The following is a 57,671-nucleotide window of genomic DNA, read 5'->3' on the forward strand; positions in this document are numbered from 1 at the left end:
GCGCGTTCGTAGCGGCGCACCGGCTCGCCGGTGGCCCGGTCGGTGGCGGCCAGCGGCGGCAGGCCGTGGCGCTTGAGGATGCTGTGGGCGGTGGAGGCCGCGACACCGGCACGCGCGGCCAGCCGCAGCGGACCGATCCGGTGCTCGCCCCGCAGGCGCACGACCTTGTTCTCCACCGCTGCTGACGTGCGACGGGGCTGGTGGTGGGGCCGGCTGGAGCGGTCCGTCAGGCCCGCGTGGCCGTGCAGTCGGTAGCGGCCGGCCCAGCGGGCCGCGGTGGTATGGCTGACCTGGAAGCGTTCCGCGGCCCGGCGCAACGGCCAGCCCTCGTCGATGACACATCGGGCCAGCCGCAGCCTGCCGGTCGGGGTCAGTGGAGCGTTACGGTGGATCACGAGGGCCTCCTGCACTCGGCGTAGATGATGCAATCCACACCGAGCCAGAAGGCCCTCACCTCGTTCAAGCACCACTCCAGGCGCGTCGCCTGTCACCAACGTCCCGGGACAGCACAGCTAGAGCGGACGGCGGCCAAAAAGCCCGACAGCGATCAGGCCGCCACGCGACCCGGTACCTTACGTGCTTCCGACACGTACATGACGCATCGTTTTCAGGGGGACCTTCGTGACCATGCCGCCGCCTCCGGGCCAGCACCCGTACGGGCAGAATCCCTACGGTCAGAACCCGTACCCGCAGGCACCGAACGCACCGTACGGACAGCCGCCGCAGGGGCCGAGCCCCTACGGCCAGCCCCCGCAGGCTCCTCAGGCGCCGTACGGCCAGCCTCAGGGCGGCTACGCGTATCCGCCGCAAGCGCCGCAGCAGCAAGGGGCCCCTTGGCCGCAGGCGGCTCCCCCGCAGCAGCCTTACGGTGTGCCGCCTCAGGGACCGACGCCTCAGCCGCCCAGTCCGCAGCGACCGGACACCGTGGGCCGGAAGGTCACTCGTGTCGTCATGACCCTCGTCGTCATGGGCCTGGTGCTCGGAGGGCTCGCGGCCTTCAACTCCTTCTTCAGCACGGACGCCAACAAGGCAGCCGTCGGTGACTGCATGAAGAACAACGGCACGACCATCCGGCCGGACCTGGAGAAGGTGGACTGCGCCGGCTCCGATGCCGCCTACAAGGTTGCCGAGGTGCACGAGAACACCACCGACGAGAAGCTGTGCGACCTGACGAAGTACAACGCCTACACGGAAGCCACCGGACGCAGGGGCCGCCACAAGATTCTGCTCTGCCTTGAGGACATGAAGAAGTAGGGCAGGGCTGGTTTCACGTGAAACACGGCGGCTCTCCGCTGCCGTGTTTCACGTGAAACAACGGACTCAGCTCTGCTCGGCCCACCACTCCCGAAGGGCCGCGACGGCCTGGTCCCGCTCCATTGGGCCGTTCTCCAGCCGGAGTTCCAGCATGTGCTTGTACGCCTTGCCGACCGCAGGGCCGGGAACGACGCCGAGAATTTGCATGATGTCGTTGCCGTCCAGGTCCGGCCGGATCGAGTCCAGCTCCTCCTGCTCCTGCAGACGCGCGATCCGCTCCTCCAGCCCGTCGTAGGCACGGGAGAGAGCGTTGGCCTTGCGCTTGTTGCGCGTCGTGCAGTCCGAGCGCGTCAGCTTGTGCAGCCGGCGCAGCTGCGGGCCCGCGTCCCGCACATACCGGCGGACCGCGGAGTCGGTCCACTCGCCCGTCCCGTAGCCGTGGAAGCGCAGGTGCAGCTCCACCAGGAGCGACACGTCCTTGATCATGTCGTTGGAGTACTTCAGCGCGGTCATCCGCTTCTTGGTCATCTTCGCGCCCACCACCTCGTGGTGGTGGAAGGAGACCCGACCGTCGCTCTCGAAGCGCCGCGTCTTCGGCTTGCCGATGTCGTGCAGCAGCGCCGCCAGCCGCAGCACCAGGTCCGGCCCGTCCTCTTCGAGGTCGATGGCCTGCTCCAGCACCGTCAGCGAGTGCTCATAGACGTCCTTGTGGCGGTGATGTTCGTCACGTTCCAGTCGCAGGGCGGGCAGCTCCGGCAGCACCCGGTCAGCGATTCCGGTGTCGACCAGCAGCTTGAGGCCCTTGCGCGGATGGGCTCCCAGCAGCAGCTTGTTCAGCTCGTCCCGCACCCGCTCGGCGGAGACGATGTCGATGCGCTCGGCCATGGCCTTCATGGCGGAGACGACGTCCTCGGCCACCTCGAAGTCCAGCTGGGCCGCGAACCGGGCAGCCCGCATCATCCGCAGTGGATCGTCGGAGAACGACTCCTCCGGCGTACCCGGCGTCCGCAAGACGCGCGCCGCCAGGTCCTCCAGGCCGTTGTGCGGATCGATGAACTCCTTCTGCGGCAGGGCCACCGCCATGGCGTTCACCGTGAAGTCGCGGCGCACCAGATCCTGCTCGATGGAGTCGCCGTAGGACACCTCGGGCTTGCGCGAGGTCCGGTCGTACGCCTCGGAGCGGTACGTGGTGACCTCGATGTCGAACGAGTCCTTCTTGCAGCCGACCGTGCCGAAGGCGATGCCGACCTCCCACACCGCGTCCGCCCATGGCCGGACGATCCGCAGCACGTCCTCGGGACGGGCGTCGGTGGTGAAATCCAGGTCGTTGCCGAGCCGGCCGAGCAGGGCGTCCCGCACCGAACCGCCGACCAGGGCAAGCGTGAACCCGGCCTCCTGGAAACGGCGGGCCAGGTCGTCCGCGACGGGGGACACCCGCAACAGTTCACCGACGGCACGGCGCTGCGCCTGGCTCAGCGCGCTCGTCGGCTGCGGGGTCCGCTCGGGCTGCGGGGCGAGGAAGTCATTGTTGGCGTTCGGCACAACAAAACAGGGTACGTGGCTGCGTCCGGCCCGGCGTCCCGTCGCCTCCCTCATCCGGCATCCCCACGGAAAGAGGACAAGGCCTTCCCGCGACCGGGCATCAGGCGATCTTGTGGAGCAGTCCCCAGCACTTCACCACAGCAGGTCTCGTTACCATGCGTGGACGCACATTCCGACGACCACTGACGACGACGAGGGACGGACGAACGCGTGGCCGAGGCGGCAGGGTTCCAGGGGAGTGAACGGCCGCGCGGTCGGTGGTTGCGCCGGGCCGCGGCACTGATCGCCGGGGTGCCGTTGCTTGCGGCGATGGTGCAGCTCCCGGACGCCCCCGAAGCCCGTGCCGCCGGTCCGCGCACCGTCGACGTCTCCATCGACGCGCTCACGCCCAACGCGCCGAAGAAGGACGACACCCTCACCATCTCCGGCACCCTCACCAACCGCAGCGACTCCGCGGTCACCGATGCGCACGTGGGCCTGCGGCGAGGGCCTGCCCTCAGCAGTCGCAGCGCCATCGACACGACCGCCAAGCGCACCGGCTTCTCGCCCGGCGCGGACGGTGAGGAGATCGAGAAACGCACCCAGAAGATCGACACGCTGGCTCCGGGTGTCAGCCGCACCTTCACCCTCCACGTGCCGGTCAAGGATCTCGGTCTGGGTGGCGACGGTGTCTACCCGCTCGGCGTGTCCCTGTCCGGCCGGTCCGGCGGCGCCTCGTACGACCAGGTGCTCGGCGTCCAGCGGACGTTCCTGCCCTGGCAGACCTCCGACGTGGCGAAGAAGAGTCAGCTCACGTACCTGTGGCCGTTGATCTCCTCGACGCACATCACCGCGGAAACCGACGCGGACGCGGAGCAGACCCCCGTCTTCCGCAACGACAACCTGGCCGCGGAGATCGCCCCCGGCGGGCGGCTCCAGCAGCTCGTGGCGCTCGGCAAGGACCTCCCCGTCACCTTCGTCATCGATCCCGACGTGCTCGCGTCCGTCGACGCGATGACCAAGGCCTACAAGGTCGAAGGACCGAACGGTCCCACGCCGGGCAAGAACCAGGCGGTCGCCAAGCAGTGGCTGAAGCAGGTGGAGGAGGCCGTGAAGACCCATGAGGTCGTCGCGCTCCCCTTCGGCGACCCCGATCTGGCCTCCCTCGCCCACCGCGGCAAGGAGGTCCCCAGCGCACTCGGTCACCTCGGCCCGGCCACGACGCTGGCGGCCACGACCGTGGAGACGATCCTGGGCGTCAAGCCCCGTACCGACTTCGCCTGGCCCGCCGAGGGTGCCGTCGACTCCTCGATCGTCGATGTGGCCACCTCCGGCGGCGCCCACAACATCATCACCCGCAGCGACAGCCTCCAGGACAACGGCCTCTCCTACAGCCCGACGGCGGCCCGTCCCATCGGCGGCGGGAACACCGCGATCGTCGCGGACGCGCGACTGTCCACCGCCTTCCAGGGCGATCTGGCCAAGGCCGAGAACTCCACCCTCGCGATTCAGGAGTTCCTCGCCCAGAGCCTGATGGTCAACGGCCAGGAGCCCGAGCGGCAGCGCAACATCGTCGTCGCCCCGCAGCGCACGCCGTCGGTCAGCCAGGCCCAGGCGATGGCCGCCGGTGTGAAGAATCTGGTGCCGGGCCGCTGGGCCGAGCCGCTGAACCTGGCGGGTGCCGCCAAGGCCGCGCCCGACCCGAACGCCAACCGCGACGTGCCCAGGAGCTCCGAGTACCCGGCGTTGCTGCGCAAGCAGGAACTGCCGACCGAGGCCTTCGAAGAGATCCAGGACACCCAGACCACGCTGGACGACTTCCAGGTCGTGCTGGCCCACCCAGGCCGGGTGGTGACGCCGTTCGGCAACGCCATCAGGCGGGAGATGTCGACCGAGTGGCGGGGCGACGAGGAGGGTGCCGCGGCGTTCCGCAGTTCCGTCCGTACCTACCTCAGAAGCCTGACGAAGAACGTGCAGCTGATCCAGAAGTCGGACGCGACGCTCTCCGGACGCAGCGCGACCATCCCGGTGACGGTGCAGAACAACCTGGTCCAGGGTGTGAAGGGCCTGACGCTGGAACTCACGTCCTCGCAGCCCAACCGCCTCGACACGGGCGAGCCGCAGGAGATCACGGTCGACGGCGGCCACAGCCAGTCGTTCAAGTTCGACACGACGGCGAACGCCAACGGTCCCGTGCAGGTGACGGCGCAGCTCTACACCGCCGAGGGCAAGCCGTACGGCCTGCCGATGACCTTCCAGGTCAACGTCACCGAGATCACCTCGACGATCATGCTCGTCATCGCGGGCGGCGTACTGCTGCTCGTCCTCGCCGGTGTGCGGATCTACCTCCAGCGCAAGCGGGCCGGAACCCGGCGCGACGAGGAGGAGTCCGACGGTGGCGAGGGACCTGACGGAGCCGACGGGGCCGACGGCGGCAGCGGGGACGGCGGCGGTACGGACGGTGACGAGCCGGTGCAGCCGGGTGACCCCAAGCCGGACACCGGTTCGGAAAGCACGGACGCCTCCGGCTCAGGTGAGAAAGTGGACCGTTGATAGATGGCGGGGCCGGATGGCCGGCGACGGATGAGGTGGGGCAGCGATGAATGCGCCGTACGACGGTGACCGCAGCAGGGGTGCGCACGGCACCCCCGCGGGTCAGGGACCGCCGACGCCCCAGGGGCAACCGCCCCATGACCCGTACATGCAGGACGCGTACGCCAACGACCCGTACCGGTCGCAGGACCCCACGACTCAGGACCCGGTGAACGACGTCTTCTACGACCGGTCGGCCCACCCCCCGCCGCCTCCCGGCCAGGCCCCCAACCCGCTCTATCAGCAGCCGCCTGCGCCGCAGCACACTCCCGACCCCCAGGTGTGGGCCCCACCGCCACCCCCTGAGCCCCAGGGACCGACCCGGCACCTGCCCTACGGGGACGACGCCGCCACGACGCAGTACGTGGGGGTGGACGACCTCATCACGCAGGCCGCCGACGAGCGCCCGGAGCCGGACGCCTTCGCGCATCTGTACCGGGACCAGCAGCAGTCCTACGACCCTCAGCGCCCGTATGAACCGCAGCGGCCGCATGAAGCTCAGCAGCCTTATGGTCAGCAACGGCCGTACGAGCAGCAACGCCCGTATGAGCAGCAGCAGCCGATGACACCGCCGCAGGAGCCCGTTGCGCAGGCCGCCGCCGTGCCGGAACAGCCGCCCGCGCCCGTCCCGGAGCCGGCCGCGCCCGCCAAGCGCTCCGGCGGGCGCGCCTCGGGGCTGCTGAAGTCCAGCGCGGTCATGGCCGCCGGCACGCTGGTCTCCCGCATCCTGGGCTTCGTCCGCAACCTCGTCATCGCCGCGGCGATCGGCGTCGGCACCCTCAACGACTCGTACCAGGTCGCCAACACCCTGCCGACGATGATCTACATCCTCGTCGGTGGCGGCGCGCTGAACGCGGTGTTCATCCCGCAGCTGGTACGGGCCATGAAGAACGACGAAGACGGCGGCGAGGCGTACGCCAACCGCCTCCTGACCCTGGTCACCGTGCTGATGGCCGGCGTCACCACGGTCTGTGTGCTGGCGGCGCCGGTCTTCATCGGCATGATGTCGCCGAAGATCGCCTCCGATCCCGAGCAGATGGAAGTCGCGGTCGCCTTTGCGCGCTATTGCCTGCCGACCATGTTCTTCATGGGCGTGCACGTCGTGCTCGGACAGATCCTCAACGCCCGCGGCCGGTTCGGCGCGATGATGTGGACCCCGGTCCTCAACAACATCATCGTGATCGCCACGTTCGGCGCGTTCATCTGGGTCTTCGGCAGCTTCTCGCAGAGCGGCGTGAGCGCGGGCAACGTCTCCGCCGACGCGATCCGGCTGCTGGGCCTCGGCACACTGCTCGGGCTGACCGTGCAGGCGCTCGCCATGTTCCCCTACCTCCGGGACGCCGGATTCCGGCTGCGGCCCCGATTCGACTGGCGTGGGCACGGGCTCGGCAAGGCCGCCCGGCTCGCCAAGTGGACCTTCTTCTTCGTCCTCGCCAACCAGCTCGGCATGGTCGTGGTGACCCAGATCGCCACCTGGGCCGGTTCGGTGGCCGAGGGCGAGGGCCACTCCGGCACCGGTATCACCGCCTACAACTACGCGCTGCAGCTCTGGCAGATGCCGCAGGCCATCATCACCGTCTCGGTCATGACCGCCGTCCTGCCGCGCATCTCCCGGGCCGCGCACGACGGGGACGTCACCGCCGTACGCGACGACATCTCCTACGGGCTGCGGACCTCCGCGGTGGCCATCGTGCCGTGCGCCTTCGCGTTCGTGGCGCTCGGTGTGCCCATGGCGACCCTGATGTTCTCCAGCGCCGGCGCCGGTGCCACCAACATCGGTTACGTGATCATGGCGTTCGGGCTGGGCCTGATCCCGTACTCCGCGCAGTACGTCATCCTGCGGGGTTTCTACGCCTACGAGGACACCCGCACGCCGTTCTTCAACACGGTGATCGTCGCCGCCGTCAACGCGGCGGGCTCCGGACTGTGCTTCCTCCTGCTGCCGGCCCGCTGGGTCGTGGTGGGCCTCGCGGCCTCCTATGGACTGGCCTACGCCGTCGGCGTCGGCGTGGCCTGGCGGCGCCTGCGCACACGGCTGGGCGGCGACCTGGACGGGCCGCACGTCATTCGTACGTACGCCCGGCTCGCCGGTGCCTGTGTCCCCGCCGCGCTGGTCGGCGGGGCGGCCGCATACGGAATCACCCTGGCGCTCGGCAGCGGGGTCACCGGTTCGCTGGCCGCCTTGGTCGGCGGCGGTGTCACACTGATCGCCGTCTTCTTCCTCGCCGCGAAGCGGATGCGGGTCGAGGAGATGAACGCCATGGTCGGCATGGTGCGCGCCAAGCTGGGTCGCTGAGCGGGCACAACCATCGGCCGCAACCGTGTGTCGTGCATAGTGGCGGACTGTGGGCACAATTGTCTTGGCTCGTAGAGCCTGCAACGGATGGGGAGGCAGGAACGACGGTGGCGGAACGGAGCACGGCTGCCGTCGACGTGGCCGACACGAGCGGTGAGAAACCGCTGACCGCCCAGGCGGGAGAGGCCACGAACGACGGTGCGGAGGCCGAGAGCGTAACCGGCACGGACAAGGACACCGCACGCACCGGCGATCAGCCTGCCGCGGTGACCGACACCGAGCCGCCCGAACTGCACAGCGGCCACAAGCTCGCCAGACGCTACCGCCTGGAGGAGTGCGTCACCCGTCTGGACGGATTCAGCAGCTGGCGTGCGGTCGACGAGAAACTGCGCCGTGCTGTCGGCGTACACATCCTGCCCGCGGACCACCCGCGTGCCCGCCCCGTGCTGTCCGCCGCGCGCTCCGCCGCGCTGCTCGGTGACCCCCGCTTCGTGCAGGTCCTCGACGCGGTCGAGGAGAACGACCTCGTCTACGTCGTGCACGAGTGGCTGCCGGACGCCACGGAACTGACCGCCGTACTCGCGAGCGGCCCACTCGAACCGCACGACGCCTATCAGCTCGTCAGCCAGGTCTCCCAGGCCATGGCCGCCGCCCACCGGGAAGGCCTGTCCCATCTCAGGCTCAACCCCGGTTCGGTGCTGCGGACCGAGTCCGGGCAGTACCGCATCCGCGGCCTGGCCGTGATGGCGGCGCTGCGCGGCATCACCAGCGAGCACCCGCAGCGCACGGACACCGAGGCCATCGGCGCGCTCCTGTACGCCGCGCTGACCCAGCGCTGGCCGTACGAGAGCGACGCGTACGGCCTGTCGGGGCTGCCCAAGGACATCGGCATGATCCCGCCGGACCAGGTACGGGCCGGGGTTCACCGCGGCCTGTCCGAGCTGGCCATGCGGGCGCTGGTCAACGACGGTGCCACCGCCTCCCGCCAGGAGCCGGCCTGCACCACTCCGGAAGAGCTGGCGAAGGCCGTCACGGCCATACCGCGTATCCGTCCGCCGGAGACGTCCTTCACCTCCCCGCCGCCCTACCAGCGCACTGCCTTCCAGCAGGGCTCGTACGGGCAGCCCCCGTCGCGCAACGGCGGCGCGACGGCACGGACCGCGCCCGTGCCCACCCCGCCGCCGCCCCTGCAGAGCCGTACCGGCCGTGCCCTGAAGTGGTGCGTGTCCGGACTGCTCATCGCGGCCCTGGGTCTCGGGAGCTGGCAGCTGGCGGACACCCTCTTGAAGGGTGAGGGCCAGGAAAACCAGGAGAGCACACAGCCCGAGAGCGGTCAGCAGAAGAAGCCCGCCCCGAAGCCGATCAAGATCGACGGCGCTACCGAGTTCTCTCCCCGGACCAGCTCCCCCATCAGCGGCTCGGGGAACCGGCCCCCCAACGCTGTGGACGGAGACCCGGCGACCGCCTGGGTGACCAAGCAGTTCTTCGGCTGGGCCAACTTCGGCAACCTGGACAACCGTGCGGACGGCAGTGGGCTCGTCGTCGACCTGGGAAGTGTGCAGGAGATCTCCAGCGTCGAGGTCAGCATGTACCGGCCGGGCCAGACGGCCGAGGTCCTGGCGGCCCCCGACTCCGCCTCCGACCCGACCACCCTCAGCGCGTTCTCGCAGCGGCTGTCCAAGCTGGAGAAGGCGGGCAACACTCTGTCCGTGAAGCTCGACAAGCCCGTCAAGGCGCGTTACGTCCTGGTCCACATCACGGAACTGCCCAGCGACGGGGGCGGCTACCGGGGCGGCATCTCGGAGATCAAGGTCAATGGCTGACCCCTTCGAGCGCCCTGAACGGGGCGCTCGAAGGGCCTGACCCGCTTCTCGGCAACGGGGTCCGGCCGACTCACGAGCTTGTTTACTTCCTGCGGGGGACCGGCTTCAATGGGGCCCAGATATCCGCTACCCGCACAGGGGGGCACGTGGAGGCGGGGACCAACGGGCCTCACGACGTAAGTGACAGCGATCTTCTCGCTCGCCACGTCAAAGGCGACCCCGACGCCTTCGGCGAGATAGTCCGGCGCCACCGTGACCGGCTCTGGGCGGTGGCGCTTCGTACGCTCGGCGACCGGGAAGAAGCAGCCGACGCCGTGCAGGACGCTCTTGTATCGGCCTACCGGGCCGCCCACACCTTCCGCGGCCAGTCGGCCGTCACCACCTGGCTGCACCGCATCACGGTCAACGCCTGTCTGGACCGGGCCCGCAAAGCGGCCTCCCGCCGTACGTCGCCGGTCGCGGAGACCGAGCGACTGGAGCAGCTGCTGGAGCCGCACGAGTCCGCCGCCGTGCCGGCCGAGCGACAGGATCTGCACCGGGAACTGCTCAGCGCGCTGCGCACCCTGCCCGAAGAACAACGTGCCGCGCTGGTCCTCGTTGACATGCAGGGATATCCGGTGGCCGAGGCCGCGGCGATCCTCGACGTCCCCACGGGGACAGTGAAGAGCCGTTGTGCACGGGGCCGCGCACGGCTTCTTCCGATGCTCACCCATCTGCGCCCGAATGAAGGGGATAGCAGACCCGTCAGCCGGGGAAGGAACCGGGCGCAGGGGACATCCGTCCCAGAGGCGGCAGGGCCGAAGGACACAGATGCCGTGAAGGGCGGAGGTGGGCGCTCGTGACTTCTACGACCGACACGGACGAGCACCCGGAGGTTGCCGAGATCTCCGCGCTTACGGACGGTCTGCTCTCCCCGTCCCGTACCGCCGATCTACGCGATCACCTGGCGTGCTGTGAGCTGTGCGAGGACGTGCATGCCTCCTTGGAGGAGATCCGGGGCCTGCTGGGCACGCTCCCGGGCCCTACGCGTATGCCGGCCGATGTCGCGGGACGTATTGACGCGGCGCTGGCGGCCGAGGCGCTGCTCGACTCCACCGCGCCGAACCAGGAATCGGCTGTTTCACGTGAAACCCCGGCGGCTGTGGCCACCCCCGTTTCACGTGAAACCGAGGCAGCGCCGTCCATCGCCTCTCCCGGCTCCGTCACCCGGCCCGCGGGACGCCCCCGGGCGGCTTCCGGCCCCGGGCGCCGGACAGCCGGTGCCCGGTCCCGAGGCCGGCGCTGGCCGAGGGCGCTGCTCGGCGCCGCGGCCGCCGCGGCGGTCATCGGTGTCGGCGGGATCGTCTTTCAGAACGCGGGCACCGGAACCGGCCAGACCTCCGCGCAGAAGGCGCACACCAAGGCGTCCGAGAAGAGCACCGGAAACGCCTCCGCGCTGACGTCCGCCACGCTGGAGACGCGGGTACACGACCTGCTCAGCTCGTCGAGCGCCAAGAAGGCTCCGGATGTCGGCACACAGAGTTCTCCCGACGCCCCGCTGCGCGGTGCGAAGGACACCGTTCCGTCCTGCGTCCAGCGCGGTACCGGGCGCCCCGATGTCCCCCTGGCGTCCGCGCACAGCTCCTACGAGGGCCAGGACGCGTATCTCGTGGTGCTGCCGCACCCGACCGACGTCGACCGCGTCACGGCCTACGTCATCGCGTCCTCCTGCGTCTCGGCGTCTCCGCCGGCCCCTGGGAAGGTTCTGCTGACCCACTCGTACCGGCGAGTCTGAACCGGCGGCAAGGGCGCCGGGGCACCGCGGGAATGCTTGCCCCGTAGGATCCGTTGGGTGGGGTGAGAGTTCACCGAGAGCCCCAGCAAGCAGTCGGCAGAGACAAGGAAGACACCCGTGAGCGACGTCCGTAACGTGATCATCATCGGCTCCGGGCCCGCGGGCTACACCGCCGCGCTCTACACCGCCCGTGCCTCCCTGAAGCCGCTGGTCTTCGAGGGCGCCGTCACCGCCGGTGGCGCGCTGATGAACACCACCGAGGTGGAGAACTTCCCCGGGTTCCGTGACGGCATCATGGGCCCGGACCTGATGGACAACATGCGCGCCCAGGCCGAGCGCTTCGGTGCCGAGCTCGTTGCGGACGACATCGTCTCGGTCGACCTGACCGGAGAGATCAAGACCGTCACCGACACCGCCGGCACCGTGCACCGCGCCAAGGCCGTGATCGTCACCACCGGTTCCCAGCACCGCAAGCTGGGCCTGCCGCGTGAGGACGAGCTGTCCGGCCGCGGTGTCTCGTGGTGCGCCACCTGCGACGGGTTCTTCTTCAAGGACCAGGACATCGCCGTGGTCGGCGGCGGCGACACCGCGATGGAGGAGGCCACCTTCCTCTCCCGCTTCGCCAAGTCGGTCACGATCATCCACCGCCGCGACACGCTACGGGCCAGCAAGGCGATGCAGGAGCGTGCCTTCGCCGACCCGAAGATCAGCTTCGTCTGGGACAGCGAGGTCGCCGAGATCCACGGCGAGAACAAGCTCTCCGGCCTGACGCTGCGCAACCTGAAGACCGGCGAGACCTCGGAGTCCCCGGTGACCGGCCTGTTCATCGCGATCGGCCACGACCCGCGGACCGAGCTGTTCAAGGGCCAGCTGGAGCTGGACGACGAGGGCTACCTCCAGGTGGAGTCCCCCAGCACTCGTACGAACATCACGGGCGTCTTCGCCGCCGGCGACGTCGTGGACCACACCTACCGCCAGGCCATCACGGCGGCCGGTACGGGTTGCTCCGCGGCCCTGGACGCCGAGCGGCACCTCGCCGCTCTCTCGGACAGCGAGGACGTGCCCGAGCCGGAGAAGACCGTCTCCGCCTGACCGATCCCCGACGCCCCCCGATGCCCCACCCCACCCAGTAAGGAGACTGCCATGGCCGGTGCCACGGTGACCGTGACGGACGCCAACTTCGAAGAGGTCGTCCTCAAGAGCGACAAGCCCGTACTCGTGGACTTCTGGGCCACCTGGTGCGGCCCGTGCCGCCAGATCGCCCCGTCGCTGGAGGCCATCGCCGCCGAGCACGACGAGATCGTGATCGCCAAGCTGAACACCGACGAGAACCCGACCACCACCGCCAAGTACGGCGTCATGTCGATCCCGACGATGAACGTCTACCAGGGCGGCGAGGTCGTGAAAACCATCGTCGGTGCCAAGCCGAAGGCGATGCTGGAGCGCGAGCTGGGCGACTTCCTCGCCTGATCGCACTCGGCCACCCGCGCGAACGGGCCCGCCCCTCCGGGGGCCGGGCCCGTTCGCGTTGTGCGGGCGGGCCCGGGCTCCAGACGCTGTCGTCGGAGGCTTCCTAGAGCGGACGCAGGGCGGGTTCTTTCTGCACTGCGCCCAGGAGACGGTCGAGGGCCAGCTCCACGTCTTCCTTCCACGAGATCGTGGTGCGCAGCTCAAGCCGCAGGCGGGGGAAGCGGGGGTGTGGGCGGACCGTCTTGAAGCCGACGGCCAGGAGGTGGTCGGCGGGAAGCACACATGCGGGCTCCTTCCAGCGGGCATCACCGAAGGCCTCGACCGCCTTGAAGCCACGGCGGATGAGGTCCTTGGCCACCGTCTGCACCAGCACCCGGCCCAGCCCTTGCCCCTGATACCCCGGCGTCAGCCAGGCCGTGAGGAGCTGTACGGCGTCGGGGGACACCGGGCTCGTGGGGAAAGCCGTCGAGCGCGGCACGTAGGCGGGCGGGGCGTACAGCACAAAGCCGACCGGGATGTCGTCGACATAGGCCACTCGCCCGCAGGAACCCCATTCCAGGAGGACGGCCGAGATCCAGGCCTCCTTCTCCAGCTCTGGCCGGCCCGCTCTTACCGCGGCTTCCCCGCTGACGGGGTCGAGCTCCCAGAAGACGCAGGAGCGGCAGCGCTTGGGGAGATCCGGAAGGTTGTCCAGCGTGAGCGGTACGAGCCGACGGCCCATGAAGACAGGTCCTCGCTTCCCTCGCCCGCCGCACCGCGCGATGCCGCCCGTACCTCCCGCTCGCTGAGCAGGCCACCGACGAAACCACCGACTGCGCCCAGGCCGAAGCCCGCTGCCAGCAGTCCGGTGCGGCTCACCGTTCGCATGGCTTACTCCTTGTTGTGGGGGTTTCCACGTGGATGTGCGCCATACCCGATCGCATCGTATCCACGGTCCGCGTACGCGGGTACCGCCACACAGCAAAGGGCGGGCCGTGTTCCGCAAAGCACCGGAACACGGCCCGCCCCGGGGGCCGGGAGACTCGGGTCAGTCCTCTTCGCCGTTCTCCTCGGCGAGGCTCTTGTCGAGCACCCGGCCCTCTCCGGGGGCCAGGGTGCCGAGGATGCGTTCCAGGTCGTCTATCGAGGCGAACTCGACGACGATCTTGCCCTTCTTCTGCCCCAGATCGACCTTCACCCGGGTCTCGAAGCGGTCGGACAGCCGGGAGGCGAGGCCGGTCAGGGCGGGGGACACCCGGGCACCGGCCCGCGGCTTCTTCGCCTTGGTGGCACCGGCCGGCTCCGAGCCCATCAGCCGTACGATCTCCTCGACCGAACGGACCGACAGCCCCTCGGCGACGATGCGGCGCGCCAGCCGGTCCTGCTCCTCCGAGTCGTCCACGGCGAGCAGGGCGCGGGCGTGCCCCGCGGAGAGCACTCCGGACGCGACCCTGAGCTGCACGGATGTCGAGAGCTTCAGCAGCCGCAGGGTGTTGGAGACCTGCGAGCGCGACCGGCCGATGCGGTCGGCCAGCTCGTCGTGGGTGCACTTGAAGTCCCGCAGCAGCTGGTCGTATGCCGCCGCCTCTTCCAGCGGGTTCAGCTGGGCCCGGTGGAGGTTCTCCAGCAGCGCGTCCAGCAGCAGCTTCTCGTCATCGGTGGCCCGGACGATCGCCGGGATCCGCTCCAGGCCGGCCTCGCGGCAGGCCCGCCAGCGGCGCTCTCCCATGATGAGCTCGTACCGCTGGGGCCCGGTCTGCCGGACGACCACCGGCTGGAGGAGGCCGACCTCCTGGATGGAGGTGACCAGCTCGGCGAGCGCGTCCTCGTCGAAGACCTCGCGCGGCTGCCGCGGGTTGGGCGTGATCGCGTCGAGCGGCAGCTCGGCGAAGTGCGCACCGGCGACCTCCTGCGCCACGTCCGCCACCGCTTCGGTCTGCTGCGGCTCTTCCGTTTCACGTGAAACGGTCTTGGCCGTGATCGAGGTGACCTTCGCCGCCGCCACACCGCGGTCCGTCGGCAGGACCGGCACCGCGGACGGCGATGTCGCTCCCCGGCCCACCGCGGGGCCGGCGTTGTCCGCCGCCTGCGGTGCCGCGGGGATCAGCGCACCGAGCCCGCGGCCCAGTCCTCTACGTCGTTCGCTCACTGATTCCCCTCCGACATGCTGTGCTGTGGTTCGTAGTTCACGGTGAGCCCCTCGGGCCCGGTCCCGGTCCGGGCGACTCCGCGCAGGGCGATCTCCCGGGCCGCTTCCAGGTAGGAGAGCGAGCCGCTGGAGCCCGGGTCGTAGGTGAGGACCGTCTGTCCGTAGCTGGGCGCCTCGGAGATACGGACCGAACGGGGGATGCTGGTGCGCAGCACCTCGCTGCCGAAGTGGTTGCGCACCTCGTCCGCCACCTGGGAGGCCAGCCGGGTCCGGCCGTCGTACATGGTGAGCAGAATCGTCGAGACGTGGAGCTTGGGGTTGAGGTGCCCGCGCACCAGGTCGACGTTGCGCAGGAGCTGGCCGAGGCCTTCCAGTGCGTAGTACTCGCACTGGATGGGGATCAGCACCTCGGCACCGGCGACCAGAGCGTTGACGGTCAGCAGGCCGAGCGAGGGCGGGCAGTCGATGAGGATGTAGTCCAGAGGCTGTTCGTACGCCTTGATGGCCCGGTCCAGCCGGCTTTCCCGCGCTACCAGTGAAACCAGTTCGATCTCGGCGCCAGCCAAGTCGATCGTGGCGGGCGCGCAGAACAGGCCCTCCACGTCGGGCACCGGCACCACGACGCCGGACAGCGGCTTGCTCTCCACCAGCACGTCGTAGATGGAGGGGACTTCGGCGTGATGGTCGATGCCCAGGGCGGTGGAGGCATTGCCCTGGGGGTCGAGGTCGATGACCAGGACACGGGCGCCGTGCAGGGCCAGGGAGGCGGCAAGGTTGACCGTCGTGGTGGTCTTGCCGACCCCGCCCTTCTGGTTGGCGACCACCATGACCCGGGTCTCTTCGGGCCGGGGAAGTGCTTCTCCGGTGCGGCCAAGCGTCTGAACCGCCAGCTGAGCTGCACGACCGATCGGGGTGTCGTCCATCGGGGACGGCGTTTCACGTGAAACGTCATCCCCGAGCGACTCGCTACGGGGACCGGGGACCGGGTCGGTCATCGGTCCCGCGATGTTGGCGTCGGACCGCAAGGATTCACTCTCCTCGACATCAGGCTCGCAGTGCTCAGAGCCTGCCATGCTTTCGGTGTCGTGAACCAGTGAGGTCCGCTCTCCTGTGGATGAACCCACCTCTGTGGATACTTCCGTGACCCGTGTGGGTTTCCGGTCACGCGGCGCGGCAGCCGCGCGACCACGGCTGATGATTCCATGCAGCAGAGAACGACGTTTCACGTGAAACACGATGACAGTGTCGCGTCCGTTTTGTGCGCGACACTCCGCTTTATGTCGTTTTGTTGGCTTTACTGGGGTAGTCAGCGGGCGTGGCGGGCCCGCTCAGCGACGTCGCCCCCTCTGCGCCCGGCTGGGCCTGGCCGCCTTCGCACGCTTGGCCGCGAAGCGCACACCGCCGGGGCTCTCGCCGACCTCGACGCGGACCACGGTCGACAACGGGTCCACGATGCCCTCGCCGACCTGGACGACCGAAGTCTCCACGACGCCGAGCTTGCTCAGCGCGGCACGGGCACCCTTCAGCTCCTCCTCGGCGGTGTCCCCCTTGAGGGCCAGCATCTCGCCGTAAGGACGCAGCAGCGGCACGCCCCAGCCCGCCAGCCGGTCGAGCGGAGCCACCGCACGAGCGGTCACCACATGCACCTGCGGCAGCTTGCCCATGACCTCCTCCGCACGGCCGCGCACCACCGTGACGTGGTCCAGCCCGAGCAGCTCGACCACCTCCTGCAGGAAGTTCGTCCGCCTCAGCAGCGGCTCCAGCAGTGTGATCTTGAGGTCCGGACGCACCAGGGCCAGCGGGATGCCCGGCAGCCCCGCCCCCGAGCCGACATCACAGACGGTGACGCCCTCGGGCACCACCTCGGAGAGCACCGCACAGTTCAGCAGGTGCCGCTCCCACAGCCGCGGCACCTCGCGCGGGCCGATCAGGCCTCTGCGTACGCCCGCGTCGGCGAGCAGCTCGCCGTAACGCACGGCCTCCGGGAAACGCTCACCGAACACCTCGCGCGCCACTTCCGGCGCGGGTGGGAGCTCCGCTGCTGCGTCCGTCACGGGAACCGCCCTTCCTCTGGACTGTTATAAGGCTGACAAGATGTGGCCCCGCCTGCGAGACAGACGGGGCCGGTGACATCAAGGCTGATCGTGGGCTCGGGCCGTCAGGCCGGGAGGACCACCACACAGCGCTGGGGCTCCTCGCCCTCGGACTCGCTGCGCAGCCCCGCCGCCGCCACGGCGTCGTGCACGACCTTGCGCTCGAAGGGGGTCATCGGCTTCAGCTTCACCGGCTCGCCGGTGCCCTTGGCCTCCTCCGCCGCCTTCGCGCCCAGCTCCGCCAGCTCCTCACGCTTCTGCGCCCGGAAACCCGCGATGTCCAGCATCAGGCGGCTGCGGTCGCCGGTCTCGCGGTGCACCGCGAGCCGGGTCAGCTCCTGGAGCGCCTCCAGCACCTCACCGTCCCGGCCCACCAGCTTCTGCAGGTCGCGGCTGGTGGAGTCGCTGATGATCGACACGGCGGCGCGGTCGGCCTCGACGTCCATGTCGATGTCACCGTCGAGATCGGCGATGTCCAGCAGGCCCTCGAGGTAGTCGGCCGCGATCTCACCCTCCTGCTCCAGGCGGGTGAGGGTGTCGGTCCCCTCGGCGGCCGGGGTCCCCCCTGTCGACGACGAGGGGCGGGTCGTGTCCGTCACGGAAGGACTCCTTCTTACTTCTTGGACGGGTGCTTGGGGCGCTGCTGGCCCTTGCGCTGCCCAGACTTGGCGTTACGGGAGCCGGAGGCGGAGGAACCGCCCTTCGGCTTGCTGTCCTGCGGTGCCTTCTTCTCCAGGGACTGCTTCGTCGAAGCGTCCGCGTCGGAGGCACCTGAAGCGCTGGAGCCGGCCCCCGCGCGGGTGCGCCGCTGCGCACCGGCTTCGCCGGCGGCCTTGCCGCTCCCGGCCTGCTTGCCGCTGCCGGTGGGCTGCGTCTGGCGCTGGGACTTGGACTGCCGCTTGGGCTGCTGCCGGTTCTGGCGCGCCTCCTCGGCGACCTTCTTGGCCTCGACCTCGGCCGGGTCCTCCGTGAGCTTGCCCTTGGCCCGCAGGCGCTGCTGGCGCTCGTCGAAGGCCTTGCTGCCCGGGGTGGGGTTCCGGCGGATGACGAACATCTGCTGGCCCATGGTCCACACGTTGGTGGTCAGCCAGTACAGGAGGACGCCGACGGGGAAGCCGGGGAAGCCGATACCGAAGACGGCGAACATGATCGGGAAGACGTACATCAGCATCTTCTGCTGCTGCATGAACGGCGTCTTCACCGTGAGGTCGACGTTCTTGGTCATCAGCTGGCGCTGCGTGTAGAACTGCGACGCCGACATCAGGACGATCATGATGACGGTGACCACGCGGACGTTGGTGACCGAGGCGCCCAGGGCTTCGAGCTTCTCCGGCGTGTCCAGGAACTTCGCGGCCAGCGGGGCACCGAAGATGTGCGCCCGCTGCGCGCTCTCCAGCAGCGACTGGTTGATGACGCCGACAGTCTGGTTGTTCGCGATGTGGCTGAGGACCTGGTACAGCGAGATGAAGAAGGGCGACTGCGCCAGGATCGGCAGGCAGCTGGAGAGCGGGTTGGTGCCCGTCTCCTTGTACAGCTTCATCATCTCTTCGGACTGACGCTGCTTGTCGCTCTTGTAGCGCTCCTGGATCGCCTTCATCTTCGGCTGGAGCGCCTGCATGTTCCGCGTCGACTTGATCTGCTTCACGAAGAGCGGGATCAGGCAGATACGGATCAGCACCACCAGCGAGACGATGGACAGACCCCAGGCCGCGCCACTGTTCTCGTCGAAGATGAGGCTGTAGAACGAGTGGAACTGGACGATGATCCAGGAAACTGCGTAATAGAGAGGACTGAGGATCGTGTCCACGAATCAGGCTCCTTGGGCGGTGGGCTGAGTCTCAGGCTGTGCGGCAGGCTCAGGGACGGCGGACCCGCCCAGGCGGCTTCTCAGCCGCTGATGCCAGACCGGACGCTTCCGGGGTGGTACGTGGTCGACGCCACCGGGCGACCACGGGTTGCAACGCAGGATGCGCCAAGCCGTCAGCGCGGTCCCTTTCACCGCGCCGTGCCGGTCGATGGCCGTATAGCCATAGTGGGAGCACGACGGGTAGTACCGGCAGACCGGGCCCAGCAGAGGGCTGATGGTCCACTGGTACAGCTTGATCAACAGCAGCAGCGGGTACTTCACCGCGGCTCCCTCCCCTGACCTCGGGTGGGGGGATCTCCATCCAGCAGCCGCTGCAGCGCGGTGTCCAGGTCGCGGGCCAGCTGGTCGTGACCCGCATCGCCCGCACCGGGCAGCGCCCGTACGACAACCAGGCTACCGGCGGGCAGCCGGTCCAGCCGGTCGTGCACGAGGTGGCGCAGCCGGCGCTTGACCTTGTTGCGGACCACGGCACCGCCGATGGCCTTGCTCACGACGAAACCCGCACGCGCCGGGGGAGGGCTCTCCCCCGCTGCGTGCGGGTCCGTTGCACCGCTGCGTAGATGGACGACGAGGAGCGGGCGCCCGGCCCTGCGTCCCCGGCGTACCGCGGTCGCAAAGTCCTCGCGCCGCCTCAGCCGATGCTCGGTAGGCAGCACGTCATGGACCTAGCTCAGGGCTCAGGCCGACAGGCGGGCGCGACCCTTGCCACGGCGGGACGCGAGGATCGCGCGGCCGGCACGGGTACGCATACGCAGGCGGAAACCGTGGGTCTTCGCGCGACGACGGTTGTTCGGCTGGAAGGTGCGCTTGCTCACTCGGGGGCTCCAGAGATGCTTGGTGTCTCCGGGGAGACAGGTGTGGGGCGTCGACTGGCTGTCACCGTGCGCCCACGAGTAGCTCGCAACGCCCGAGTGCACCGCTACTTCGATCACTAGAGCGCGATCTTTACCCATCGGAGGCAGGCGGCAGCAGCCATCGACAACTCGACCTGGTTACGGTACGCGCGGCGGCGTCATCCGGTCAAACCGGCTGCTCGCCGGTACACACTATGCACAGCCTGTGGACAACAACTTGAATCACCAGGGTCGCCCTGACTACCGTGGGTCAACTCCGATTCCTTCCCGCCCGTCCTGAGAATCACACATTCGTGGGACCAGTGAGAGAGCGTGCTCTGTGGCTGACGTACCCGCCGATCTTGCCGCAGTTTGGCCACGCGTACTTGATCACCTCCTACGCGCGGAGAGCGACAGCCTCAAGCCCAAGGACCAGGACTGGCTGAAGCGGACCCAGCCACTGGCGCTGGTGGCCGACACCGCCCTGCTGGCCGTGCCCAACGAATTCGCCAAGGGCGTGCTGGAAGGCCGGCTCGCTCCGCTGATCGGCGAGGCGCTGAGCCACGAGTGCGGCCGCCCGATCCGGATCGCGATCACCGTCGACGACTCCGCCGAGGAGCCGCAGCACCAGCAGATGCCGCCGTCCCAGCCGCCTTCCCACGCACAGCAGCAGCGCCACCAGCCCCAGCAGTCACAGGGGCAGCAGGCACAGCAGCACGACGCGTACGGCGGGTACGACAACCGGCAGAGCGAGGGCTACGACAACCGGCAGGGTTACGGGCATCAGGACGACGACTTGCCGCACGTACGCCCCGCGTACCCGGAGTACCAGCAGCACCAGCAGCCCCGGCACGAGCCCGGCGCCTGGCCGCAGCACTCGGGCATGGGCGGCCAGAACGGCCCCGGCCCGCGCGATGACTACGGGTGGCAGCAGCAGCGTCTCGGCGGCTTCCCCGAGCGGGACCCTTACGCCACGCCACCCCCCGCACACGTACAGCAGCACCAGCACTCCCAGCGGTCACAGAACGACTACCGGTCGCAAGCACCGGAGCACTCCGGCCCGCCGCAGCACCAGCACTCCGAGGGGCACTCCCCGTACGAGCAGCAGCCGCCGCAGCGCCGCGACCTGGCCGAGCACCAGCCGCCGGCACACATCCAGAACCCCGGCCCCGGTGGGCTGCCCGCGCCCAGCGGCGCCCCCGGCCCGCTCGCCGCGCAGCCCGCGCCCGCGACCGGCCCCGGTGAGCCGACCGCGCGGCTGAACCCGAAGTACCTCTTCGACACCTTCGTCATCGGCGCCTCGAACCGCTTCGCGCACGCCGCCGCGGTCGCCGTGGCCGAGGCGCCGGCCAAGGCCTACAACCCCTTGTTCATCTACGGGGAGTCCGGCCTCGGCAAGACGCACCTGCTGCACGCCATCGGGCACTACGCGCGCAGTCTCTACCCGGGCACCCGGGTGCGGTACGTCAGCTCGGAGGAGTTCACCAACGAGTTCATCAACTCCATCCGCGACGGCAAGGCGGACGCGTTCCGCAAGCGCTACCGCGACATGGACATCCTGCTCGTCGACGACATCCAGTTCCTGGCGAGCAAGGAGTCGACGCAGGAGGAGTTCTTCCACACCTTCAATACGCTGCACAACGCGAACAAGCAGATCGTGCTGTCCTCGGACCGGCCGCCCAAGCAGCTGGTGACCCTGGAGGACCGGCTGCGCAACCGCTTCGAGTGGGGCCTGATCACCGACGTCCAGCCGCCGGAGCTGGAGACCCGGATCGCGATCCTGCGCAAGAAGGCGGTCCAGGAGCAGCTGAACGCGCCGCCGGAGGTGCTGGAGTTCATCGCCTCCCGCATCTCGCGCAACATCCGCGAGCTGGAGGGTGCGCTGATCCGGGTCACGGCCTTCGCCTCCCTCAACCGCCAGCCGGTGGACCTGGGCCTGACCGAGATCGTCCTGAAGGACCTGATCCCGGGCGGCGAGGACGCGGCTCCCGAGATCACCGCGACCGCCATCATGGCCGCCACCGCGGACTACTTCGGGCTCACCGTCGACGACCTGTGCGGATCCTCGCGCAGCCGCGTCCTGGTGACGGCGCGGCAGATCGCGATGTACCTGTGCCGCGAGCTGACGGATCTGTCGCTGCCGAAGATCGGCGCGCAGTTCGGCGGCCGCGACCACACAACGGTGATGCACGCCGACCGCAAGATCCGGGCACTGATGGCCGAGCGGCGCTCCATCTACAACCAGGTGACCGAGCTGACGAACCGCATCAAGAACGGCTGACGCGGCCTCAGCGAGGGGCCGGCCAGAGCTTCGAGGGCGCCCCGGGACAACCGCTCCCGGGGCGCCCTTCGGCGTTCGGGGCTCTGCCCTGGGGGGCTGCCGGGAGCCGCCGGGGTGTCGAGGAGGGCCGTGGGGCCTTTTCCGGTCGTATCGAGAGGCCCACGGATGAACGGCGAGGCTCCTGCGGCGCGGGGAGAGGTGTCTGCGGCGCGGGGAAAGACTTCCGGGATGCGGGGAGGGGCTTCTGCTGACGTATGGAGAGCACCCGCGGGCCTACGGCGAGCTACCGCGGGCGGTTTTCAGAGCCGCTCCGCACCATTTCGCAGGAGCAGTTCCCTGCCGTACGGACACGTCTCCGCCGAGTCCCTTCCGCCTCTCCGGCCTCCTCTGACCACGTCCCCACCACGTCCCAAGCCCGCCCCAACCCTGTCCCAACGCTGTGGAAGGCACCAGCTCTGTTCGATTCCGCGTCAGGTCACGGCCGTGGTCCACAGATTGACCAAGATTCTTCCGTCCACATCCTGGGGACTGGGAAGTTATCCCTGTGGCTTCCACAGGCGGGACGGCCGGGGAGGCATCAGCCGAGGTCAGCGGCGTGTGGATTTGTGGCTAACAATCATCCACAGGGTGTGGACAACGGATTCGTCCACAGCGGGGTGATCAAGTTGTCCACTGCCCGCCCACAGGCGGCCCGGCCTTGTCCCCAGCTTCTCCACACCCCTGTCCACTGTTCGGCAAGGCAACACCCGGGCTCACCGGGGCGAGTGAAAGGCGTCACACCAAGGTGCCGGATTGAGCTGTGGGGAACCGGGGTAAAGCTGGGGACAGGCCTGGGGAGAAGTAGGCCTCCCCTGTGCATTGGGTGTGCATGAAGAGCGCCGGTCCACAGACACGGCTGCTTATCCACGGCTGCCACCCACAGGCCCGGTGGACAAAAAAGCCGTGTTGACCTGCGCAGACCCGGTTGTCCACGGTTTCCACAGGCCCTACTACTACGACCACAGATAGCTACCGGGGAACTCGTTTCGAAACGGGTCCTGTGCACAACTTGGGGATCTGTCGTCCGACGCCTCTCGACCCGACTTGACCCCGAGCAGCAACAGCTGTCGGTGACGTACGTCAGACTGGTCTCCGGCGACCCAGCCGACGAAGAAGGCCAGCAGGGCGTAAGCCAGCAACAGCAGGAGGCGGTTTCCGGTGAAGATCCGGGTGGAGCGCGATGTACTCGCGGAGGCAGTGGCCTGGGCGGCCAAGAGCCTCCCGGCCCGTCCGCCGGTGCCCGTCCTCGCGGGCCTGCTGCTGAAGGCGGAGGAAGGCAGCCTGAGCCTCTCCGGCTTCGACTACGAGGTCTCGGCGCGCGTCTCCGTCGACGCGGACGTGGAGGAGGAAGGCACCGTCCTGGTCTCCGGCCGCCTGCTGGCCGACATCTGCCGCGCCCTCCCCAACCGCCCGGTGGAGATTTCCACCGACGGTGTACGGGTCACCGTCGTCTGCGGCTCCTCCCGGTTCACCCTGCACACACTGCCTGTGGAGGAGTACCCGGCGCTGCCGCAGATGCCGACCGCCACCGGCACCGTGCCCGGTGAGGTCTTCGCCGCCGCCGCCGCCCAGGTCGCCATCGCCGCCGGCCGTGACGACACGCTCCCGGTGCTCACCGGTGTGCGGATCGAGATCGAGGGCGACACCGTCACCCTGGCCTCCACCGACCGTTACCGCTTCGCGGTGCGTGAGTTCCTGTGGAAGCCGGAGAGCCCGGACGCCTCCGCGGTGGCGCTGGTGCCCGCCAAGACGCTGCTGGACACCGCCAAGTCCCTCAGCAGCGGCGACAGCGTCACGCTGGCGCTGTCCGGCTCGGGTGCCGGTGAGGGCCTGATCGGTTTCGAGGGCGCGGGCCGCCGGACGACCACGCGGCTGCTGGAGGGTGACCTCCCGAAGTACCGCACGCTCTTCCCCACCGAGTTCAACTCGGTCGCCGTGATCGAGACCGCTCCGTTCGTCGAGGCCGTCAAGCGTGTGGCGCTGGTCGCCGAGCGGAACACGCCGGTACGTCTGAGCTTCGAGCAGGGTGTGCTGATCCTGGAGGCCGGCTCCAGCGACGACGCACAGGCTGTGGAGCGGGTCGACGCGGACCTGGAGGGCGACGACATCTCCATCGCCTTCAATCCGGGCTTCCTCCTGGAGGGCCTGTCGGCGATCGACTCGCCGGTGGCCCAGCTGTCCTTCACCACCTCGACCAAGCCGGCGCTGCTCAGCGGCCGCCCGGCCAAGGACGCCGAGGCGGACGACGCGTACAAGTACCTGATCATGCCGGTGCGCCTGTCCGGCTGATCCGCCGAGCGACCGGCTGACCGGCCGGCTCCGGCCGTACGGCCGTCCGCCGACGGAAGTCACCCGGGAGTTTTCCCGCCGCCCCTGATACACGAGCGCTACGTGCGTGCATCAGGGGCGGCGGTTTTTGGCGGAGAATACGAAAGACGGCCTTGCGGGCTGGGTTATGACGTCCGGGAGAAAAGATTTCCCGCACCGATCGCGCCCGCGCTGAAATTCTTCTCTTCCGTCCCGGGTGAAAGACGCGGGCGGGGTTTTTCTTTCCACAGGCTGCGGAGAATTCGGTACGCCGGACGCGTGCCTGTCCACACCGCCCCCAGCTCCGGCGCCGCGACGTGCCGGGAGCTGCCCCGGGGCGAAAAGTAATCCACAGCCCGTGGACCTGGCCCAGGCGCACCAGCTGACCCGCAGGTCACGGCGCTGCCGACGGCGCTTCTCAAGATGAGACTGTGGATAACCCGGCCGTCGGCCGTGCTGCGTGAGCCCGGCCGGGCCGGCGGAATCAGTGGCGGTACAAGGTGCCCGTAAAGGGGGCTCGGTGGCGCAATTCGGAATCCGGCTGCTCGCCGCCGGTACTCCCCGTAATACGCGGTCGAGCGTGCCGCAGCACCCTCGAATAACACCGCTGCCCGGGGGACACCGCAACCGGCGTCCCCCGGAAGAGCCGAATGCCGAAAGACCCGCGAACCGTGCCCGCCGGACGCCCGGTTGTCCACAGGTGTGGGGGGCGGCCCGCCGCGTCGTGGCTTCGCGCGTAAACTCGACACGTAGGGCGGGGATGTGCCGTAACGCAACGTAAGGGGTACTGATGGAGCTCGGTCTCGTCGGTCTCGGCAAGATGGGCGGCAACATGCGCGAGCGCATCCGCCGCGCAGGCCACACCGTCATCGGATACGACCGCAACCCGGACCTGGCTGATGTCCACAGCCTCAAGGAACTGGTGGACCGGCTCGAGGGACCGCGCGTGGTGTGGGTCATGGTGCCCGCCGGCGCCGCGACCCAGGCGACCATCGACGAGCTGGGCGAGCTGCTCTCCCCCGGCGACGTCGTGGTGGACGGTGGGAACTCCCGCTGGACCGATGACGAGAAGCACTCCGAGGAGCTGCGCGCCAAGGGCATCGGCTTCGTGGACTGCGGCGTCTCGGGCGGTGTCTGGGGCCTGGAGAACGGCTACGCGCTGATGTACGGCGGCTCCACCGAGGACGTTGCCAAGGTGCAGCCGGTCTTCGACGCGCTCAAGCCGGAGGGTGACTTCGGCTCGGTGCACGCCGGCAAGGTCGGCGCGGGCCACTTCGCGAAGATGGTCCACAACGGCATCGAGTACGCCATGATGCAGGCCTACGCCGAGGGCTGGGAGCTGCTGGAGGCGGTCGACTCGGTCACCGATGTGCGCGAGGTCTTCCGTTCCTGGCAGGAGGGCACGGTCATCCGTTCCTGGCTGCTGGACCTGGCGGTCAACGCGCTGGATGACGACGAGCACCTGGAGAAGCTGCGGGGCTTCGCCGCCGACTCCGGTGAGGGCCGCTGGACGGTCGAGGCCGCGATCGACAACGCCGTGCCGCTGCCCGCGATCACGGCGTCGCTCTTCGCGCGCTTCGCCTCGCGTCAGGACGACTCGCCGCAGATGAAGATGATCGCGGCGCTGCGGAACCAGTTCGGCGGCCACGCCGTCGAGAACGCGAAGAAGTAAGCAGCACGAAGAAGTAATCGAGCAGCAAGCAGTCCGGTAGCCGGGGGAGGTCGGCGCGCCACATGCACGTATCGCATCTCTCGCTCGCCGACTTCCGCTCGTACGCCCGGGTCGAGGTCCCGCTCGACCCGGGCGTCACCGCGTTCGTGGGCCCCAACGGGCAGGGCAAGACCAACCTCGTCGAGGCGGTCGGCTATCTGGCGACCCTGGGCAGCCACCGGGTCTCCTCCGACGCGCCGCTGGTCCGGATGGGCGCCGAGCGGGCGATCGTGCGGGCCTCGGTCGTCCAGGGCGAGCGGCAGCAGCTGGTCGAGCTGGAGCTGAACCCGGGCAAGGCCAACCGTGCCCGGATCAACAGGTCGTCGCAGGTCAGGCCGCGTGACGTGCTGGGGATCGTGCGGACGGTGCTGTTCGCGCCGGAGGACCTGGCGCTGGTGAAGGGCGACCCGGGGGAGCGCCGCCGCTTCCTGGACGAGCTGATCACGGCGCGTTCGCCGCGGATGGCGGGCGTGCGCTCGGACTACGACCGGGTGCTCAAGCAGCGCAACACGCTCCTGAAGAGCGCGGCGCTGGCCCGGCGGCACGGCGGGCGGCAGATGGATTTGTCGACCCTCGACGTATGGGACCAGCACCTGGCCCGGGTCGGCGCGGAGCTGCTGGCCCAGCGCCTGGATCTGATCGCCACGCTCCAGCCGCTGGCCGACAAGGCGTACGAGCAGCTGGCGCCGGGCGGCGGTCCGCTGGCGATGGAGTACCGCGGCTCGGTCGGCGACGGTATGCACGGTGCTTCGACGCGCGAGGAGCTGTACGGGCTGCTGACCGAGGCGCTCGGCGCGGCCCGCAAGAACGAGATCGAGCGCGGGGTGACGCTGGTCGGCCCGCACCGCGACGATCTGCTGCTCAAGCTGGGACAGCTGCCCGCCAGGGGGTACGCGAGCCACGGCGAGTCCTGGTCGTACGCGCTCGCGCTGCGGCTGGCCTCGTACGACCTGCTGCGCGGCGAGGGCAATGAGCCGGTGCTGGTGCTCGACGACGTGTTCGCGGAGCTGGACAGCCGGCGGCGGGAGCGGCTGGCGGAGCTGGTGGCGCCCGGTGAGCAGGTGCTGGTGACCGCGGCGGTGGACGACGACGTGCCGGGCGTGCTGTCCGGGGCCAGGTTCGCGGTGTCGGAGGGCGTCGCGGAGAAGGTCACACCGTGAGCGGGCGACGGAGCCGGTGATGAGCGGCGAGCAACCGGACCGGCCCTCCGAGGAGTCCTCGGAGCGGCAGCCCGGCGCCGACCAGCCCAAGCCTCCGGAGCTGTCCGGTATCGACCTGGCCCGCCAGGCGCTGGTCGCCGCGAAGGAGCAGGCGAAGGCGCGGGGCGCCGCCGCGCAGCAGAAGAAGCAGGCCCGCCGCGGCGGCCTGCGCTCCGGCGCGCGCGCGGACGGGCGCGACCCCTTGCCGCTGGGTGCGGCGATCAACCGGCTCATCACGGAACGCGGCTGGGAGACCCCGGCCGCGGTGGGCGGTGTCATGGGGCGCTGGCCGCAGCTGGTGGGCCCGGAGGTGGCGCAGCACTGCGAGCCGCAGAAGTACGACGAGGACGCGCGGGTGCTGACGGTGCAGTGCGACTCGACGGTGTGGGCGACGCAGTTGCGGCTGCTGGCGCCGCAGCTCGTGGCCCGGCTGAACCAGGACCTCGGGCAGGGCACCGTAAAGCTGATCAAGGTGCTGGGTCCGGGCGGTCCGGCGCGGCGGTACGGGCCGCTGCGGGCGCCCGGCAGCAAGGGTCCCGGGGACACGTACGGCTGAGGTGAACGCGTGGTACGGCTGAGACTCCGCTCACCGTAGCCGGAGGTTGACAGCCCGAAGCGCTGAACGCCCTCTAGAGCGCCCTGGGGCCCCTTCGCAGATATGGGGAGTCGGCCAACGGCACTTCAGGGCGGCACATGACGACTCAGGCGCCCGCAAACCCCCATTAGTGTCGGCGCTACCGGTAGACTGGTAGCAATCCCGCCCACTCGCGGAACATGTCGAACGACGCAGCCGCCCTGCTTCTGATGGAGGCGGCTCGTGCTGTGCCAGAAAGGGCGCTTCGTGGCCGACTCCGGCGACCTCAACGAGAACAACACGGCTTCTACTGAAGAGGGGGTTCCTGCCGGCGCCAGTGGCGACTCTCCGGAAGAGAAGTCGTACGACGCCAGCGCGATCACCGTCCTTGAGGGCCTGGACGCGGTCCGTAAGCGCCCTGGTATGTACATCGGCTCCACCGGGGAGCGTGGTCTGCACCACCTCGTGTACGAGGTGGTCGACAACTCCGTCGACGAGGCGCTGGCCGGGCACGCGGACACCATCGACGTGACGATCCTGCCGGACGGCGGCGTGCGCGTCGTCGACAACGGCCGCGGCATCCCGGTGGACATCGTGCCCTCGGAGAAGAAGCCGGCCGTCGAGGTCGTGCTGACGGTGCTGCACGCGGGCGGCAAGTTCGGCGGCGGCGGTTACGCGGTCTCCGGTGGTCTGCACGGCGTCGGTGTCTCCGTCGTCAACGCGCTGTCGCAGAAGGTCTCCGTCGAGGTCGAGCGGGACGGCTACCGCTGGACGCAGGACTACAAGCTCGGTGTGCCGACGGCGCCGCTGGCCCGCAACGAGGCCACCGACGAGACCGGTACGACGGTCACGTTCTGGGCCGACGGCGACATCTTCGAGACGACCGAGTACAGCTTCGAGACGCTCTCGCGCCGCTTCCAGGAGATGGCGTTCCTCAACAAGGGCCTGACGATCGCGCTCACCGACGAGCGCGAGGCCCATGTGGACGAGGAGGGCAAGCCGCTCACGGTCAAGTACCACTACGAGGGCGGCATCGTCGACTTCGTGAAGTACCTGAACTCGCGCAAGGGCGAGGTCGTGCACCCCACGGTGATCGACATCGAGGCCGAGGACAAGGAGCGGATGCTCTCCCTCGAGGTCGCGATGCAGTGGAACACCCAGTACACCGAGGGCGTCTACAGCTTCGCCAACACCATCCACACGCACGAGGGCGGTACGCACGAAGAGGGCTTCCGCTCGGCGATGACGGGTCTGATCAACCGTTACGCCCGGGACAAGAAGCTGCTGCGCGAGAAGGACGACAACCTCACGGGTGAGGACGTCCGCGAGGGTCTGACGGCGATCATCTCGGTCAAGCTCGGTGAGCCGCAGTTCGAGGGCCAGACCAAGACGAAGCTGGGCAACACCGAGGCCAAGACCTTCGTGCAGAAGGTGGTCCACGAGCACCTGACGGACTGGCTCGACCGCAACCCGAACGAGGCCGCGGACATCATCCGCAAGGGTATCCAGGCCGCGACCGCGCGGGTGGCGGCCCGCAAGGCCCGTGACCTGACCCGCCGCAAGGGTCTGCTGGAGACGGCGTCGCTGCCCGGCAAGCTGTCGGACTGCCAGTCGAACGACCCCACCAAGTGCGAGATCTTCATCGTCGAGGGTGACTCCGCCGGCGGTTCGGCCAAGTCCGGCCGTGACCCGCAGTACCAGGCCATCCTGCCGATCCGCGGCAAGATCCTGAACGTGGAGAAGGCGCGGGTCGACAAGATCCTGCACAACAACGAGGTGCAGGCGCTGATCTCGGCCTTCGGTACCGGTGTCCACGAGGACTTCGACATCGAGAAGCTCCGCTATCACAAGATCATCCTGATGGCGGACGCCGACGTCGACGGCCAGCACATCAACACCCTGCTGCTCACCTTCCTCTTCCGCTTCATGCGGCCGCTGGTGGAGGCCGGGCACGTCTACCTCTCCCGCCCGCCGCTCTACAAGATCAAGTGGGGTCGTGACGACTTCGAGTACGCGTACTCGGACCGGGAGCGCAACGCCCTGATCGAGCTCGGCAAGCAGAACGGCAAGCGGATCAAGGACGACTCCGTCCAGCGCTTCAAGGGTCTGGGCGAGATGAACGCCGAGGAGCTGCGGGTGACGACGATGGATGTCGACAGCCGGGTGCTCGGCCAGGTCTCGCTGGACGACGCGGCGCGCGCCGACGACCTGTTCTCGGTGCTGATGGGTGAGGACGTCGAGGCCCGGCGCTCCTTCATCCAGCGCAACGCCAAGGACGTCCGCTTCCTCGACATCTGAGCCCTGTCGGCCCTCCCCCGCCCGACGGCGGGGACCGCAGCAGCCGCAGCTCGAAAGGATTTAGAACAGCAATGGCCGACGAGAATCCCCCTGTGACCCCGGACGGCGTGACCGTCGACGGCACCGCAGCCGCCATCGAAGGTGTCGGTATGCGCGTCGAGCCCGTCGGGCTCGAAACGGAGATGCAGCGCTCCTACCTCGACTACGCGATGTCCGTCATCGTCTCGCGTGCGCTGCCCGACGTGCGGGACGGCCTCAAGCCGGTGCACCGCCGCGTCCTGTACGCGATGTACGACGGCGGGTACCGCCCCGAGAAGGGCTTCTACAAGTGCGCCCGCGTCGTCGGCGACGTGATGGGTACGTACCACCCGCACGGTGACTCCTCCATCTACGACGCGCTGGTCCGCCTGGCCCAGCCGTGGTCGATGCGGATGCCGCTGGTGGACTCCAACGGCAACTTCGGCTCGCCGGGCAACGACCCCGCCGCGGCCATGCGGTACACCGAGTGCAAGATGAAGCAGCTCTCCATGGAGATGCTGCGGGACATCGACGAGGAGACCGTCGATTTCCAGGACAACTACGACGGCCGCAACCAGGAGCCGACGGTCCTGCCGGCGCGCTTCCCGAACCTGCTGATCAACGGCAGCGCCGGTATCGCGGTCGGCATGGCGACCAACATCCCGCCGCACAACCTGCGCGAGGTCGCCGCCGGTGCCCAGTGGGCGCTGGAGAACCCCGAGGCGTCCAACGAGGAGCTGCTGGACGCGCTCATCGAGCGCATCAAGGGCCCGGACTTCCCGACCGGCGCGCTGGTGGTCGGCCGCAAGGGCATCGAGGACGCCTACCGCACCGGCCGCGGCTCGATCACCATGCGTGCGGTGGTGGAGGTCGAGGAGATCCAGAACCGCCAGTGCCTGGTGGTCACGGAGCTGCCGTACCAGGTCAACCCGGACAACCTCGCGCAGAAGATCGCCGACCTGGTCAAGGACGGCAAGATCGGCGGCGTGGCCGACGTCCGCGACGAGACCTCCTCGCGTACGGGCCAGCGTCTGGTCATCGTCCTCAAGCGGGACGCCGTCGCCAAGGTCGTGCTGAACAACCTCTACAAGCACACCGACCTGCAGACGAACTTCGGCGCGAACATGCTCGCCCTGGTGGACGGCGTGCCGCGCACCCTGTCGCTGGACGCGTTCATCCGCAACTGGGTCACCCACCAGGTCGAGGTCATCGTCCGGCGGACCAAGTTCCGGCTGCGCAAGGCCGAGGAGCGGGCCCACATCCTGCGCGGTCTGCTCAAGGCACTGGACGCGATCGACGAGGTCATCGCGCTGATCCGGCGCAGCGACACGGTCGAGGTGGCGCGTGAGGGCCTGATGGGCCTGCTGACCATCGACGAGATCCAGGCCAACGCGATCCTGGAGATGCAGCTGCGCCGGCTGGCCGCCCTGGAGCGCCAGAAGATCACCGCCGAGCACGACGAGCTGCAGACGAAGATCAACGAGTACAACGCGATCCTCGCCTCGCCGGAGCGCCAGCGTCAGATCATCAGCGAGGAGCTGGCGGCGATCGTCGAGAAGTTCGGCGACGACCGGCGTTCGAAGCTGGTGCCCTTCGAGGGCGACATGTCCGTCGAGGACCTGATCGCCGAGGAGGACATCGTCGTCACGATCTCCCGTGGCGGCTATGTGAAGCGGACGAAGACCGACGATTACCGATCGCAGAAGCGCGGCGGCAAGGGCGTACGCGGTACGAAGCTGAAGGAAGACGACATCGTCGACCACTTCTTCGTCTCCACCACCCACCACTGGCTGCTGTTCTTCACCAACAAGGGCCGGGTCTACCGGGCCAAGGCGTACGAGCTGCCGGACGCCGGCCGGGACGCGCGCGGCCAGCACGTGGCCAACCTGCTGGCCTTCCAGCCGGACGAGCAGATCGCGCAGATCCTGGCGATCCGCGACTACGAGGCCGTGCCCTACCTGGTGCTCGCCACCAAGGGCGGCCTGGTGAAGAAGACGCCGCTCAAGGACTACGACTCGCCGCGCTCCGGCGGTGTCATCGCCATCAACCTCCGGGAGACGGAGGAGGGCGCGGACGACGAGCTGATCGGCGCCGAGCTGGTCTCCGGCGACGACGACCTGCTGCTGATCAGCAAGAAGGCGCAGTCGATCCGGTTCACCGCCACGGATGAGGCGCTGCGTCCGATGGGACGCGCCACCTCGGGTGTCAAGGGCATGAGTTTCCGCGAGGGCGATGAACTGCTCTCGATGAATGTGGTGCGGGCCGGTACGTTCGTCTTCACCGCCACCGACGGCGGTTACGCCAAGCGCACCTCGGTGGACGATTACCGCGTGCAGGGTCGCGGTGGCCTCGGCATCAAGGCCGCCAAGATCGTGGAGGACCGGGGTGAGCTGGTCGGCGCCCTGGTGGTCGAGGAGACGGACGAGATTCTCGCCATCACGCTGAGCGGTGGCGTGATCCGTACGCGGGTCAACGAGGTCAGGGAGACGGGCCGTGACACCATGGGCGTCCAACTGATCAACCTGGGCAAGCGCGATGCCGTGGTCGGTATCGCACGTAACGCCGAGGCCGGTCGCGAGGCCGAAGAGGTCGACGCGGGCGCTGAGCCCGAGCCGTCCGACGAGGCGGCGGGTACCGAGTCCGCGGTGGCCGAGGGCGGCGAGCCCGCGGCGGAGTAACGCGAGGAGTAGGTCGTGAGTGGAGCCACGGGCGCTGCGGCGGGTGGAGCGGGAGACGGCAAGAACTCCCGGTCGGGACCCGCGACCGTGACGGACGACAGCGCCCGTGGCTCCGCCACGTCCGGCGGCACCTCGACCGAAGGCTCCAACCAGGGGGGAACCGTGACCGACCGGCGTCAGCCGCAGCCACAGCAGCCGCATTCCGCGTCGCCTCCGCAGCCCCCCGCCCAGGGGCAGGGTCCGGGGGCCGGGAAGCAGGGCGGGGGCACCCAGGGCGGCCAGCAGCCGTACCAGCCGCCCCAGGCGTACCGATCGGGTGCGGGACAGGGCGCGGGGGCGCAGCAGGGGGTGCGTCGGCCGCGTACGGGCGCCAGTACGACGCCGCGTACGCGCAAGGCCCGGCTGCGGGTGGCCCGGGCCGACCCGTGGTCGGTGATGAAGGTCAGCTTCCTGCTCTCCATCGCGCTCGGGATCTGCACCATCGTGGCGGTCTCGGTGCTGTGGATGGTGATGGACGCGATGGGTGTCTTCACCACGGTCGGCGGCACGATCAGCGAGGCGACGGGGGCGGGTGACGGTGGCGGCTTCGACCTCCAGTCGTTCCTGTCGCTGCCGCGGGTGCTGCTGTTCACCGGCATCATCGCGGTGATCGACGTCGTGCTCGCCACGGCGCTGGCCACGCTCGGGGCGTTCATCTACAACATCTCGGCCGGGTTCGTGGGCGGCGTGGAGCTGACCCTCGCCGAGGACGAGTGACGCTCGCGGGCATCCTCGGGAGGGGCCGTCCGGCGGCCCCGTCCGGGGGCCCCTGGGCTCCCCGACCACGATTTTGGGAATGTCTCTGAAGTGCGCTAATCTTTCGGTGCAGCGCGGGGCTATAGCTCAGACGGTTAGAGCGCTTCCCTGATAAGGAAGAGGCCACAGGTTCAAGTCCTGTTAGCCCCACCAGCGCGGAAGAGGTCCCACCGGAAACGGTGGGGCCTCTTCCGCGTTCGGGGTGCGGGGCCGGCGCGGGCCCGGCGTACGGGGCCAGGGCGGTGACGGGCCGTGCACCGTTGCGCATTGGTCGGGCCCTAGGTCACCGATCGGTATCGGCCGGTGTGTATCATCGGCCCCCAGAGGTCCCCTACGTCAACGAAAGACGAGGTCGCGCGGTGAAGAAGCTTCTCCTGGTCGCACTGGCCGCCATCGGCGGGCTCCTCGTGTACCGCCAGATCCAGGCGGATCGCGCCGAGCAGGATCTGTGGACGGAGGCGACCGACTCCGTGCCCGCAGGTTCGGGTGTGTGAGACGCAGAGCAGTTCGTAGTCAACGTACGTACCCCGGTCACCGTGTGACGGTGACCGGGGTCTCGTGCGTCCGGGGGCGGGGCGGTACGCGGCGCGGCCGTCCCGGCGGGTTTGCCAAAGCACATAAATAGCTTGCAAAAGCAAATGTGGTGAGGGGTGGCTCGTGGTGAGGGGGCGTACGAAGAGGGGCGGGCGCGCCGGGAGGCTGGTGGCCGTACTGGTCCCCGTGCTCATGTCCGTACCCGCGTCGGCGACAGCCGCGACGGCGGGGCCCACGGCAGGTTTACGGGACGGCCCGCCCGCCTACAGGACGGCAGCCGACGCCCGGCCCGTACGAGGCACACAGGGCCCCTCCGGCGCGCCGCGGATCGCGCCCGGCACCTACACCGACACCCTCGCCCGCGGCGACGAGAAGTACTACGCCGTGCAGCTGGACGGGAAGTCCAGCGCCTACGTCTCCGCGGTGGCCGCGCCCCGGCCCGGCAGCGAAGTCGCCGACCACACCGACAGCCTGAAGGTCAGCATCCGGGACGCCGACGGCAACGCCTGCTCCCCGGGCGGCAGTACGTCCTTCCACGGCCGCGGCATGGCGTACCCGATCGCCGATTACGCGTCCCGCCGTATCGACGGCCCACGGACCAACTGCCGGCAGGCGGGCACCTACCACCTCGTCGTGAAACGGGTGGGCAAACCGTCCGCGGAGGGAGCGGGCCGCTGGCCCGTCGAACTGCGCTTCCAGCGCGAACCCGGTCTCACGGGCAGCCCGCCCCCACAGCCCGGCCCGGGCACCTGGTCCACCGCGACCCCCGTACCGCTGACCGGCGGCACGAAGAAGAACGCCGAAGGCGGCACCGGCTTCAACGACGCCGGGCCGATCGGCAAAGGGGTGTGGCAGGACCGGATCAGGCCCGGGGAGACCCGCTTCTACCGGGTGCCGGTGGACTGGGGACAGCAGCTGAGCGTGAGTGTGGAGCTGCCGGGCGGGGTGCTGGCGAATGGCGGCGCCGCGGTGCGGGGGCCGGGCGCGGTGGCCGGCTTGCGGCTCGTGGCGAGCGCGCTGGGGCTGGGCGTCTACAACCCGGCGCGCGGCCCGGTCAGCGACACCCGGTTCATTGCGTACGACGGGAAACCGGCCGCCGCCAAGTACGTCACCGCCCCGGTGGACTACGGCAACCGTTACAACGCCACCGCCCCGGTCAGCGCGATGCGCTTCGCGGGCTCGTACTACCTCGCCGTGTCGCTGCATCCGGACGCCGCGAAGTACTTCAAGGACGGCACCCCGATCACCTTGCGCGTCGACCCGGCGGGCCGCCCGCAACGCGGGCCCGACTACCGGGAGAAGACGACGGACTTCGCCGTAACGCCGCAAGAACGCGAGGCAACACGGGAGGGGTTGACGACGCAACAGGTGACTTCGCACAGCAACTGGCGCGTAGTGGGGTACGGAGGCATCAGCACGGGGGTGGTGCTGCTGCTGGCGATGGGGGTGTGGGCGGTGGCAGCGCGCTGGAGGAGTGGCGGGGCGGGGATGCGGCGCTGAACTGTGCGGGTGGTGTTGGGCCGTAGGCGCGGTGGTGAGGTGTACGTGTGGCCAGGTGCGCCCTGTGGCCGGTCAGCTGATGGACAGCGCCCAGACGCCGAACGCGATGCACAGCAGCGCCACCACGATCACCGGGACCGCGACCTTCGGCGGCGGGCCGGGCCTCCGCTGCGGTGCGGCCCGGTGCCGGTGGGACGGAGCGCGTCCTGAGGGCGGCAGGGGTTGTTGGTGGCTGGGCGTGTACGGGGGTGTGGGGGACTGGGCGGGCGGGTGGCCGAGGGGGTGCTGCGGGGGCAAGGGCGGTGGGGTGGTGGGCGGTTGTGGGGCCGCGTAGGGAGGCTGGAGTGGGCTGCCGGTTGAGGCTGGCTGTTGGGGTGGAGTGTGGGGCGGAGCGTGGGGAGGGGTTCGGGGTGGGGTGTGGGGTGGGTCTGTGGGCTGAGCGCCGGGCGGGTGCGTCCCGGAGTGGCCGGAGGCTGGCCGGGGGCCGGAGCTGGACGCGTGGCCGGAGCCGGCGGTCGGTGGTGCGAGGGGGAAGCTGCCGGTGTCGGACATGTTGGCCGGCGGCGGCGTGGGCGGTACGGGTGGCGGCGTCGACGTCGCCGGTGCGGCCGCCGGCTGGCCTATCTGCTCCGGCTGCTCCGGCTGGCCTGTCTGACCCGGCTGACCCGGCAGCCCAGGACGTTCCGACCGCTCCGGCGGCCCAGGATGTCCCGACCGCCCCGGCCGTGCCGGTCGCTTCGGCGGGCCGGACCGCAGGGGACCGTCCGGCCCGAAGCCGGACGGCAGCGGCCCGATGTGGTCGAAGACCTCGACGACCTCGTCCTCGATCGTCGCTTCCGGCAGCAGTTCGGCCGCCGCGAGCAGCGCCTTGCGGGCACCCACGGCCGTCTTGAAGCGCAGTTCCGGGTCCGGCTGCAGCAGATTCGCCAGCACCTGCCACAGCGGCTCCGCGATGTCCTCGGGAGCCTCCGGCGTACCGTGCTCCGCGAAGTGCTCGATCAGGCCCTGCGTGTCCGGCTTGGCCCCGGTGAGCAGGTGCACAGCGACCAGGCCGACCGCGAACAGGTCGCCGGGGAAGTCCGGCTCGGCGCCCAGCATCTGCTCGGGCGCGAAGTAACCGGGCGTACCCACCACGTAATTGGCGTCGGTCAGCCGCGGCTCGCCCTTGCGCATCGAGATGCCGAAGTCGGACAGCCTCACGTGCGGGCGGCCGGTGCCGGTCGCCTCCAGCAGGATGTTGGCCGGCTTGATGTCGCGGTGCACGATGCCCTCGGCGTGCACCGCCGTCAGCCCCGACAGCAGCTGGTCGAGCAGTACGCACACCAGGCGCGGCGGCAGCGGCCCGTAGTCCCCCACGAGGTGGGCCAGCGAACCGCCGTGCACCAGGTCCATGGTGAACAGGACCTTGTCGTCGTCCGCCGCCCAGCTCGCGGGGGCCAGCACATGCGGGTGGTCGATCCGTACGGCCTGCTCGCGTACGAACCGCAGCAGCGTGTGCGCGTCGCTCTGCTGCAAAACCTTGGCCGCCACGTACCGGCGCCGCCGCTGGTCCCAGGCGCGCCAGACAGCGCCCACGCCGCCCCGCCCGATCGGGTCGATCAGCTCGTACCGACCGGCGAAGACCTCACCCATTGCGCCCCGTCCGCCTACCGAACCACCGAACTGCCCGCCTTCCGGGGGCCGTCGCGCGCGCCGCCCCCGGCTGCTCGCCGTCTAACTCTGGTGGGCCTCGTAGTGGGAGACCGCGTCAGCGGTGCGGCCCGCTCCGTAAACCCTGAGGAACTCTGCCAGTTCGGGGTGGGTGGGGGCGAGGGTGTTGGCGGCGTCGATGATGTCGCCGGCGGCCGAAACCGAGCGCAGAAGCGACTGGATTTCGCGCACCACCCGCCGTACCGTCGTCGCCCCCGTGGAGGACGTGGTCTGCGCGGTGTTGTTCAGCACCGAGCCGCCCGCGGTCTTCTTGATCTCGTCCATCCGGTCGGTGGCCTCGGCGGCGCTCACGCTGCCGTCCGCCACCTGCCCGGCCAGTTCCTGGAGCGCCTGGACCCGCTGGACGACGGCCGGGTTGCCGATCTTCGCCCGCTGACCGCTCATGAGCTGGGACAGCATCGGCGCGGAGAGCCCCAGGACGGACGCGAGCCGGGCCTGGTTGAGGCCGAGATCGTCGATGAGACGGCGGAACAGCGCTCCGAGGGGCTCGCCGTACCAGCTGCGCTGCAGCTCCCGAGCGCGCGCGGTGGCTTCTTGCTGTGCTGCGTCCATGGCGTCTCCCCTGTCTCCCCGATCGCGCTTCGCTGCCGCGAATCTCGCGAAGCATCCTACGGAGAGCACCTGCGCCCGGCGATACCCGGTCGGGAAACCTCCCGGGCACCGGGTACCCTGGTTCGCGACGGGGCCTTAGCTCAGTTGGTAGAGCGCTGTCTTTGCATGGCAGATGTCAGGGGTTCGACTCCCCTAGGCTCCACTCGTCAAACCCCTCCGACCTGCGCAAACGCGGTCGGAGGGGTTTTTGTACGGGTGCCTCGTGGTGACGTGCCGGTACGGGCGCGCCGGTGAGCGGCCCCAGGGGCAGGGCAGGAATCCGGCCCGGCAGCCGTCCGGTTTCCCGGCAGTCCGGCCGCCGCGGCGCTCGGGGTGAGGGTTTCCCTGCGGGCACCGGCCCTCCCTCTTCCGCATTCCGTATTCCTTCTTCCGATTTCCGTCGTGTGTGGCACGTCCGGGCATCGGGGAAATTCCGGGACGAGGCGAGCGGCAGGCCGAAGGAATGGCTGACGAGTGCCGGTCGTGAAGAACATCTTGTGGCGGTCGGGGAAGGAAACGGACGACGGATTACTCTCCGGCGTACCGGTCGGGCGTATCGGTATCGGCGGACGTAATTTTTCGTTGTTCTCGGGCGACGGTGAATTGAACGGGCCGGTGTTTTTTCAGGGAAGTTGAGTAAGGTGATATGTGCGGGTGGTGAGGGGATCGGGCCGAATACCGGCCAGGAGCGGGTGCGGATGTCGGTGGGCTGTCACCTGTTGTGGCGCAACCGTCATTTCACGGTCATTCGGCAGGGCAGCAGGCGACCAGGAAGGGCCGCGGGCCCGGTCATTGTCGCCGCGCGGGTGTGCAGCGGGACCGTGGCGACGAGGTGGAAGCGGCCGTCGGGGCGGAGGCTCGCGGTGAGGTGGCCGCCGGTTTCGGCGACCCGGTGGGCGAGGTTGCGGGTGCCGCTGCTGCCATGGGCGTCCGGTGTGCCGACCGGTGGTCGCCGCACCCCGTCGTTGACCATGCGCAGCCGGGCGAAGCCGGCACCGTGCTCGTCCGTGACGCCACACTCGATGAGGCAGTGCCGTGCCTCGCTGTGGCGCAGCAGGTTGGTCAGCCCCTCGCGCACCACCGTGGCCAGCACGGTGTCCGCGCGTTCGGGCAGTGGTCCGCAGGTCAGCTGTACGGACGCGGTGATGCCGACGTTCGCGAGCAGGGCCTTGGCCGCCTCGGCCTCCCGGTGCAGCGACAGCCTGCTGTAACCGTGGGCCACTTGACGCATGTCGGTGAGGGCCTGCTGCGAGATGTCGAGGATCTCCTCCAGTTCCTGCCGTACTCCGGCGGCCCCCTCCCCGGTGGAGGCCAGGCGCCGGGCGACCTCGCTCTTGAAGGTGATGGTGCAGAGGCTGGAGCCGAGCAGGTCGTGCAGGTCGCGGCCGAAGCGCTGGCGTTCGTTGGCGACGGCCAGCCGGGCGAGTTCGGCGCGGGAGCGGCAGACCTCGTCGACGAGGGCGTTGAGCCGGGCGAGCGCGAAGACGACCAGGCCGATCACGGCGGTGGCGAACAGGACGTGCAGGGCTTCCTGCAGGCCCAGGCCGGCCTTCAGGCGCAGGGCCGCGGTGGCGATCGTCACCGCGGCGAACAGCGGCCATGCGGCGTACCGCGGCAGGAGCAGCAGGATGGACGCGGCGAGGAAGCCCGGCATGCCCAGCCAGACCTGCCCGAAGTAGAGGAACGGCACGTAGGTGAAGAGTGCCTGGGCGGACAGGGACCACAGTGGTGACAGGCGGACCGGCATGAGCCGCGGAAACGAGTGCATGAACTGAATTGCTGTCAAAAGAACCAGCAGAACGGTGGCCACGCTCACGGCCGTAAACGGACTGCTGTATTCCACGAGATATACCAGCGCACAACCGAAGAGCACGATGTGCACGGATGCCGTGATGACGGCCGCCAGCCGCGGCATGAGGACGTCTCCGGCCCCTTCGGCGTCCGGTGTGGCGCTCGGGTACTGCTTGAGTCCCGCCTGCACACTTCCCCCTAACCCAGACACAACAGTCTGGGAGCCTAGACCGCCGTTACCTTCGGCTGGGAGGGCACACAGGAAACCTTTGCCAATACATGGTCGTCGCCGGTGTCGCAGCCGCCGTCTTTCCTGACCGGGTGCAACCCGGCCGATCCCGAGTCGTCGAATGACAGGCGCCGGTGCCCGGGTCACAGAAGAGACCGTGTGAAATTCACGGATGTCCCCGTTCCCACCGCACATGTGTATCGGGTAGCCCGGCACTGGCTACCGGACGTTCCTCGGACGAGGCTCAAGGTGCAACCGGACCAGTCAGGTCCGGCACCGACCAACGGGGAGACGCAACCATGGACGTCACCATGGACATCAAGGTGCTGGGTCCGCTCGGCGCGGAGGCGTGCGGCCGGTCGATCGTGCCGAGCGCGGGCAAGCCCCGGCAGATTCTCGCGCTGCTCGCCATCTACGGGAACCAGGTGATGCCGGTGCCGGTGCTCATGGAGGAGATCTGGAGCACCGAACCGCCGCGCAGCGCGCCCACCACCCTGCAGACCTACATCCTGCTGCTGCGGCGGCAGCTGAGCGCGGCCTGCGGCCAGGCCGCCGCGGCCGGTGCTGGTGCCAAGGACATCCTGGTCACCCGGCATGGCGGCTACTTGCTGCGGGTGCCGGCCGGCGCGGTCGACCTGCACGAACACGAGCGGCTGGCAGCTGCCGGACGCGAGGCCTTCGACCGCGGCGACGATGTCACCGCCGCCCGGCTGCTGCGGTCCGCCCTCGGCCTGTGGCGCGGCTGGCCCCTGGTGGACGTGCGCACCGGGCCGATCCTGGACATCGAGCGGACCCGGATGGAAGAGAGCCGCCTCGGCGTCCTGGAACTGCGCATCGAGGCCGATCTGCGCCTGGGGCGCCATACCGCGCTGCTCACCGAGCTGACCGAGCTGACGAGCCGGCACCCGCTGCACGAGGGACTGCACGCCCAGAGCATGGTCGCCCTCTACCGTTCCGGGCGGGCCTGGCAGGCGCTGCGCGCCTTCCAAATCCTGCGCGAGCGGCTCGTCGACGAACTCGGCCTGGAGCCCTCGCCCCGGCTGCAGCGGCTGCACCAGGCCGTACTGGCCTCGGACCCGGTCCTCGACGGCGGCACCGGCCACGGCATGCCCGTACTCGAACTCTTCGCCGCCTGACCGGGGCCGGGCTGGCCCGGGCCGGCCTGGCCTGGAGCGGGCCGGCCCGGACCGGCCTGACCTGGACTCAAGGCCGTCTCTAGGCGGCCCGCCGATGCTCGATCACATACCCGACCGGCACGTACGGGCCGGATCGATCCCGCGACTATCGGTAGGAGGACTGCGGTGCCAGCAGACGAAGGCACTCGTCGTGTCGTAGTGACCGGGATCGGCGTCGTCGCTCCCGGAGAACCCGGCACCAAGGCATTCTGGGAACTGCTCACCTCCGGCCGCACGGCGACCCGCCCCATCACCCTCTTCGACGCCTCGCCGTTCCGTTCCCGGATGGCCGCCGAGTGCGACTTCGACCCGCTGGCGGCCGGCCTGAGCCGCCAGCAGGTCCGCCAGTGGGACCGCACCACCCAGATCGGTGTGGTGGCGGCCCGCGAGGCGCTGGAGGACAGCGGCGTGACCGACGTGGCCGACCCCCTGCGCACCGGCGTGATGCTGGGCACCGCCTGCGGTATGACCATGAGCCTGGACAGCGAGTACGCCGTCGTCAGCGACGAGGGCGCCCACTGGACCGTCGACGAGGCGCATGCCTCGCCGTACCTCTACGACTACTTCGTCCCCTCTTCGATGGCCGCCGAGGTCGCCTGGGACGCCGGGGCCCAGGGCCCGGCCGGCATCCTCTCCAGCGGCTGCACCTCGGGTATCGACGTCATCGCGCACGCCGCCGACATCATCCGCGACGGGGGCGCCGACGTGATGATCAGCGGTGCCTCGGACGCGGCGATCTCGCCGATCACCGTGGCGTGCTTCGACGCCATCAAGGCCACCTCGCCGCGCAACGATGAGCCGGAGACCGCCTCGCGCCCCTTCGACCGTACCCGGGACGGCTTCGTCCTCGGTGAGGGTGCCGCGGTGCTGGTCCTGGAGGAGCTGGGGCACGCCCGGCGGCGCGGCGCCCGGATCTACGCGGAGATCGGCGGCCACGCCTCCCGCTGCAACGCCTACAGCATGACCGGGCTGCGCGCGGACGGCCTGGAGATGGCCGATGCCATCCGTGCCGCCCTGGACGGGTCCCGGCTCGACCCGTCCGCCATCGATTACGTCAACGCGCACGGCTCATCCACCAAGCAGAACGACCGGCACGAGACCGCCGCCTTCAAGGCCGCCCTCGGCGCGCACGCCTACGAGACCCCCGTCAGCTCCATCAAGTCGATGATCGGGCACTCCCTGGGCGCCATCTGCGCCCTGGAGGTGGCCGCCTCGGTGCTGGCCATCGAGCACTCGGTGGTGCCGCCGACGGCCAACCTCCGCGAGGCCGACCCCGAGTGCGATCTCGACTACGTGCCCCTGGTGGCCCGCGAGCGGGCGGTGGACACGGTGCTCACCGTGGCCAGCGGTTTCGGCGGCTTCCAGAGCGCGATGGTGCTGACCAAGCCCGGACGGAGCGCCGACCGATGACCACCGCCACCACATCCTCCGCCGTCGCCCGGCGCGCCCCACGCGACCCGCGTACCGTACGCACCGTCGTCACCGGACTGGGCATCGTGGCCCCCAACGGCCTGGGCGCCGCGGCCTACTGGGATGCCGCACTGCGCGGCGAGAGCGGCATCGCGCCCCTCACCCGCTTCGACGCCTCCGGCTACTCCGCCCGGCTGGCCGGCCAGACCGACCTCGACGACCTGACCCGGATACCGGGCCGGCTGCTCCCGCAGACCGACCGGATGACCAGGCTCGCGCTCGTCGCGGCCGAAGAGGCCTTCACGGACGTCGCCACCGACCCGCACGACCTGCCGGCCTTCTCCGCCGGTGTGGTCACCGCCGCGTCGGCGGGCGGCTTCGAGTTCGGACAGAAGGAACTCGAGGCCCTGTGGAGCAAGGGCGGCCAGTACGTGAGCGCCTACCAGTCCTTCGCCTGGTTCTACCCGGTCAACTCGGGCCAGATCTCGATCCGGCACGGCATGCGCGGCCCCGGCAGCGCCCTGGTGGCCGACCAGGCGGGTGGACTCGATGCCGTGGCGAAGGCGCGGCGGCACGTGCGCGGCGGGGCTCCGCTGATGCTCACCGGCGGGGTCGACGGTTCGCTGTCGCCCTGGTCCTGGATCTGCCTGCTGCGCTCCGGCGAGCTGAGCCCGGCCCTCGACCCGCGCCGTGCCTACCTGCCGTTCGACACCGGCGCCCACGGTTTCGTCCCCGGCGAGGGCGGTGCCCTGCTGGTCCTGGAGGACGCCGAAGCGGCCCGGGAACGGGGCGTGGAAACCGTCTACGGGGAGATCCGCGGGTACGCGGCCGCCTTCGACGCCCGTCCGGGCACCCCCGGCGCCGTGCCCGGGGTGCGCCGCGCCGTGGAACTCGCCCTGGCCGACGCCCGGACGGATCCGGCGGACGTGGACGTCGTCTTCGCCGATGCCTGGGGTGTGCCGCGCCACGACGTCGCCGAGGCCGAAGCACTCGCCGCGGTCTTCGGCCCCCGGGCGGTGCCCGTCACCGCTCCCAAGACCATGACCGGACGGCTGCTGGCGGGCGCCGGCCCGCTGGACATCGCGACGGCCCTGCTCGCCCTGCGCGACCAGGTGATACCGCCCACGTTGCACATCGACTCCCCGGCGTACCGCGACACGCTCGACCTGGTGGGGGACGGGCCCCGCGAGGCCCGGCTGCGCACCGCGCTGGTCGTCGCCCGGGGCCGCGGCGGCTTCAACTCCGCCGTGGTCGTCACCCGTTGATCACCTTCACGAGAGAGGCACCACCATGTCCGATGCGTTCACCCTCACCGACCTGACCCGGCTGCTGCGCGAGTGCGCGGGCGAGGAGGAGGGCGTCGACCTGGACGGCGACGTCCTCGACGTCACCTTCGAGGCGCTGGGCTACGACTCGCTGGCCATGTTCAACACCCTCAGCCGGATCGAGCGCGACTACGGGATCACCTTCCCCGACGAGGTGGTGAGCGAGTCGAAGACACCGCGGGACCTGCTCGGGCGCATCGAGGCCGCGCTCGGCGAACACTGACCGGAGCGCTGATCACCCCACGGCGGCAGGCGCCGGACGACGGACGGAGGGTTTGTCGAGATGTGCGGAATCGCGGGCTGGGTGGACTTCCAGCGTGATATCGCCGAGGAACGCACCACAGCACAGGCGATGACGGACACCATGGCCTGCCGCGGGCCGGACGCCGAGGGCCTGTGGGTCGGCCGCCACGCCGCCCTCGGCCACCGGCGGCTGTCGATCATCGACCTGGACGGCGGCCGGCAGCCCATGGCCGCCGTCCGGGACGGCGAGACCCTCGCCGTCCTCACCTTCTGCGGGGAGGTCTACAACTACCGCGAGCTTCGGCGCGAACTCCAGGCGCGGGGCCACCGGTTCCGTACCCGCAGCGACACCGAGGTGGTGCTGAACGCCTACCTCGAATGGGGCTCGGGTGCGGCCGAACGGCTCCGGGGCATGTTCGCCTACGCCGTGTGGGACACCCGCAGCAGGGAACTGCTGCTGGTCCGGGACCGGATGGGCGTCAAACCGCTCTACTACCACCCCACCCGGAACGGCGTGCTCTTCGGCTCCGAGCCGAAGGCGATCCTCGCCAACCCGGCGGCCGCGCCGCGGGTGGACGCGACCGGGCTGCGCGAGGCGCTGGACATGGTCAAGACGCCGGAGCTTGCCCTCTACCAGGGGATGCGCGAGGTGCGGCCCGGCCAGCTGGTCCGGGTCACCGAGCGTGGCCTGGTCACCTCCCGGTACTGGCAGCTGGAGGCGCACGAGCACACCGACGACCTGCCGACGACCGTGGCGACCGTACGCGGGCTGCTGGAGGAGATCGTCGAGCAGCAGCTCGTGGCCGATGTGCCGCGGTGCAGTCTGCTGTCCGGCGGCCTGGACTCCTCGGCCGTCACCGCGCTGGCCGCCGCCTCGCTGCGGCGGCAGGGCGCGGGGCCCGTCCGGTCGTTCTCCGTGGACTTCGCCGAGGCGGGCGACGGCTTCGCGCCCGACGCGGTACGCGGCTCGGCCGACACCCCCTACGCCCGGGAGCTGGCCGCGCACGTCGCGGCAGACCACACCGAGGTGTGGCTGGACAGCCGCGAGCTGACCCGCCCCGAGGTGCGTTCGGCCGTACTGGCGGCCACCGACGCGCCGCCGGCGTTCTGGGGCGACATGTGGCCGTCGCTGCTGCTGCTGTTCAAGGAGATCCGCCGGCACTCGACGGTGGCTCTCTCCGGCGAGTCGGCGGACGAACTGTTCGGCGGGTACCGGTGGTTCCACAACCCGGGCGCGGTCCACGCGGACACCTTTCCCTGGCTGACCTCGGGCTCCGCCCGGTACTTCGGAGGTCTGGCCCTGCTGGACCGCGGGCTGCTGGAGAAGCTCGACATCACCGGGTACCGGCGGGAGCGGTACCAGGAGGCGCTTGCCGAGGTGCCGGTGCTGCCGGGGGAGGGCCCCGAGGAGCGCCGGATGCGGGAGCTGACGTATCTCAACCTCACCCGTTTCGTGCAGACGCTGCTGGACCGCAAGGACCGGATGAGCATGGCCGTCGGGCTGGAGGTGCGGGTGCCGTTCTGCGACCACCGGCTCGTGGAATACGTGTTCAACGCGCCCTGGTCGATGAAGAAGCACGACGGGCGGGAGAAGAGCCTGCTGCGCGCGGCCACCGCCGATCTGCTGCCCGCCTCGATCACCGAGCGGGTCAAGACGCCCTACCCGGCGACCCAGGACCCGGGCTATGAGCGGGCGCTGCGTACCGAGCTGGCCGCGGTGCTGGCCGATCCGGCCGCGCCGGTGCGGCCTCTGCTCGACGAGGAGCGGGCCCGTAAGGCGCTGGCACGGCCGCTGGGCGAGGTCAGTCGCTCGTACGACCGGGGCAGTGTGGAGATGGTGCTCTGGCTGAACCGGTGGATCGAACGGTACGGCGTGAGCTTCGACTTCTGAACCGGGCGCCCGACGATGGGCCCGTGCCGCCGGACCGGCGGCACGGGCCCATCGTCTGTGCGGCTCAGGGCGCCGGTACGGCCGGGCGCGCCGCTACCAGGGCAGCGAGCCGGTCGAGCCCCTGCTGCCAGGTGCTCCAGGTGTCCGCGTCCTCACCGCCCAGCAGGGAGACGACCTCGCTCCGGCCGGAACGGACGGCAGGGTGCCGGCGGGCGGGCGCGGCGAGGGCGCCGCCCGGCCCGGCCTCGGCCAGGATGAACGGCCGCTCGTCGAGCAGGCCGGACAGGGCGGGCCAGAACAGCACCGGCTGGGCCAGCTGCTCGGCCCAGAACCGCGGATCGGCCGCCTCCTCGGGCCGCACCGTGCGGCAGGTGTGCGCGGAACGGACCGGTATGGCCGGCGGGCGCAGCCGCTCCCGGCCGACGGCCTCCTCGAACCGCGCGGCCACGTCCGCCAGGACCGGGGAATGGAACGGCTGCCGGGCCCGCACCGGGCGGCTGACCATGCCCGCTTCCCGCAGTGCGGCGCACGCCCGGCCCAGGTCCGGCTCGGGGCCGGACAGCACGGTCTGCAGCGGGGCGTTGACGGCGCCGACGGCCACACCGGCGGCCACGGCCTCGGCGTCGAGCAGCGCCCGTACGTCGTCCGGACGCCCCGCGACGGCCGCCATGCCGCCTTCGGGCGCCCGGGCCAGCGCGGCCGAGCGGGCGCGGAGGATGCGGGCTGCGGCGGGCAGCTCGAAGACGCCGGCGAGGGCCGCGGCGGCCAGCTCACCGACGCTGTGGCCGAGCAGCACGGCCGGGCGCAGGCCGCGGCTCTCCAGGACCTTGGCGATACCGAAGCCGACGGCGAACAGCAGCGGCTGGGCGCGTGCGGCGTCGTCCAGCGGCACCTCGGGCGTGGCGGACAGCCAGTCCGCGCGCAGCCGGGCCCCTTCCGCTCCCATCAGCCGGAACAGCTGGTCGAGTACGGCGGTGAACACGGGCTCGCGCTCGTACAGTTCGGTGGCCATGCCCGGGTACTGGGCGCCCTGGCCGGGCAGCAGCAGGACGAGGTCGCGGGCGGTCATGCGGTTCCTCCTCGGAGACAGGCCCAGGGCCCTGCCGTGTGACACCGGCAGGGCCCTGGGCGGGGTGGGGGTCGGACGGGTCAGGCCCGGGAGCCGGCGGCGACCCGGTCGCGCAGCTCATGGCGGAGGATCTTGCCGCCGTTGACGGTGCGCGGGATCGCGTCGACGAACTCGACGTACCGCAGGTGCTCGTAGTACGGCAGCCGGCCGGCGATGAAGTCGGTGAGTTCCTGCGCGGTGACCTCTCCCCGCGGCACGACGATCCCGTGGGCGACCGCGCCGCTGAACGGGTCCGGGTGGTCCACCACGGCGCAGTCGGCGACGCCCGGGTGGCGCAGCAGCACCCGTTCGATCTCGGTCGGCGACACCAGCCAGTTGTCGCACTTGAACACGTCCTTGATGCGGTCGACGACGAAGAGGTAGCCCTCGTCGTCGAGCCGGCCGATGTCGCCGGTGGCGAACCAGCCGTCCGCGTCCGTGTCCAGGGCGAGGTCCCGGCCGAGGTAGCCGAGCATCAGCTGCGGGCCGCGGATCTCGATCTCGCCGAGCACCCCGAGGGGGGTGACCTCGCGCGTGCCGGCGTCGACGATCCGTACCCGCGCTCCCGCGACGGGCCGTCCGCTGGAGCGCAGCTTGGGCCGGTCCGGGGTGTCGCAGGAGGCCAGCGGCGAGGTCTCGGCGAGCCCGTAGCCCTGCACGACCGGTACCCCGAAGTGCTGTCCGATGGCGGCCGTGACCTGCGGCGGTACCGTGGATCCGCCGGAGAGCACGGCCCGTAGGGTGGGTGCCTCCAGCTCCCGGAGCCGGGGGTCGGCGGCGAGCCGGGCCAGCCGTACGGGCAGGCTGTAGAAATGCGTGGTGCGGCTGCGGGCGGCCATGCCGAACGCGCCGGCCACGTCGCCGTCCGTGCACAGCACCAGGGCGGCGCCCGCGGCGACGGCGGCCGTGAGGTGCATGAGGTGGAACGTGGGCAGGTAGTCGAAGAGCACCGAGGACGCGTCCAGCCGGTGGGCGTGGGCGGTCTGTGCGGCGTTGACCACCAGGTTGCGGTGGGTGAGCCGGACGGCCTTGGGCGCGCCGGTGGTGCCGTTGGTGAACTGCAGGCAGGCGATCCGCCCGGCGTCACCGGGTACGGGCAGGCCGTCCTCGTCCGCAACGGCGGCGAGGAGGTCGTCGAGCACCGGCGGGTCGTCCGGCCGCGGATCGTCCGGGCGGCGGGTCAGGACGACCGTCGCCAGGTCCGGCAGCCGGTCGCGGACGGCGGCCAGTTCGCGGTAGGTGTCCGGCGGGACGAGGGCGGCCCGGGCCCCGGAGATCCGCAGTACGTGCACCAGGCCGTCGCCGCGCAGCAGGGGGCTGATCAGCGCACTGGTGATCCCGGCGCGGGCGGCGCCGTAGAAGGCGAGCGGGTAGGACTCCTCCAGGGACTGGGCGACGGCCACGACCGTGCCGGTGCCGTCCGGGCCGGCGGCACCGGCCGCCGTACCCTCGACCAGCCGGCGGAGGGCGTGGGCGCAGCGGGTCGCCCCGGCGTCGAGCCGGGCATACGTCCAGTCGCGGTCGGCGGTGCGCAGGGCGAGCGCGTCGGGCGTCCGGGCGGCATGCCCGGCCAGGACGTCCTCCACCCGCTCCCCGCCGAGGTAGGGGGCCAGCACCGATGTCGGCTCGCCTTCCGCGACGCTGGGTCCGGGATGGCCGGTCATGAGCGCGGCAGGTCGTCGCGGAACACCTGGCGGTGGCGGACCAGCAGGGTGCCGTTCTCCCGTACCAGTGTGTCGTCGCAGCTGGTGGAGAGGTGGACGGCGGCCTGACCGCCCTGCGGGATGTTCAGGACGAGTGCGTAGGTGCGGGCCGTGATGGTGCCGTCGTCCTCGGGGACGACCTCCAGCATGCCCAGCCAGTGGCGGCGGCGCATGCCCTGGTCGGCGAGGGCCCGGTGGGCGCGGCGGGCGCTCTCCTCGATGACGGTGCGGCCGGCCTGCGGCTCGGGGTGCGCGTTGGCCGCGAACACCCCGTCCTCGGTGAAGGTACGGGCCCAGCCCGCCACCTCCCCCTCGTCGAGCAGCCGCATCTGGCGTGCGTAGAAGTGCTGTACCTCCTGGTAGAGGGCAGTGTTCTCGGCGGCTGGGAGCCCTGTCGTCCCTGTCGACGGTGCCATCACATCTTCTCCTGTCGGCTGCGCCCGTACGGGTCGTGACGTGTGGTCAGGCTGGCAGTGCGCGCTCGAACGGCGGTCGAGCCGGGGCCCTTGAGCACGGCCCGATCGGGGATCGAGCCGCGGCGGCCACGCTGGCCGGCACACAGTCGTGATCAGAGAGAGGACGGCGATCGTCCATGGCACCGTTGGGCACCCACAGGACCCGGCACGAGACCGAGATCGACGCCCCGGCCGACCGGGTCTACCGGATCATCGCCGACGCGGCCGAGTGGCCCCGGCACTTCTCCCCCACCGTGCACGTCGAGCGCACCGCGCAGGCTGCCGGCCGCGAACGGCTGGCCATCTGGGCGCTGGCCAACGGTGAGGTGCGTTCCTGGACGTCGCGCCGCGAGCTGGACGAGGAGGCCCGGCGCATCCGCTTCCGGCAGGAGGTCTCCTCGCACCCGGTGGCCGCGATGGGCGGCGAGTGGATCGCCGAGCCGCTCGGCGCGGACCACACCCGGCTGACACTGCTGCACGACTTCGAGGCGGCCGGCGACACCGCGGAGAACGTCGACTGGATCCGCCGGGCGACCGATCGCAACAGCGAGGCCGAACTGGGCAACATCAAGCAGCTGGCCGAGAACTGGGACCGGCAGGCCGCGCTGGCCTTCACCTTCGAGGACTCCGTGCTCGTCGACGGCCCGCTCGACGCGGTCTACGACTTCCTGTACGACGCCAAGGCCTGGCAGGAGCGGCTCCCGCACGTCGGCCGGCTCGACCTCACCGAGGACGTGGCGAACGTACAGCGGATGGCGATGGACACGGTGACCAAGGACGGCTCGACGCACACCACCGAATCGGTGCGGATCTGCTTCCCCGAGACCCGCCGGATCGTCTACAAGCAGCTGGTGCCGCCGTCGCTGATGACCGCGCACCTGGGCGTGTGGTCCTTTGAGGAGACGCCGGACGGGGTACGGGCCACCTCCTGGCACTCCGTGACCGTCAACGAGACCACTGTTACTGCGGTGCTCGGCCCGGACGCCACGGTCGGCACCGCCAAGGACTTCATCCGCAACGCGGCCGGCGGCAACAGCAGGGCCACGCTGAACCTGGCGAAGAAGTTCGTCGAGGGCGACCGTGGGTGAGTCCGCGACCGCTCCCGAGGTGCTGGTCGTCGGCGCGGGCCCGGTCGGGCTGACCGCGGCGCACGAACTGCTCCGCCGGGGTGTCCGCGTCCGGCTGGTGGACCGGGCCGACGGCCCGGCCGTCACCAGCCGGGCGCTGGCCACCCACGCCCGCACCCTGGAGCTGTTCCACGCGATGGGCGTCGCGGACCCGCTGCTCCCGCGCGGCCGCAAGGTCGAGCACTTCAGCCTGCACCAGAACGGGCGGCGGCTCGTACGGTTCGACACCAATTACGACGCCATGCCCACGCCGTACCCGTTCTCGCTCATGGTGGATCAGGCCGTCACCGAAGAGGTGCTGCGCACCGCCGTGGCCGCCCGGGGCGGCCGTATCGAGTGGGGGGTGGCCCTGGAGGAGCTGACGCCCGGCACGGACGAGGTACGGGCGGTGCTGCGGCACGCCGACGGCTCGGCCGAGGAGGTGACGGTGCCCTGGCTGGTGGGCACCGACGGGGGCCGCAGCACCGTACGCAAGGCGCTGGGGCTGCGGCTGATCGGCGAATCGACGGAGGAGTGGCTCAACGCCGACGTCGAGCTGGACGTGCCGCTGCCGCCGGACAGCAACCACCTGCTGCGCGGCAGGGCGGGCGGGCTGCTGCTGGTGCCGTTCCCCGAGGACGGCAAGTGGCGGGTCATCGACACCGAGGACATCGGCGGGGCGGAGGACGCCGAGCTGATCCGCGCCCGGCTGGCCGGCAAGCTCTCGCACGCGCTGGGCCGGCCGGTCCGGGTCTCCGCCCCGACCTGGGTGTCGGTGTTCACCGTGCAGCAGCGGATGATCGAACGGATGCGGGTGGGCCGCTGCTTCGTGGCCGGCGACGCCGCGCACGTGCACAGCCCGGCCTCCGGGCAGGGCATGAACACCGGCGTCCAGGACGCCGTCAACCTGGCGTGGAAGCTCGCCGACGTCCTCCGCGGGCACGCCGCCGAGGAACTGCTCGACAGCTACGGCGCGGAGCGCGTGCCGATCGGCGAGGTACTGCTCGGCTCGACCCGCCGGGCGGCGGCCCTGGTGGCGCTGCGGAACGCCGCGGCGCCGGTGCTGCTGCCGCTCGGGCTCGGGGTGCTGGGCGCGCTGCGCCCGCTCAAGCGGCGTGTCGAGCACAAGATCGTGCGGGGGTTCTGCGGACTCGCGCTGGACTACGCGGACAGTCCCCTGACGCTGCCCGGGCCCGCCAGGCCGGGCGGCGGCGTGCCGCCCGGCCATCGGGTGGGCTGCACGGCCCGGGACGCGCAGGTCCACCCGGGCTGGGCGGCGGTCCGCGCCGAACTGGCCGACCCGCGCTGGTCGCTGCTGGCCTTCGCGGTGGGCGGTCGCTTCGAGGCGGAGCTGAAGGAGACCGACCGGCGCTACGGCACGGCGGTCTCCGTCCGGACCGTCCACAGCGCGGCGCCCGGTCCGGCAGGTGCGTCGTACGGCCCGCATCCGCTGGCCGACCCGGGAGACGCCGTCCGGCGGGGGCTCGGTGCCGCCCCTGGCACGTACGTGCTGATCCGTCCGGACGGGTACGTGGCCGCCGCCGGGCCGGTGACCGGTGCGGACGGACTGGACGCGGTACTGCGCGGCCGCCGGCTGCTGCCGCGTGACTGAACGGCGGAAGGGGCCGGGCCGCATTGCGCGGTCCGGCCCCTTGTCGTACGGATCAGTAGTTGCCGAGGCCGCCGCAGACGTTCATGGCCTGCGCGGTGATGGGGGAGGCGGTGTCGGACACCAGGTACTCCACCAGCCCGGCGACCTCCGCCGGCTGGGTGTAACGGCCCAGCGGAATCTTGGTGTTGAAGCGCTCCAGGACCTCGTCGGTGGTGATGTCCCAGGTCTCGGAGTAGCCCTCCCGCACCCGGACGGCCATCGGCGTCTCGACATAGCCCGGGCAGACCGCGTTGACGGTGACACCGGTCTTGGCGAGCTCCAGGCCGAGCGCCTTGGTGAAACCGACGACGCCGTGCTTGGAGGCCGAGTAGGGGGCGCCGAAGATGACGCCCTGTTTGCCGCCTGTCGAGGCGATGTTGACGACCCGGCCCCAGCCGGCGTCCAGCATGCCGCCGGAGGTGAGGGCCTCGCGCGTCATACGGAACACGCTGTTGAGGTTGGTGTCGATGACGTCGTCCCACAGCTCGTCGGTGATCTTCGCGGTGACGCCGCCGCCGCTGCGGCCCGCGTTGTTGACGAGGACGCCGACCGGGCCGTACCGGTCGACGGCGGCGGCCACCAGGGCCCGGACGTCGGCGACCTGGCGGACGTCGGCGCGGGTGCCGTCGGCCTCGGCGCCGTCGGTGCGCAGCTGCTTGACGGTCCGCTCGACGCTGCCCGCGTCCCGGGAGCAGAGGAAGATCCGGTGTCCGGCGGCGCCGAGGCGCTGGGCCACGGCGAGGCCGATGCCGCTCGTGCCGCCGGTGATCAGGACGGTGCGGGGGGTGGGCTGGCCGGTCATGGGGTGTCCTTTCGGGAGTCCGTGGTGGCGGTCAGGGCGCGTACCGGCAGGCCGGGCACGTCGTGCACGGCGGGGTCGCCGAAGCCGGCCGCGGCGAACATGGCGCGGTAGGCGCCGGTGGAGTGCACCGCACCGGCGTCGGTGCCGGTGAGCATGAGCAGGGCGAGCAGATGCGAGGCGTGTTCCTCGGCCACCGGCCGGTCGCCGCCGGTGAATCCGGTGACGGCGACGGTGCCGCCCGGCCGCAGCGCCCCGCGCAGCCGCCGCAGCAGCCGGGTGGCGCGCTCCGGGGAGTACTGGCAGAGGACGTTGGTGAGCAGGACGACGTCGTAGGGGCCGCCGAGCGGCACGGTGAAGGCGTCACCCGGCAGCCAGGTCACGCGGTCGGCGACGCCGAGCCGCCGGGCGTGCCGCTCGGCGGCCTTCAGCACGCCGGGGACGTCGAGGCTGGTGACGGACGCGGTGGGATGCCGCTGGGCGAGGGTGTAGCCGACGATGCCGGGGCCGCAGCCCACGTCGAGGACGCGCGGCCCGGCGGGGCCGGCCGCCGCCGGCCGCGCGGCGAGGGCGTCGGCGGTGACCTCCGCGGCGGCCCGGGTGGCGAACGTGGCCTGTTCGGCGAAGTCCTCCCAGTAGGGCAGGTCCAGCCGGTCGGCGACGACGTCGGCGACCGGGCCGCCGCTGCGCACGGACCGCGCGAGGTCGCGCAGGGCAGCCCACTCCCAGTCGCTCGCGGCGACCCGCACCACGCCGCCGGCGTGCCCGGGCGCGGTGCTCACCAGCAGGTCCGCGCCGCCGGGCGGCAGCCCGTACCCGTCGGTGCCGTGCGTGGCCAGGCCGGTGACGGCCATGGCGTTCAGCAGGACGGCGATGCCGCGTGGGTCGGTGCCGGTCCGCTCGGCGACCTCGCCGGGGGAACGCGGACCGTCCACGAGCGCGTCGAACACCCGCAGTTCCACGGCAGCGCGCAGGACCGCCGTCTCCTTGAAGCCCTGGGCCAGGGCGAGCAGCCGCTGCCGGGTCAGGGCGGGTGGCCCGCTCGTCACCGCGGCTTCTCCGCGACGAGTACGAGGTCGCTGCCGGTGGTGTGGATCCGCTCGGCGGAGACCACCGTGAAGCCGGTCTTCGTCACCCACTCGCGGCAGTCGGCCACGGTGTACTCCGAACCTCCGGTGACCAGCGCGACGTTGAGGCTGCCGAGGACGCTGTACAGGTCGGGCCGCTCGTCGTCGAGCATCTGGTCGTAGATGACGAGGGCGCCGCCCGGGCGCACCGACGGGTAGACGCGTTCCAGGAGGGTGACGCGCTCCTCGGCGGTCCAGTCGTGCAGCACATGGCCGAGCACGACGACGTCCGTCTCGGGGACCGGGTCGTGGAAGAAGTCACCCGCGTGGAAGCTGATGCGGTCCGCCAGGTCCAGGTCCCGCATGTGCTCCGCGAAGAGCGGTCCTACGGGGGCCAGTTCGAAGACGCCGCCCGTCAGGTGCGGGTGGGCGCGGGCGATGGCGGCGGCGACGTTGCCGCGGGCACCGCCGACGTCGATGAAGGAGCCGTACGGCGACCAGTCCAGGGCATCGGCCAGCTGGGGGCCGACGGTGGCGTGGGCGGAGTCCATGTGGGCCAGGAAGCGCCGGGCGGCGTCGCGGTCCTGGTAGAGCTCGGCGAACGCGCCGGGCCCGGCGGCACCCGCCGCCTTGGGCTGCCCGTCGCGCAGCGCTTCGGTGAGCTTGCCCCACATGGGGAAGTGCCGGGTCGCGGCCGCCCGTACCGTGCTGCCGAGGTGGAAGCGGCCGCTGGGCAGCAGGGTGGCCTCGGTGCGGGCGGAGTTGCGGTAGCGCCCGTTCTCGCGCTCCAGGAGGCCGAGCGCGGTCAGCCCGTCGAGGAAGTCCCGCAGCAGCCGGGGGTGCAGGTCCAGGCCCTCGCGGATCTCGTCGAGGCCGGCGGGCCGGTCCGAGAGGAAGTCGAAGACACCCACCTCCACGGCGCTGTGCAGCAGCCGGGACTGGGCGTAAGCGGTGTTCAGCCGGCCGATCTGCACCGCGTCGTCGTACGCTCGCGGATCATCCGTTGCCATGGGGCGGCCCTTTCTCGCTCTGAATCCCGCTCTCCGGAGAAACGTCGGGAGAGGTCGTTGCCCGGATACTGGGCGGGGCCGGTGGAGGGGCTCTTGAGCGGGGCTGGACCGGTACCGCGGGAGTGCGTAGGGGGAGCCGGACACGGGGAAGCGGCGCCCGCTCCCCAACGGGGGGTAAGGAGCGGACGCCGCGGCTGGGAGGGGCTCAGGCGGCCTGCGCCTGCCGGAGCCGCCGTTGGGCCCTGGTGAGCACCATGGTGGGGATGGCGGCCAGGACGGTGACGCCGACCACCCACCAGTGGGTGTAACCGAAGGCGGCGGCGGTGTGGTCCGCGGTCGCCGGGCCGAGGCCCGCGAGGTGGTGCTGGAAGACCACGGTGAGGATGGCGATGCCGGCGGAGCCGCCGACCCGCTGGAAGGTGTTGAGCAGCGGAGTGGCGTGCGGCACCTGTGAGCGGTCGATCACCGAGTACGCGGTGGCCATGGCCGGCATGATCGCCATGCCGACGCCGAAGCCGCGGACCACCAGGACCACCGACAGCCACCAGTAACTGTCGTGTGCCCCGGCGAGCGCGAGCGGCAGCGTGCCGACGAAGGCGATGGCGAGGCCGGTGAGGATCACCGGTCCGCCGCCGATCCGGTCGGTGAGCCGGCCGGAGAGCGGCAGGGCGAGCACCGTTCCGATGCCCTGCGGGGCCATCAGGACGCCGGCCATGATGATGCTCTCGTGCCGGACGCCCAGGTAGTACTGCGGCAGCACGATCAGCGCGCCGAAGAGCGCGGCGCCGAGGCAGAAAGTGCTGACGACGGCTGCCGCGAACGCGGTGTTCTTGAACAGCCGCAGGTTGAGCAGCGGTGTCTTGGTGCGCAGGGCATGTACGGAGAACGCGGCCATCAGGACGAGCCCGCAGAGGGTCGGTACGGCGGCCGAGGTGGCCGTGAAGCTGCCGTGGTCGGCGATCTCCGCCACGCCGTAGGTCAGCAGGGGCAGTCCGAGGGCGACGAGGATCGCGCCCAGGACGTCGAAGCGGCCCGGGTCCTGCCGGGTGGAGGCCGGCAGCAGCCGGACGCCCGCGAGGAAGCCGACGACGCCGAACGGAATGTTGACCAGGAACAGCCACTGCCAGCTCAGGTGCTGGAGGAGCAGGGCGCCGAGCGAGGGCCCGAGGACGGGTGCGAGTACGACGGGGATGCCGACGATGCTCATGACGCGGCCCATGCGCTTGGGCCCGGCGACGGCCGCCAGCAGCATCTGTCCCGTGGGGACCAGAAGCCCTCCGGCCAGGCCCTGCACGGCTCTGATGGTGATCAGCGTCTCGATGTTCGTCGCCACGGCGCAGACGGCGGACGCGAGGGTGAAGACCGCGAGTGCGCCCAGCCAGAGCCGCTTGGCTCCCAGCCGCTTGGCCAGCCAGCCGCTGACCGGGAGGGCGGCGGCCAGTGCGACGAGGTAGCCGGACGCGACCCATTGAACGGTGTTCACGTCGCTGCTCAGCTTTTCGCCGATGCTGCCCAGGGCCACATTGACGATCGTGGTGGTCAGTGTCGACATAAAGGCGCCGAACACAATGACGCAGGCCAGTAGCCAGATTTCGGATGTGATCCGGTCATCGTCGCGGGTCGGCAAGGCACCCCCCGGCCGTGCCGCGTCGACCGACTGGGTCGCCTTGGTAGTCATCGGTTTCCCCTAACAGTGTTGGGTTACTAGGTCGCCAGAATGCACCCGCCGCCACAAGGCGTCAAGGACATGGCGTAAACCAGCGGGTTCGCGAGAGGCTGGGAGGCGTTCGGCAGCCGAACAGGGTTAGGGTGGCTGCCACACACGCACGAAAGAGGGCACACACGATGGCGCTTCAGCAGCAGACCGTGGTGCGCGTGGCCCTCAGGCTGCTGGACGAAGTGGGTCTGGACAGCCTGAGCCTGCGCCGCCTCGCCAAGGAGCTGGGCGTCCAGGCCGGCTCGCTCTACTGGCACTTCAAGGACAAGCAAGAACTCCTCGACCGGATGGCCGAGGAGATGTTCGCCGACGAGTTCGCCACCTTCCGGCACGACCCCGGCGACCGGCCCTGGGACGAGTGGCTGCGCGACATGATGTGGCGGCTGCGCCGCTCCCTGCGCACCCACCGCGACGGCGCCCGCCTGTTCGCCACCGCGCGACCCAACAAGGACGCGCTGGCTCTCCAGGAAGGCATGATGAACGCCTTCACCGCCGCCGGATTCAGTGTGGCGGACGCCCTGCGCAACGCCGGGACGGTGGCCAACTACACGCTCGGCTTCGTCCTCGACGAGCAGATCGCGGACTCGATGGCCCGCGCCGGCCAGACACCCGCCTCCGGCCCCGAGGCGTTCGACTCCGGGACCTACCCGACCCTGCGCTCGGCGCTGGAGGCCGCCGGGCGCCCCAACCCGGACGCGGACTTCCGGCACGGCACCGACGTACTCGTCGGGGGCATGGCCCGGCTGCTCAAGGAGCGCCGCTCCGGCTGACCCGCACTCCGGCCCGCGCCGCACCGGACGAAAGAGGAACTCCATGCATATCGGCAGCACAGCCGGCGCGCGTGCCGGGGGATCCCCCGGCGGCCGCCGAAGGAGGCGGGTGCCCGGCCCGCATTTAGCCACCGGCGCTCGGCGGGTGGTCGCATGACGACCGTGGTCCTGGGCTGTACGGGCTTCCTGGGCCGGCACCTCTACCGCGCGCTCGGCGCGGCCGGCCACCGGGTGCTGCCGGTGTCCCGCAGCGGGCTGGTCCGCTTCGACGCCGGTGCCGCCACGGCGGCGGAACTCGCCGCGTTCCTCACCGAGGCGGAGGCCCGTACGGTGGT

The 57,671-nt window shown here is 70.5% G+C and carries 49 protein-coding genes and 2 tRNA genes (1 of these 51 running past the window's edge); 30 read left to right on the top strand and 21 right to left on the bottom strand.

Going from position 1 to position 57,671, the window contains the following annotated elements:
- On the bottom strand, positions 1 to 395 hold a 395-nt coding region (locus ACZ53K_RS12405; protein ID WP_468834564.1), incomplete at its 3' end, for a leucine zipper domain-containing protein.
- 556 nt (positions 396 to 951) lie between these two features.
- On the opposite strand from ACZ53K_RS12405, the gene ACZ53K_RS12410 reads away from it, so the two are divergent.
- On the top strand, positions 952 to 1,254 hold the full coding sequence (locus ACZ53K_RS12410; protein WP_468834567.1) for an LppU/SCO3897 family protein: 303 nt from the start codon (positions 952 to 954) through the stop codon (positions 1,252 to 1,254).
- Between the two features lie 66 nt (positions 1,255 to 1,320).
- Here ACZ53K_RS12410 and ACZ53K_RS12415 read toward each other — a convergent pair whose 3' ends face one another.
- Positions 1,321 to 2,796 carry a CCA tRNA nucleotidyltransferase gene (locus ACZ53K_RS12415; protein ID WP_468834569.1) on the bottom strand — a complete coding sequence of 492 codons (1,476 nt, stop codon included), beginning with the start codon at positions 2,794 to 2,796 and terminating at the stop codon, positions 1,321 to 1,323.
- A 210-nt stretch (positions 2,797 to 3,006) separates the two neighbouring features.
- Between ACZ53K_RS12415 and ACZ53K_RS12420 the strand changes: the two genes are divergently transcribed.
- The 7 genes from ACZ53K_RS12420 to trxA all read left to right on the top strand — a co-directional run bounded on the left by ACZ53K_RS12420 (position 3,007) and on the right by trxA (position 12,730).
- Positions 3,007 to 5,328 carry a DUF6049 family protein gene (locus tag ACZ53K_RS12420; RefSeq protein WP_468834570.1) on the top strand — a complete coding sequence of 774 codons (2,322 nt, stop codon included), beginning with the start codon at positions 3,007 to 3,009 and terminating at the stop codon, positions 5,326 to 5,328.
- Between the two features lie 46 nt (positions 5,329 to 5,374).
- Complete coding sequence (murJ, locus tag ACZ53K_RS12425; protein WP_468834573.1) at positions 5,375 to 7,663, top strand: murein biosynthesis integral membrane protein MurJ; 2,289 nt, start codon at positions 5,375 to 5,377, stop codon at positions 7,661 to 7,663.
- 107 nt (positions 7,664 to 7,770) lie between these two features.
- A complete protein-coding gene (locus tag ACZ53K_RS12430) occupies positions 7,771 to 9,486 on the top strand; it encodes a protein kinase family protein (protein WP_468834575.1) in 1,716 nt (571 codons plus the stop codon).
- Positions 9,487 to 9,632: 146 nt separating this feature from the next.
- Positions 9,633 to 10,328 (top strand): RNA polymerase sigma factor SigM, encoded by a 696-nt coding sequence (gene sigM / locus ACZ53K_RS12435; protein ID WP_468834578.1) that lies wholly within the window; start codon positions 9,633 to 9,635, stop codon positions 10,326 to 10,328.
- Positions 10,325 to 11,260 carry an anti-sigma factor family protein gene (locus ACZ53K_RS12440; protein ID WP_468834581.1) on the top strand — a complete coding sequence of 312 codons (936 nt, stop codon included), beginning with the start codon at positions 10,325 to 10,327 and terminating at the stop codon, positions 11,258 to 11,260. Before sigM ends, ACZ53K_RS12440 begins: the two co-directional genes overlap by 4 nt.
- A gap of 117 nt (positions 11,261 to 11,377) precedes the next feature.
- Entirely contained in the window at positions 11,378 to 12,352 is a 975-nt protein-coding gene (gene trxB / locus ACZ53K_RS12445) for a thioredoxin-disulfide reductase (RefSeq protein ID WP_468834584.1), read from the top strand.
- A gap of 51 nt (positions 12,353 to 12,403) precedes the next feature.
- A complete protein-coding gene (gene trxA, locus ACZ53K_RS12450) occupies positions 12,404 to 12,730 on the top strand; it encodes a thioredoxin (RefSeq protein ID WP_030017069.1) in 327 nt (108 codons plus the stop codon).
- A 103-nt stretch (positions 12,731 to 12,833) separates the two neighbouring features.
- Here the strand turns inward: trxA and ACZ53K_RS12455 are convergent, their stop codons facing one another.
- From ACZ53K_RS12455 to rpmH, 9 genes are all read right to left on the bottom strand, one after another.
- Positions 12,834 to 13,451 carry a GNAT family N-acetyltransferase gene (locus ACZ53K_RS12455; RefSeq protein WP_468834588.1) on the bottom strand — a complete coding sequence of 206 codons (618 nt, stop codon included), beginning with the start codon at positions 13,449 to 13,451 and terminating at the stop codon, positions 12,834 to 12,836.
- A gap of 306 nt (positions 13,452 to 13,757) precedes the next feature.
- Positions 13,758 to 14,858, bottom strand: coding sequence for a ParB/RepB/Spo0J family partition protein (locus tag ACZ53K_RS12460; protein WP_468834589.1), 1,101 nt, complete (start codon positions 14,856 to 14,858; stop codon positions 13,758 to 13,760).
- Entirely contained in the window at positions 14,855 to 15,931 is a 1,077-nt protein-coding gene (locus tag ACZ53K_RS12465) for a ParA family protein (protein ID WP_468834591.1), read from the bottom strand. Before ACZ53K_RS12465 ends, ACZ53K_RS12460 begins: the two co-directional genes overlap by 4 nt.
- Positions 15,932 to 16,186: 255 nt before the next feature.
- Positions 16,187 to 16,912 carry a 16S rRNA (guanine(527)-N(7))-methyltransferase RsmG gene (rsmG, locus tag ACZ53K_RS12470; RefSeq protein ID WP_468834593.1) on the bottom strand — a complete coding sequence of 242 codons (726 nt, stop codon included), beginning with the start codon at positions 16,910 to 16,912 and terminating at the stop codon, positions 16,187 to 16,189.
- Positions 16,913 to 17,016: 104 nt separating this feature from the next.
- Complete coding sequence (locus ACZ53K_RS12475; protein ID WP_468834594.1) at positions 17,017 to 17,550, bottom strand: Jag family protein; 534 nt, start codon at positions 17,548 to 17,550, stop codon at positions 17,017 to 17,019.
- 14 nt (positions 17,551 to 17,564) lie between these two features.
- Positions 17,565 to 18,758, bottom strand: coding sequence for a membrane protein insertase YidC (yidC, locus tag ACZ53K_RS12480; protein WP_468834597.1), 1,194 nt, complete (start codon positions 18,756 to 18,758; stop codon positions 17,565 to 17,567).
- Positions 18,759 to 18,761: 3 nt separating this feature from the next.
- Positions 18,762 to 19,079 carry a membrane protein insertion efficiency factor YidD gene (gene yidD, locus ACZ53K_RS12485; RefSeq protein ID WP_406523353.1) on the bottom strand — a complete coding sequence of 106 codons (318 nt, stop codon included), beginning with the start codon at positions 19,077 to 19,079 and terminating at the stop codon, positions 18,762 to 18,764.
- Positions 19,076 to 19,474 (bottom strand): ribonuclease P protein component, encoded by a 399-nt coding sequence (rnpA, locus tag ACZ53K_RS12490; protein WP_468487300.1) that lies wholly within the window; start codon positions 19,472 to 19,474, stop codon positions 19,076 to 19,078. The genes yidD and rnpA overlap by 4 nt, the downstream gene beginning before the upstream one ends.
- Before the next feature lie 21 nt (positions 19,475 to 19,495).
- A complete protein-coding gene (gene rpmH / locus ACZ53K_RS12495; protein WP_003949374.1) occupies positions 19,496 to 19,633 on the bottom strand; it encodes a 50S ribosomal protein L34 in 138 nt (45 codons plus the stop codon).
- Positions 19,634 to 19,991: 358 nt separating this feature from the next.
- On the opposite strand from rpmH, the gene dnaA reads away from it, so the two are divergent.
- The 11 genes from dnaA (at position 19,992) to ACZ53K_RS12550 (ending at position 35,585) form a co-directional block, all read left to right on the top strand.
- Positions 19,992 to 21,932 carry a chromosomal replication initiator protein DnaA gene (gene dnaA / locus ACZ53K_RS12500; RefSeq protein WP_468834600.1) on the top strand — a complete coding sequence of 647 codons (1,941 nt, stop codon included), beginning with the start codon at positions 19,992 to 19,994 and terminating at the stop codon, positions 21,930 to 21,932.
- A gap of 1,197 nt (positions 21,933 to 23,129) precedes the next feature.
- Positions 23,130 to 24,260, top strand: coding sequence for a DNA polymerase III subunit beta (gene dnaN / locus ACZ53K_RS12505; protein ID WP_398346707.1), 1,131 nt, complete (start codon positions 23,130 to 23,132; stop codon positions 24,258 to 24,260).
- 808 nt (positions 24,261 to 25,068) lie between these two features.
- Positions 25,069 to 25,950 (top strand): phosphogluconate dehydrogenase (NAD(+)-dependent, decarboxylating), encoded by an 882-nt coding sequence (gnd, locus tag ACZ53K_RS12510; protein ID WP_468834603.1) that lies wholly within the window; start codon positions 25,069 to 25,071, stop codon positions 25,948 to 25,950.
- Positions 25,951 to 26,012: 62 nt separating this feature from the next.
- Positions 26,013 to 27,149, top strand: a complete 1,137-nt coding sequence (gene recF / locus ACZ53K_RS12515; protein WP_468834606.1) for a DNA replication/repair protein RecF — start codon at positions 26,013 to 26,015, stop codon at positions 27,147 to 27,149.
- Positions 27,150 to 27,168: 19 nt separating this feature from the next.
- Positions 27,169 to 27,744, top strand: coding sequence for a DciA family protein (locus tag ACZ53K_RS12520; RefSeq protein WP_468834609.1), 576 nt, complete (start codon positions 27,169 to 27,171; stop codon positions 27,742 to 27,744).
- Positions 27,745 to 28,005: 261 nt separating this feature from the next.
- Positions 28,006 to 30,060 (top strand): DNA topoisomerase (ATP-hydrolyzing) subunit B, encoded by a 2,055-nt coding sequence (gyrB, locus tag ACZ53K_RS12525; protein WP_468834610.1) that lies wholly within the window; start codon positions 28,006 to 28,008, stop codon positions 30,058 to 30,060.
- A gap of 71 nt (positions 30,061 to 30,131) precedes the next feature.
- Positions 30,132 to 32,756: a DNA gyrase subunit A gene (gyrA, locus tag ACZ53K_RS12530; RefSeq protein ID WP_468834613.1), complete on the top strand. Its 2,625-nt coding sequence runs from the start codon at positions 30,132 to 30,134 to the stop codon at positions 32,754 to 32,756.
- 15 nt (positions 32,757 to 32,771) lie between these two features.
- A complete protein-coding gene (locus ACZ53K_RS12535) occupies positions 32,772 to 33,512 on the top strand; it encodes a DUF3566 domain-containing protein (protein WP_468834615.1) in 741 nt (246 codons plus the stop codon).
- A 115-nt stretch (positions 33,513 to 33,627) separates the two neighbouring features.
- Positions 33,628 to 33,704, top strand: a tRNA-Ile gene (locus ACZ53K_RS12540).
- Between the two features lie 206 nt (positions 33,705 to 33,910).
- A complete protein-coding gene (locus ACZ53K_RS12545; RefSeq protein ID WP_003958712.1) occupies positions 33,911 to 34,045 on the top strand; it encodes a DLW-39 family protein in 135 nt (44 codons plus the stop codon).
- Between the two features lie 208 nt (positions 34,046 to 34,253).
- A complete protein-coding gene (locus tag ACZ53K_RS12550; RefSeq protein ID WP_468834616.1) occupies positions 34,254 to 35,585 on the top strand; it encodes a hypothetical protein in 1,332 nt (443 codons plus the stop codon).
- Between the two features lie 72 nt (positions 35,586 to 35,657).
- Here the strand turns inward: ACZ53K_RS12550 and ACZ53K_RS12555 are convergent, their stop codons facing one another.
- Both ACZ53K_RS12555 and ACZ53K_RS12560 read right to left on the bottom strand, forming a co-directional pair.
- Positions 35,658 to 37,217, bottom strand: coding sequence for a serine/threonine-protein kinase (locus ACZ53K_RS12555; protein ID WP_468834618.1), 1,560 nt, complete (start codon positions 37,215 to 37,217; stop codon positions 35,658 to 35,660).
- Between the two features lie 81 nt (positions 37,218 to 37,298).
- On the bottom strand, positions 37,299 to 37,847 hold the full coding sequence (locus tag ACZ53K_RS12560; RefSeq protein ID WP_031007786.1) for a helix-turn-helix domain-containing protein: 549 nt from the start codon (positions 37,845 to 37,847) through the stop codon (positions 37,299 to 37,301).
- 129 nt (positions 37,848 to 37,976) lie between these two features.
- Between ACZ53K_RS12560 and ACZ53K_RS12565 the strand changes: the two genes are divergently transcribed.
- Together ACZ53K_RS12565 and ACZ53K_RS12570 are read left to right on the top strand one after the other, a co-directional pair.
- Positions 37,977 to 38,049 (top strand) — tRNA-Ala (locus tag ACZ53K_RS12565).
- Between the two features lie 311 nt (positions 38,050 to 38,360).
- Positions 38,361 to 38,522, top strand: a complete 162-nt coding sequence (locus ACZ53K_RS12570; protein ID WP_468834620.1) for a hypothetical protein — start codon at positions 38,361 to 38,363, stop codon at positions 38,520 to 38,522.
- Between the two features lie 97 nt (positions 38,523 to 38,619).
- On the opposite strand, the gene ACZ53K_RS12575 is transcribed toward ACZ53K_RS12570, so the two are convergent.
- Complete coding sequence (locus ACZ53K_RS12575; protein ID WP_468834622.1) at positions 38,620 to 39,867, bottom strand: sensor histidine kinase; 1,248 nt, start codon at positions 39,865 to 39,867, stop codon at positions 38,620 to 38,622.
- Between the two features lie 350 nt (positions 39,868 to 40,217).
- Here ACZ53K_RS12575 and ACZ53K_RS12580 point away from each other — a divergent pair, with 350 nt between their 5' ends.
- The 5 genes from ACZ53K_RS12580 to asnB all read left to right on the top strand — a co-directional run bounded on the left by ACZ53K_RS12580 (position 40,218) and on the right by asnB (position 45,950).
- On the top strand, positions 40,218 to 41,042 hold the full coding sequence (locus tag ACZ53K_RS12580; protein ID WP_468835234.1) for an AfsR/SARP family transcriptional regulator: 825 nt from the start codon (positions 40,218 to 40,220) through the stop codon (positions 41,040 to 41,042).
- A gap of 165 nt (positions 41,043 to 41,207) precedes the next feature.
- Entirely contained in the window at positions 41,208 to 42,491 is a 1,284-nt protein-coding gene (locus tag ACZ53K_RS12585; protein WP_468834624.1) for a beta-ketoacyl-[acyl-carrier-protein] synthase family protein, read from the top strand.
- Complete coding sequence (locus ACZ53K_RS12590; RefSeq protein WP_468834627.1) at positions 42,488 to 43,756, top strand: ketosynthase chain-length factor; 1,269 nt, start codon at positions 42,488 to 42,490, stop codon at positions 43,754 to 43,756. The genes ACZ53K_RS12585 and ACZ53K_RS12590 overlap by 4 nt, the downstream gene beginning before the upstream one ends.
- 25 nt (positions 43,757 to 43,781) lie before the next feature.
- Positions 43,782 to 44,039: an acyl carrier protein gene (locus ACZ53K_RS12595; RefSeq protein WP_468834628.1), complete on the top strand. Its 258-nt coding sequence runs from the start codon at positions 43,782 to 43,784 to the stop codon at positions 44,037 to 44,039.
- 60 nt (positions 44,040 to 44,099) lie between these two features.
- Complete coding sequence (asnB, locus tag ACZ53K_RS12600) at positions 44,100 to 45,950, top strand: asparagine synthase (glutamine-hydrolyzing) (protein WP_468834631.1); 1,851 nt, start codon at positions 44,100 to 44,102, stop codon at positions 45,948 to 45,950.
- Between the two features lie 64 nt (positions 45,951 to 46,014).
- Here the strand turns inward: asnB and ACZ53K_RS12605 are convergent, their stop codons facing one another.
- The 3 genes from ACZ53K_RS12605 to ACZ53K_RS12615 form a co-directional block, all read right to left on the bottom strand.
- Complete coding sequence (locus tag ACZ53K_RS12605; RefSeq protein ID WP_468834633.1) at positions 46,015 to 47,019, bottom strand: acyltransferase domain-containing protein; 1,005 nt, start codon at positions 47,017 to 47,019, stop codon at positions 46,015 to 46,017.
- Positions 47,020 to 47,099: 80 nt separating this feature from the next.
- Positions 47,100 to 48,722 (bottom strand): class I adenylate-forming enzyme family protein, encoded by a 1,623-nt coding sequence (locus tag ACZ53K_RS12610; RefSeq protein ID WP_468834635.1) that lies wholly within the window; start codon positions 48,720 to 48,722, stop codon positions 47,100 to 47,102.
- A complete protein-coding gene (locus tag ACZ53K_RS12615) occupies positions 48,719 to 49,177 on the bottom strand; it encodes a nuclear transport factor 2 family protein (RefSeq protein ID WP_468834637.1) in 459 nt (152 codons plus the stop codon). Before ACZ53K_RS12615 ends, ACZ53K_RS12610 begins: the two co-directional genes overlap by 4 nt.
- 176 nt (positions 49,178 to 49,353) lie before the next feature.
- Between ACZ53K_RS12615 and ACZ53K_RS12620 the strand changes: the two genes are divergently transcribed.
- Both ACZ53K_RS12620 and ACZ53K_RS12625 read left to right on the top strand, forming a co-directional pair.
- Positions 49,354 to 50,304, top strand: coding sequence for an aromatase/cyclase (locus ACZ53K_RS12620; RefSeq protein WP_468834639.1), 951 nt, complete (start codon positions 49,354 to 49,356; stop codon positions 50,302 to 50,304).
- Positions 50,297 to 51,934, top strand: a complete 1,638-nt coding sequence (locus tag ACZ53K_RS12625) for an FAD-dependent oxidoreductase (protein WP_468834642.1) — start codon at positions 50,297 to 50,299, stop codon at positions 51,932 to 51,934. The genes ACZ53K_RS12620 and ACZ53K_RS12625 overlap by 8 nt, the downstream gene beginning before the upstream one ends.
- A gap of 52 nt (positions 51,935 to 51,986) precedes the next feature.
- On the opposite strand, the gene ACZ53K_RS12630 is transcribed toward ACZ53K_RS12625, so the two are convergent.
- From ACZ53K_RS12630 to ACZ53K_RS12645, 4 genes are all read right to left on the bottom strand, one after another.
- Entirely contained in the window at positions 51,987 to 52,775 is a 789-nt protein-coding gene (locus tag ACZ53K_RS12630; RefSeq protein ID WP_468834645.1) for an SDR family NAD(P)-dependent oxidoreductase, read from the bottom strand.
- Positions 52,772 to 53,821 (bottom strand): methyltransferase, encoded by a 1,050-nt coding sequence (locus ACZ53K_RS12635; RefSeq protein WP_468834648.1) that lies wholly within the window; start codon positions 53,819 to 53,821, stop codon positions 52,772 to 52,774. Before ACZ53K_RS12635 ends, ACZ53K_RS12630 begins: the two co-directional genes overlap by 4 nt.
- Positions 53,818 to 54,849 carry a methyltransferase gene (locus ACZ53K_RS12640; RefSeq protein WP_468834650.1) on the bottom strand — a complete coding sequence of 344 codons (1,032 nt, stop codon included), beginning with the start codon at positions 54,847 to 54,849 and terminating at the stop codon, positions 53,818 to 53,820. The genes ACZ53K_RS12635 and ACZ53K_RS12640 overlap by 4 nt, the downstream gene beginning before the upstream one ends.
- A gap of 205 nt (positions 54,850 to 55,054) precedes the next feature.
- The gene (locus ACZ53K_RS12645; protein WP_468834653.1) at positions 55,055 to 56,527 is read right to left on the bottom strand and encodes an MDR family MFS transporter; all 1,473 of its coding nucleotides are present in this window, start codon (positions 56,525 to 56,527) and stop codon (positions 55,055 to 55,057) included.
- A gap of 167 nt (positions 56,528 to 56,694) precedes the next feature.
- Here ACZ53K_RS12645 and ACZ53K_RS12650 point away from each other — a divergent pair, with 167 nt between their 5' ends.
- Both ACZ53K_RS12650 and ACZ53K_RS12655 read left to right on the top strand, forming a co-directional pair.
- Positions 56,695 to 57,336 carry a TetR/AcrR family transcriptional regulator C-terminal domain-containing protein gene (locus ACZ53K_RS12650; RefSeq protein WP_468834655.1) on the top strand — a complete coding sequence of 214 codons (642 nt, stop codon included), beginning with the start codon at positions 56,695 to 56,697 and terminating at the stop codon, positions 57,334 to 57,336.
- A 153-nt stretch (positions 57,337 to 57,489) separates the two neighbouring features.
- Positions 57,490 to 57,671: the start of an NAD-dependent epimerase/dehydratase family protein gene (locus tag ACZ53K_RS12655; RefSeq protein ID WP_468834657.1), read on the top strand. 763 nt of this gene lie beyond the right edge of the window; only the first 182 of its 945 coding nucleotides appear in the window; the start codon lies at positions 57,490 to 57,492; the stop codon falls past the right edge of the window.

This window comes from Streptomyces sp. NPDC033221 (assembly GCF_055577005.1).

Coding starts and splice junctions, on each gene's coding strand:
- ACZ53K_RS12630 (WP_468834645.1), bottom strand. CDS start 52,775: ATGACCGGCCAGCCCACCCCCCGCACCGTCCTGATCACCGGCGGCACG.
- ACZ53K_RS12645 (WP_468834653.1), bottom strand. CDS start 56,527: ATGACTACCAAGGCGACCCAGTCGGTCGACGCGGCACGGCCGGGGGGT.
- ACZ53K_RS12595 (WP_468834628.1), top strand. CDS start 43,782: ATGTCCGATGCGTTCACCCTCACCGACCTGACCCGGCTGCTGCGCGAG.
- ACZ53K_RS12590 (WP_468834627.1), top strand. CDS start 42,488: ATGACCACCGCCACCACATCCTCCGCCGTCGCCCGGCGCGCCCCACGC.
- murJ (WP_468834573.1), top strand. CDS start 5,375: ATGAATGCGCCGTACGACGGTGACCGCAGCAGGGGTGCGCACGGCACC.
- trxA (WP_030017069.1), top strand. CDS start 12,404: ATGGCCGGTGCCACGGTGACCGTGACGGACGCCAACTTCGAAGAGGTC.
- ACZ53K_RS12620 (WP_468834639.1), top strand. CDS start 49,354: ATGGCACCGTTGGGCACCCACAGGACCCGGCACGAGACCGAGATCGAC.
- ACZ53K_RS12520 (WP_468834609.1), top strand. CDS start 27,169: ATGAGCGGCGAGCAACCGGACCGGCCCTCCGAGGAGTCCTCGGAGCGG.
- ACZ53K_RS12605 (WP_468834633.1), bottom strand. CDS start 47,019: ATGACCGCCCGCGACCTCGTCCTGCTGCTGCCCGGCCAGGGCGCCCAG.
- ACZ53K_RS12650 (WP_468834655.1), top strand. CDS start 56,695: ATGGCGCTTCAGCAGCAGACCGTGGTGCGCGTGGCCCTCAGGCTGCTG.
- ACZ53K_RS12410 (WP_468834567.1), top strand. CDS start 952: ATGACCCTCGTCGTCATGGGCCTGGTGCTCGGAGGGCTCGCGGCCTTC.
- ACZ53K_RS12615 (WP_468834637.1), bottom strand. CDS start 49,177: ATGGCACCGTCGACAGGGACGACAGGGCTCCCAGCCGCCGAGAACACT.
- ACZ53K_RS12610 (WP_468834635.1), bottom strand. CDS start 48,722: ATGACCGGCCATCCCGGACCCAGCGTCGCGGAAGGCGAGCCGACATCG.
- ACZ53K_RS12455 (WP_468834588.1), bottom strand. CDS start 13,451: ATGGGCCGTCGGCTCGTACCGCTCACGCTGGACAACCTTCCGGATCTC.
- asnB (WP_468834631.1), top strand. CDS start 44,100: ATGTGCGGAATCGCGGGCTGGGTGGACTTCCAGCGTGATATCGCCGAG.
- gnd (WP_468834603.1), top strand. CDS start 25,069: ATGGAGCTCGGTCTCGTCGGTCTCGGCAAGATGGGCGGCAACATGCGC.
- ACZ53K_RS12465 (WP_468834591.1), bottom strand. CDS start 15,931: ATGGCAGGCTCTGAGCACTGCGAGCCTGATGTCGAGGAGAGTGAATCC.
- ACZ53K_RS12640 (WP_468834650.1), bottom strand. CDS start 54,849: ATGGCAACGGATGATCCGCGAGCGTACGACGACGCGGTGCAGATCGGC.
- ACZ53K_RS12560 (WP_031007786.1), bottom strand. CDS start 37,847: ATGGACGCAGCACAGCAAGAAGCCACCGCGCGCGCTCGGGAGCTGCAG.
- ACZ53K_RS12580 (WP_468835234.1), top strand. CDS start 40,218: ATGGACATCAAGGTGCTGGGTCCGCTCGGCGCGGAGGCGTGCGGCCGG.
- recF (WP_468834606.1), top strand. CDS start 26,013: ATGCACGTATCGCATCTCTCGCTCGCCGACTTCCGCTCGTACGCCCGG.
- gyrA (WP_468834613.1), top strand. CDS start 30,132: ATGGCCGACGAGAATCCCCCTGTGACCCCGGACGGCGTGACCGTCGAC.
- ACZ53K_RS12555 (WP_468834618.1), bottom strand. CDS start 37,217: ATGGGTGAGGTCTTCGCCGGTCGGTACGAGCTGATCGACCCGATCGGG.